Origin of the sequence: Streptomyces platensis (genome assembly GCF_008704855.1) — a bacterium.
In the GTDB taxonomy this organism is placed as follows: domain Bacteria; phylum Actinomycetota; class Actinomycetes; order Streptomycetales; family Streptomycetaceae; genus Streptomyces; species Streptomyces platensis.
Genome location: NZ_CP023691.1, coordinates 460,595 through 518,265, shown reverse-complemented (window position 1 = coordinate 518,265; position 57,671 = coordinate 460,595). Strand labels below are relative to the sequence as shown.

Below are 57,671 nucleotides of genomic sequence, written 5' to 3'. Positions count from 1 at the left end.
TCGTCCCGGACGGAAGGGCCGCCCTCGTCGGCCGCGCGCCGGGCGAACGCCGCGTGGAAGGCCTCCAGGCCGGCCGCGAGCTTGGCGACATCGGCGGGTTCCATCTGCTCCAGGGTGGCCGTGACGTCCCGGCTCCGTGCCGCGCGGTACTCCTCCAGCAGCACTCTGCCGCGCAAGCTCAGCCGCAGCTCGACCTCGCGCCGGCTGGTCGCGCTGGGGCCCCGTTCGGCGAGGCCCATCGCCTCCAGGCGGTCGCAGAGTCGGCTGACCGCCGGCGGCCGCGAGGCGAGCGCCTCGGCGAGGGTGCGCAGGTTCGTGCCTTCCCGCTTTTCGAGCACGAGGAGTGCGCGGAGTTGGGAAGGGGAGACCTCCGCCGAGCGCGCCGCTTCCTGTCCACGTCCCCACAGAACCTCGAGCAGCTCGGAGGCGGCAAGGGCCGCCGCGCTCGCCTGCTCGCGGGAAAGGGACCGACTGGTGAAACGGGACACACGAACACTCTGTCACCCTGTGCGTCCTGTTGTCAGACCGACCCTGCCCTTGGCGCCGCACGAAGGGGGTCCGCGCAAGCATGACGGACGGCATCGATGTGGGCCGAGCGCTGCGCGCGTCGGCACCACACGCACTGCTCGACACCGTGCGTGACCACCTCGCCACCGCCTACGGGGCCACTTCGGTGCGCCTGTATCTGACGGACTACGGCGGCACGGTCCTCAGCCCGTGCGACTCCTTGGGGGACGAGGACGGACTGCTGCGCATCTCCAGTAGTCCGGAAGGGCGCGCGCTGGGGAGCCAGGAGCGCCGGGCGCAGCAGGTGCCGCACGGTGACGCCATCGACCACCATCTCCCGGTGACGGTGCGGGGCGACCGGATCGGCATTCTGACGGTCCGGCTTCCCGGTGACCGTTCCACGCCCGCGGTCCTGGATGAGCTCAGGCAGGTCGTCGACCAGCTGGGGCACGAGATCCTTGTCGCTGAGCGGGACACCGACGTCTATCAGCGGGTACGCCGTATCAGTCGTCTCACCCTGGCGGCCGAGATGCAGTGGCAGCTGCTGCCTGCCCGGGCGTGCACCGCCGCGCGGTACGCCCTCGGTGCCCAGCTGGAGCCCGCCTACGCCGTGCACGGCGACAATTTCGACTGGGCCTCGGACGGTGACGAACTGACCCTCGCCGTCACCAACGGCATGGGGCAGGGCATCGACGCCTCGCTCCTCACCCACCTCGCCGTCAGCGCGCTGCGCAACGCCCGGCGGGCCGGCCTCGGCCTCGCCGATCAGGCGGCGTTGGCCGACCAGGCGGTGTACGACCACTACCAGGGCGCGTCCCACGTTTCGACGCTGCTCGTGCGTGTCGAACTCGCGACGGGGCGGATGGAGGTCATCGACGCGGGGTCGCCGCAGATGTGGCGGCTGCGGGGCAGGACCGTCGAGCGCATCGAGCTGGACAGGCAACTGCCCCTGGGCATGTTCGAGGAGTCCCACTACGCGGCCGAGAGCCTCACGGTCGAGCCGGGGGACCGGCTGGTCTTCGTGAGCGACGGGGTGTACGAGGCGCCCGCGCCGCGCGGCGGAACGTATGTCGAGGCGGCGCTCGCGCGGGGGCTGCACGCCACACGTCTGCTGCCGGCCGCGCTGGTGCCGGGCGCACTGCTCCGTGATGTGGCCGAATACCGTGCGGCCGAGACGCTGGATGATGCCTTGGTGCTGTGTTTTGACTGGTTCGGCGACGGGCTCGACTGAGCAAGGATCGTTGTGCGGCCCTGGGCGGCGTCCTTGAGTTCGCTGTCTTGGTGAGGTCCGCCGCCAAGGCACTCGGCGGGCGGCGCCCTCCGGGCCGTAGCCCGGGTCCGTAGCCGCCGACCTGCTACGGCTCTTGTCGCCGGTCGCCGCTGTGAGCCTCCACGAGGTGCGGTCCGCTGCCCGCTCACCGGGTCGCCGTACCGCCGGATCCCGGAAAGAGCACGGGTCTCATATCCGGTCTCCGGCCGCAAAACCACCGCATCGATTCGGCCGTCCGGCCATTCCCCGCCTCGGCGGGTGAAGAGGGGGCCCGTGGGTTACCGGGCTTGATCGCGCTCGATAACATTTGCCGGAAGGCAACTATCGACGAGCGCGGCTCGGCCCGGCCGCACCATCGGGCTATCAGTCCGACGGTCACCACGGGTCGGCCGGACCGAAAGGACAAACAGTTGGGTTCCGCTGAAGCTGCCGCACGCGAGCGTGTCACGAGCGTGCTGCGCGAAGAGGCCGATGAGATCTCGGACCGTTGGGTGCAGTTGCAGCTGGCGCAGCCGTCGCTGGACGGGGAAGTGAGCGAGGCCGAGCTGGGGGAGGAGGCCGACGCCCTCGTCAGCGCCCTGCTGTCCGGTCTGGATCTCGGGCTCCCGGTCGAGCGCGTGGTCACCTCGCACGAGGAGATGCACCGGACGGTGTCCGAGATCTCCATGCGCCGTGCCCGCAGGGGCGTTTCGCCCACCGCGACCTCCCTGGCGGTGCTGTCCCTCAAGCAGGCTCTGCTGGAGTCCGTCCAGCGGCGGACCCGCGCTGGGGACGACCTCTTCCCCAGCGCGGTGCTGATCAACCGCCTGCTGGACAGCGCCGGTGCGCTCTCGTTCGAGACCTTCGTGGAGGGCCGCGAGGAGATCATCCGCCGGCAGAGCCAGCAGCTGCTGGAGGTCTCCACGCCGGTCGTCCGGCTGTGGCGCCAGGTCCTGGCCGTCCCGCTGATCGGCACTCTCGACACCGCGCGTACTCAGGTGGTGATGGAGAACCTCCTCCAGGCCATCCAGGAGCACGAGGCGCTGGTCGCCATCATCGACATCACCGGTGTGCCCACCGTCGACACCGCTGTCGCCCAGCACCTGATGCACACCGTCAACGCGGTGCGGCTGATGGGCGCGGACTGCGTCATCAGCGGCATCCGGCCGCCCATCGCCCAGACCATCGCGCAGCTCGGGATCGACTTGTCGACGATTCTGACCCGCGCCACCCTCGCCGACGCCCTCGGAGAGGCCGTCAAGCTCACCGACGCCGCCGTACCGGACCACGCGCCGCTGGACAAGCGATGAGCGCGCCGGCCTCGGGTGGAGTCCCGATCCTGCGTCTGGGGGACGTGCTGGTCACGGGCCTCCTCAACGAACTCGACGACACGACCGCAGTGGCGTTCACCGAGGAGCTCACCAGCCGGATCAGCAGCGACGGAGCCCGTGGTGTGCTCATCGACATCTCCCGCCTGGAGATCGTCGATTCCTTCGTGGCCCGCACGTTGATGGAGCTGACCACCATGGCGCGGCTGCTGGGCGCCCGGGTGATCGTCGCCGGTATGCGGCCGCCGGTCGCCATCACGCTCGTCGAGCTGGGCATCCAGCTCACCGGGGTGGAGACGGCTCTCAACGCCGAGCAAGCGATGGCTGCGATGGGCTGGCATCAGAGCCTGCAACCGGCCGGAGGGGGGCCTGGGTGAGTTCCGCCCGGAACACTGACCACACGGTGGCTCTCGCCCCTACGGCGTCCGACGCCGCCGACCCTGCCGCGCACACGGAACGGACGGTCCACCACGTGCGCATCGAAGAAGACCTGCTGACCGTCCGCCACGCCGTGCGGGCGGCGACCCTGCGTGCCGGATTCAGCATCGTCGACCAGACCCGGGTGGTCACCGCAGCCAGCGAGCTGGCCCGCAACGCCTACATCCACGGCGGAGGGGGCACCGTGACCATCGACCGGCTGACGCTGGGGGGAAGCGCCGGGCTGCGTCTGACGGTCAAGGATGAGGGGCCCGGCATCGTGGACACCGACGCGGCACTGGCCGACGGCTTCACCACCGGCGCGGGACTCGGTCACGGCCTGGGAGGTGCCCGACGCCTGATGAACGACTTCGAACTGCACACCGTGCCCGGACAGGGCACGACCGTGATCGCCACGCGATGGGCGGGGCGGTGACTTTCCCCGAGACCCTGCCGACGGCACATATCGCCGTGGACCACTACAGCGCCGTGCATCTCGCCGCCGAGACCGCTCGTACGGTGGCCGGGCGCTGCCGCCTGCCGGGCGCCCTGCCCGACCAGGCCGCCGTCGTCGCCTCGGAACTGGCCAGCAATCTGGCCAAACACGCCAGCAGCGGCTCGCTGTTCATCCAGCCGCTGCCGCTGGGCGGCGGGATGGAGATCGTCGCCGCGGACCGCGGTCCCGGCATCGGCGCGCTACAGCAGTGCCTCGCCGACGGCTTCACCACCAGCAACACCCTCGGCGCCGGGCTGGGCGCCGTGAAGCGGATAGCCACCGCGCTCACCATCCGTACGCAGCCCGGGGCCGGCACCCTCGTCTGCGCCCGCCTCACCGAGCCCGACGCCGCCCACCCGGCCGACCAGGAGGTGGGCGCCATCTGCCTGCCGGCGGACCGCGAGGAGCTCAGCGGCGACGCCTGCGCCGTCGTCGATCAGGGCACCACCCGCACCGCGATCGTGGTGGACGGCCTCGGGCACGGCCCGCAAGCGGCCGAGGCGGCGCAGGCGGCCATCCGGTCCTTCCACCGGGCACCGGACCTTCCCCTGCCCGCGCTCCTCACCGCCCTCCACCGAGCGCTGCGCCGCACCAGGGGCGCGGCTGTGGGCCTGCTGCGTCTGCACCCCGGCCGGGCGGAGTACAGCGGCATCGGCAACGTACGGGTCCTGACGCTGACTCCGCTCGACGTGGGCCACCGCCTGACCGGCCAGCCCGGTATAGCCGGCCTGAACATGGCGACGCCGCAGGTGCGGTCCTTTCCCGTACCACCCGGCGCCACCGCGGTGCTCCACTCCGACGGCATCGACCAGCGATGGGCCCGGGCGCCCTCGGCCTTCGTGCACCGGCTGCCGCCGCTCCTCCTCGCCGCGTCCCTCGCCCACAGTCACCGCCTCAGCCGCGACGATGCGACCGTGATCGCCGCCCGACCCAGCCAGAGACTCCCGTGAGCCCCCACACCTTCCACACCCTGCCGAGCCTGCGCCGCGCCGTCCGGGGAATCTGCGAGGCGCACCGGCTTCCGTCCCACAACGGAGCGCGGCTGCTGCTCTCCGTTGCCCGGATGGCCACGGCCGCCCTCGACTCCGGCGGACCCGTCCGCCTGGAGGCCGTTGAGCGCACCGCGCCCGGGGGAAAGACGCTGCTGGCCGTGACGCTGCACGCCGGACCGGCAGCGGCGTCACCGAGCCCCGCCGACTTGCCGCTGCCCGGGCAGGCCACAGCCGAGGGCACCGTTGCCTGGCACCTCCCCCTCAGAGAAGGGGAGGGCCCGCCGCTCTCCGCCGTGCTGCCCGCGCCCCAGGGAGCCGCAACAGCCCTGGCCCGTACCCGCGAGGGGGCGGCCACCGAGGCGTACGAGGCGGAGATCGCGGCGCTCGAAAGCGATCTCGCGGGCGCGCTCTCCCGCGTCGACACCCTCAGCACCGAACTGGACCGGCTCAAGGACGAACTCGCCGAGACCAACAGCGGCGTGCTCGCCCTCTACGTCCAACTGGAGGAACGGGACGAGCAGTTGCGCCGGGCGCACGGCAAGATCCTGCGCGAGCTGGAGGACGCGCTACGGCCCCCGCCGATCACCGTCAGCGGGATGGAGCTCGCCGTTCACTACGCGCCGGCCGATACGGACGCACCCACGGGAGGCGACTTCTACGACTGGCTCCTGCTGCCCGACGGCACGGTGCACATCACGGTGGTCGACGCGCTGGGCCACGGCGTGCGCAGTACCCGCAGCGCGCTCAACGTCACGCACGCCGTGCGCACCCTGGCCCTCGAAGGCCATCCGCTGGAATCCATCGTGGCCCGTACCCACGACATCCTCGTGCCGTTCGACCCCGAGATCATGGCCACCGTCCTGCTTGCCCGGATTCACCCCGAGACCGGCGCCCTGCGTCTGGCCAACGGCAGCCATCCGCCGGCCCTGGTCGTCCGCGCCGACGGGAGCGCCGGCTATCTGGAGGTCCGCGGCCGCGGCATCGGATTCCCGCTTCCCGGGAGCGAGTCCGTGCTGGAGGACACCCTGCACGAGGGCGACGTCCTCATGCTCTACACCGACGGCCTGACCGAGAGCCGGCGGGACCCCATCGAGGGCGAGGCGCGCCTCGCCAAGACCGCCCAGGCCCATGCCCGGCGCCCGGTGCGGGAGATCCCCGGCGCCGTCGCGGAGGACATGCACACCGTCATCCTGCACGCGGACGACACGCTCGCCCTGGCCGTCCGCCGGACGGAGAACCCGCAGGTCAAAAGCCCCCTGGCAGGGCAGTCGTGAGCACCGCAGCCCGCAGTGGGCCGAAGACGCCCTTTTCCGGAACGACTGTCTGGGTAGACGCGTCTCGGACAGCCGCCGCGAACGGGACCCTACGAGCGGGGGGAGAACGCCATGCAACGCAGGCTAGCGATTGAGGATCATCCGATACAGCTGACGCAGCGGGTCTGCCGTCCAGGCTCCGCGGCGGACGCCCGCGACTTCGCCCGGAGCTTCGCTGCCCTGCTCTGCCCCGAACCACCCGCGCTGACCACCGAGAACCTCCTGCTCCTGGTGTCCGAGCTGGTCGCCAACGCGCTGCGGCACGCGGGCGCCGTCACGGCCCTGCACCTTCGCGCCGACCGCGAGCGGATCGAGGTGTGCGTCGAGGACCCCAGCCCCACGCATCCACAGAAGCGCGACCCCGACCTCACCGGCAGCCAGGGCGGCTTCGGATGGCCCATGGTGCACGCGCTGGCTCTCGACGTCGCGATCCTGCCGGGCGCCGGCGGCGGAAAGACGGTACAGGCGGCCCTGGCGCGCTGAACGCAGCTCTGAAGAGCCAGGCGGGACTTTGCGGACACGCCCTAGCCTTCGCGGTCGCCGCCGTCGGCTCCGAGGGGGGCGGGCTCGGCGTCGAGGGCCTTCGCCACGGAGTCGTACAGCGGCAGGACGGTGTCGAGCCCGGTGAGGGTGAAGAGCCGCATCAGAACGGCGGAGGGGGCCGCGAGACGCAGGGCCGGGCCCAGCGCGCTGTGCGCCTGGAGCAGGACGTTGACCGTGGTGGAGTCGGCGAATGTGGCCGCTGACAGGTCGACGACGACCGGGGCCACGCCGTCCTCGGCCGCCTTCCGCAGGACCTCTTCCAGCGGCGCGACGCTGTCTAGATCGAGGGGTCCGGTGACGGCGACGACACGAGCACCACGCTCCTGCCGCACGGCCACCTCTCCCTCTATCGGTCGGCCTCCACTGGGCTGGGGCACGGTGAACCTCGCTGTAGGGGCTGACGGTTGGAGCAATGCGGTGGCCCGGGCGTTCACGCGACCAAGCAACCGGCTCGGACCAGGATAGAAGCGATAGTTGCCGTTTGACAACATTCGCCATAAGGCAACAATCTGTTCTCGTCACAGAACAAGGCGGCTGCGCCTGGCGTGGCTTGGGACGAAAGAGCGGCCTGAGATCCGCTGCACGCTGTCAGAACATGAGCGTGGCCGCCGACGACGCGTGGGCGGTCACCCTCATATGTGAGGGGGAGGAGCCGCGCGTGAAACGCATCGAGCCCCGCCTCCACGCCGCGAAGCCGTCCACCGCCGGGCCCGCCGCGCACCGGAAGGGAACGCGGCTGTGACGACAAGGCCCCCTCCTGGCGGGACGACTCCTTACCCACCCCCACGCGCCGCCACCGGTTCAACGGCGCACGGGGCCTCCACCCTTCCGCGCTCGCGGCGGTCCGGCCGGCCACGGTAACGGGACACACCCGACCACTTTGCTCCGTCCTGCGGCGCGGTCCCCGTCAGCCCCCGCCCTTGCCCTCGTCCACGGACGAAGAATGTTTGAGAGACCGTGACTCAGCGTCGTGAGGTAGAACGAGCGGTGCGGGCGTCGGCCCCGCACGCTCTGGTGGACACGCTTCGTGACGTGCTCGCCGAACGCTACGGAGCGCTCTCCGTGGAGTTGCTGCTCGCGGACCACGGGGCCACGGTGCTCACGCCCTTCGGCGCGGTGGGGGCGGCAGCCGCGCCGGTCCCGGTCGCCAACAGCGCCGAAGGCAGAGCGTTCGACGGCCGGCAGCCCCACCAGGAGACCCGGCACGGAGACACCGTCGAGCACCATCTCCCGGTGACCGTCCGCGGGGAGCGCACCGGCCTGCTCACGGTACGGCTGCCCGCCGAGCGGTCCGTTCCGGACACCGTCCACGACCTGGTCCACGCGGCCGCTCTGCTCGGCCACGAACTCCTGGTGGCCGAGCGCGACACCGACGTCTACCAGCGGGCGCGACGCATCGGCCGGTTCACCCTGGCCGCCGAGATGCAGTGGCACCTCCTCCCGGCCCGGGCCTGTGCCGCCGACGAGTACGCCGTCGGCGCCCAGCTCGAACCCGCCCACGACACCCACGGCGACAACTACGACTGGGCCTCGGACGCCGACGAGCTGACCCTCGCCGTCACCGACGGCATGGGCACCGGTGTCCACGCCTCGATGCTCACCCACCTCGCCGTCAACGCGCTGCGCAACGCCCGCCGAGCCGGTATCAGCATCGAGGACCAGGCCGCCCTGGCCGACCAGGCCCTCTACGCCCAATACCGGGGAGCCGCCCACGTCTCCACCCTGCTGCTGCGCTTCGACGTCGCGACGGGCCGCGTCCAGGCCGTGGACGCCGGCTCGCCCCAGCTGTGGCGGATGCGGGGCAGAGCGATCGAGCGCATAGAACTCGATCCCCAGATGCCGCTCGGCATGTTCGAGGAGACGCACTACAAGGCGCAGGAATTCGAGGTGCTGTCCGGAGACCGGCTGGTCGTCGTCAGCGACGGTGTGTACGCGGCGCGGTCGCCGCAGGGGGAGAGGTACGCCGAGCGTGCCCTGGCCCGGGCGATCCACGCGGGCGGACTGCTCCCGGCCGCCGCCGTGCCCCGCGCCGTACTGCGTGACCTGGCCGACTTCCGTGCCGCGGAACCACTGGACGACTTGCTGGTGCTCTGCGTCGACTGGTTCGGGAAACCCGGAGACCGGCCGCCCGGGCCGGCGAGCGCCGGGGGCGGCCCCCGTTAGAAGCCGGGGATCCGGGTACGAGGGCCAAGGCACCGCTTCAAGGGCGCAGTTGGTGCCGTCACCGGAGCCTGGAACGCGTCGGCAGCCCGACGCTTCGGCTCCCTGCCGTCCCCGATACGGAAAGGCGGAGCATGCTTTTCTTGGTCGTAGCCCTGTTCCTGTTCGGCGCACTGCTAGGGACCGCGGCGCATGTCCCGGTGCCCGTCACGGTCGCCGCCGGAGTCGCCATCGCGGCCTGGCTGGTGTTCTTCTTCACCAAGGAGCGCCGCAAGGCCGGCCGTACGACGAAGGGAGCCGGCCGATGACCTCCGCCCGGATCCCTCTGAAGACCGGACCGCATCCGCAGGCCGACCGCATGGCTGTCGCCGCGTTCGTCTGCGGCCTGCTGGGCATCCTGGTGTTCAACATCTTCTTCGGCCCGTGCGCCCTGTTCTTCGGCGCCGCGGCTCTCTACCGCGGCACCATCCGGCGCCTGCGCGCCTACCTGGGCCTGCTGTTCGGCACCGTGGACCTCGTGCTGCTGGCAGTGCTGTCCGCCCACAGCGGGACCCTCAGCTGGCACCTCTGAGAGCCGGGCGGCAGCGCGCCACCTCTTGGCCCCGGTAGCCCGTCACGTCATGCCGCGCACCGTGTCACGCAGCCGCCGGGCCTCGTCGATCCGCTTCTCGTAGGTGGCCCCGAGCAGCAGCAGGAGCAGACCGGCCGCGGCCACCGGCACCCAGCGGGGCAGGAGACCGAAGACCTGGACCACGGTCGGGGCGAGCTCGTGCAGCCCGACCAGCATGAGTACGCCGCCGCCGACGATCAGCGGTGCCTGGAGACGCGTGCGGACCCCGGCAACGGTGGCGAGCAGGGCCGCCGCACCCAGCAGGAGCGGACGCACCCAGTTCTCATCGCTCCACATGGCCGCGAGGCAGGGAAGCATGGGCGCGCCCAGCCCCGCACCGTACGCGGGCCAGGAGCCCGTCCCCGGCGTGCTCGTACGGCGGCGGTGGCCGATGACCAGCGCGGCTGCCGTGATCGGGAGCGTGTACGCCTCGGGGGCGGAGACGCCCGCCAGGGCCAGACGTACCCAGGAGGAGGTGATCAGCAGGCCGGTCCCGACGAGTGCGGCGCGGCGGCGGTCCGGCCGCAGCGCGACGGCCAGGCCCGCGACCCCGGTCACGGCGAGGGCGAGGCTCAGCGCATCGGGGTGAAGTGCCGTCAGGGCGAGGGCGATTGCCGCCAGGGCGTAGCCGGCGCCTTCCACGGCCGTGGAGACCTGACCGCGTCCCGGGATCCGGTGCCAGACCGCCGCGGCACCGGCGGCGGCGACAGCGACGGCGAGGACCCCGAACGCGGTGATATGCCCGGGCAGGCCCGCTGTGGCCCCGGACGCGACCGCCTCGGCCCCCAGGGCGAGGACGGCGAAGGCACCCGCGCCCCGCGCCGCCGTGCGCACAGCGGGCGGGGAGGTTGTGGCCGAAAGGACGTGGGCGAGTACGGCGGCCGTTGCGGCGAAGGTACCCCATACCGCGAGCACGGCGGTCCGGTCGGCCGACGACCACAGCAGGGCGAGCGCGCCGGTGGCGGCCAGTACCAGGAGGCGCGGCAGCAGCGCGGCCTCCGGCCGGCGCACGACGTCCACGGCGGCGGCGACGGACGCGACAACGGCGGCCGCCAGCACCCACCCGTACGGCAGCCCCAGCGCCACCGGCAGCAGGAGCACCGCGGGAACGGCGGTCAGCGCCTGGGCGTTGCGCAGCGCGTGCGCCAGCCGGTCCGTGTGCCGGTCACCGTCACCGACGGTCCGGGCCCGCAGCCCGGCCATGACAGCCAGCACGGCGGCGGACAACCAGAGCACGACCAGCGGCGCGGTCGCGAGCTGCCAGCTCCACTGCGGCGGGTGCCCACCGCCCCAGAGCACGACGCCGTGGACGACGGGCCGGATGAGGGCGTGCGCGAGTTCCGACAGCACCACAACACCGGTCAGCAGCAGGCAAGTTGACGCGGCGACCAGCTCTCCCACCGCGGCCGCAGCTCGGGACGGCGGTGCGACCAGCCCACCCGTCGGCCCACTCGTCGCCTCGCCCGTCGGCCCGTCCGTCGCCTCGCCCGCCGGCCTGCTCGTCGCCGGCTTCGCCCACCGGCCGCTCCGCGCGCAGTACACCGCCGCCCACGCCGCGAGAAGCGCCGCCGGAGCCGCGTATCCGACCACGACCCACCCCGCCGGCAGGACATACCGCAAGCCCGCGCCGACGGCCACGATCAAGGCCACGACGGCCACGCCCTCGCCGCCGGCGCGCAGCGCGAACGGCAGAGTGCGAAAGCCGCGGCACAGCGCCATACCCAACAGCATCAACAGACCCAGCGGCACCCAGGCCCGCAGCACCTCGGCCGGCGACGGAGCGACCACCGCGTATCCCACCGCGAGCACCCCGCCCAGCAACGCCCATCCGCCGCCGACCGCCCGGGCCGCCGCGACCAGGCCGTTGGCAGCCCGTTCGCCCCCCACCCGCTCGCGGAACCCGGCCTGCCCGGCGGCGTCGCGTGCCGTCAGCGCGTACAGGACCGCGAAGTCCACCGCGGCCGTGGCGATCACCGCGGTCGCGTAGTCCCCGGTCATTCCGCCCAGGGCGGCAGTGCCCAGGAGGCCGGGCAGCCGAGCCATCAGGAACCCCACGGGCAGCGGGAGCCGGAGCCGCTGCCACCAGCCGTAGAGCGCCGCACCCACCGCCGTCAGCGCGGTGAGCACCGCCCAGTAGCCCGCCGTCCCGACGCGGTCCAGGCCGCCGAGTCCGGCCTGCCGGGCGGCATAGCCGTCCAGGAGCACCAGGGCGAGTCCCACCGCGGCCGACGCCTCGGCGGTGGCCGTGAGCTGCCGCCGCCGCAGCACAGGGGGCAGGGCAAGCGCGCACGCGGTCACCGCGAGCAGTACGGCGGCCCGCCCGCCGATCCCCAGCCGGCCCCAGCTCACCACGGTGAACACCAGCGCGGCCACCACCACCAGCACTCCGCCGACGATCAGCAGCGCGGTCCGGGCGGACGGCGCGGAGAACTCCCGCCCCGAGGCGTCCGCCGCCGCGCCGCTCCCGCCCATGGGAGCGGTCCCCGGCGCTCCCACAGAGGCGGCCACCGGTATCTCCGCGGGTGCGTCCCGGCGTACCCGCAGCGCGGCCAGCAACTCGGCGTGCCGCTGCACCAGCCACTGCCTGCGGGCGTCCAGCGCGCTCAACTCTCCCGTGACCTGCCACAACGCGAAGGCATCCGGCCCGGTCAGGGGCAGTCGGCAACGGGTGCACCGAGCGGGCGGAGGCGATCCCACGGGCATGCCGCAGTCCGGGCACCCCGGCGTTTGCATGTGCATGGCGCGAGTATGCGCAGCCCTGTCGGCCATGGGCTTGAGTACGCGTACTCAGTGTCGCTCTGGTGTCCGAGGCTCACTGCTCGCCGTGCCGGCCCGGACACTGCCCTCGCGCCCGAGGCCGATGTGGTGCGCCTCAGGCGTTGCCGGTGTCGTCGGCCGGCTCGGCCAGGAGATGCGGGCCGTTGTTGCGCACATCGTTGACCGCGGTCGATACCGCGCGCGCGGCCAGGTGTCCGGCGGCGGGGGCGGTCAGCAGGGCGCGTAGCTCGCCGGCGTCGTCGTGGGCGGGGTCGAGCCAGGCGCTCCAGTCGGCGGGTGCGATGGCGAGCGGCATACGGGGATGGACGCGGCCGGCGGCGTCGGTGGCTTCGGTGGTGATGATCGTGCAGGTGGTCCACCACGCCCCCGGCGCGCCGTCCTCGACGGCCGGGTCGCGCCAGAACTCGTACAGGCCGGCCAGGGCCATGACCTGGCTGTCTTCGGGGCTGATGAAGTACGGCTGCTTGTGGGCCTTGGCGGTCTCGGTGGCGGCGACGGTCTGCCACTCGTAGAAGCCGTCCGCGGGCAGCAGACAGCGACGCTTGGCGAACGCCCGGCGGTAGGCCGGCTTCTCCGCGACGGTCTCCACCCTGGCATTGATCATCTTCGCGCCCGTCTTCAGGCTCTTCGCCCACGACGGCACCAGGCCCCAGCGCAACGGCCGCAGCTGCCGCGTGATCTCCCCGGTCTCCCGCTCGACCCGCTCCAGCACCGACCACACATCGTCCGTCGGCGCCACATTCCAGCTCGGCTCCAAGGCCCGGTCAGGATCCCAGTGGGGGACATCGAAGACGCTCGCCAGGTCCTGCGGGCTACGAGTGGAGACGAATCGGCCGCACATACCTCTACCTTGCCAGGCTCTCCGCCGGATACGCCCTCATTGCTCCCCCTGAGCGTCGCCGTCAGGCGTCGAAGGCGAGGTTGACAAGGCCGCGAAGCCCCGAACGCCGGGGTGCGGAGCGCGGCTCCCACACCCCGGCGCCATCATGCGGCGGACCTCAGCGAAGACATTCCTCGATCACATCCGCGCCGCGAACGGCTCCGCCGCTGCCCTTGACCACCGTGCGCATGCGGTCGAGATTGCTGCGCACGGCGGGGTCGGAGGCGACTTGGGTGACGGCGGTACGCAACGACTCGGCGGTGACCGTCGCGGGGTCCAGCTGCACTCCGAGCCCGAGTTCCTGCGCGCGCCCGGCATTGGCGGCCTGCTCGGGCATTTGCGGAATGGTGACCAGGCCCACCCCGTAATACAGCGCCTCCATGGTGGAGTTCATCCCGGCGTGCGAGACGAAAGCGTCGGCGTGCCGTAGCACCGCCGGCTGCGGGAAGTACGGCCGGACGTCGAAGGTGGGCGGAATTTCTCCCAGCGCGGCCCGGTCCAGATCGCCGATGGCCATGGCCACTTGATAGGGCCCGTCGCGGAAGGCTTCGATGCAGGTGCGGTAGAACTCCGGCCGGTCGTTGAAGACCGTGCCCAGCGAAATGAACAGCACGGGAGCCTCGGGATCGGCCGGCGACCAGGGCTCGGCGTGCTCCCGGCTGCCCAAGGAGGGGCCGACGAAGTGGAAACGTTCGTCGAAGGTGTCACCGGCGGGCTGGAATTCCCGCGGTATGAACACAAGGTTCCGCTCTTCGGCGCCGTCCAGGACGCTCTCCGGGGCGAGCGTGACACCGTGTTCGGCGGAGAACTCCGCGCAGTCGGCGGCGAGCAGATCCAGCACGGGATTTTCGTCGCCGTTGTCGTTCATGACATCGCCGAACAGCGAGAACTCCTCGTTCGAGGCGAGGTTGGGAATGAGCCGCACGGCGGGCAGGCCCAGATTTTCCGCGACGACCCGGGCAGGCCAGTTCATACCGTCGTAACAGATCGCGTCCGGTGACTCAGCGGCGCAGTAGTCGCGCAGCACGGGGTACTGCGCACACATCTCCGCGAACATGCCGCGCAGGAAGAAGCGGATCTCTTCGAGGCCGAACTGGCGGGGCGGAGTAAGGATTTCAGGCGACTGGAGCTTCAGCTCCACCCAGCGCGCGCCGGCTTTGGTGACCGCCTCGGAGTGCTCCGCACTTGTCGCATAGTCCACTCGGTGCCCCCGGCGCACGAGCTCCTCGACCAGCGGCAGCGTGGGGTTGACATGCCCGTGTCCGAAAAGGGCTACAAATAACAGGTGTTTTGCCATGCCGTCGATCGTACCGAGCCAGAATTTCGGCTCCCCGGTTTCCCGTGCTCTTTCGGTCACCGGAGGGGCTGAGACCCGCCTCACCCGGTGGGGATCCCGAGCCCTCCAGCACGCACCTGGAGGCATCCGCCGCGGTCCGCACCACCGCCGACCAGGGCGGATCAGCCGCCGACGGCCTTGGCCCAGTTCTTCCGGACGGTGCGCAGAGCCTTGGCCAGCTGGGCCTCATTCGGGAACTGCGGCGTGCCCTCGACCGTCGGCAGCCGTGCGGCCAAGGCCTTGTTGAGGGTGCCGTTCTTCGCCATGGCGGCCAGCAGCACCGGACGGGCGTAGTCCACGAGGCGGAGGTTCTGGCCTTCCGGGCTGAACAGGTACTCCTCCCACAGGCGCGCCGCCGCCGGGTGCGGGGCGTCCTTGTTGACCGCCTGTGCGTAGTACTGCGAGAAGCTGCCGTCGAAGGGAATGGAGACCCGCCATTTCACGCCCGTCCCGCGGAGTTGGTCGAGGTGCGCCAGGTTGAGGTAATCCCATTCGATGCTGATCGGTGTCTTGCCCTTGGCGATCGTGGCCGGGTCGGGGTCGGCTCGGTTGTAGTTGCCGACTCTGTCGAGCCGGGCGAAGAAGTCGATACCCGGCTGGATATTGTCGAATGACCCTCCGTTGGCGAGCGCCGCCGCGTACACCGCGGCGAAGGCCGAGCCCGCGTCCGTGGGTTGGCCGTACATCGAGACCAGGCCCTTGTACTCCGGCCGGAGCAGATTCGCGAAGGAGTCGGGGCAGGTCTTGACGCGGGCGGCGTCGCAGCCGATCGAGACGTAGCCGCCGTAGTTGTTGTACCAGCGGGCCTCGGCGTCCTTCTGCTCCGGTGGGATCTGGTCGAACTGGGCGACCCGGTAGGGGGCCAGCAGATTCTGCCGCGCAGCGGACTGGGCGAAGGAATCCCCGATGTCGAGCACGTCGGGGGCGCGCTTCTGGCCCCGGTAGCGCCGGACCGCCTCGATCTCCTGCTGGCTGTGGCCGGACGGGTTGTCGACGACGACCTTGATGCCGTACTTCTTCTCGAAGCCGTCGATCAGCCTGTCGTAGCCGGCCCACTGGCGCGGCAGCGCGATCGTGTTGAGCCTGCCCTCCCGCTGTGCCGCCCTGACCAGCGCCGCCGACCCGCCCACGTCCGCGGCGGACTCGGCCCGGGAGGGCGCGACCGGCCGGGGCGTTCCCTCTTCCTGGCAGGCGCCGAGACCGAGCACCGCAAGACCGAGGCAGCACAGGAGGGCGCCTGTGCGGACCCGATGATGTGTAGCCACAACGCCTCCAGCAGGGCCAGGTGGGGGAGCGGTCCGCCGGGCGGGTGGCGAACGCGGCTCGGGGGGCGAGCCAGCGTACTCCGCGCCCTCGCAGGCCTCCGCCAGGACGGCTTACCCGGCCAGGTCATGGCGGCCGGCGGCGCCACACCCGTACGGATCCCACGCCCGTCCCCGGACGGGCGCCGCAGCCATGGCCTCACCACTGGCCGCGCTGCTCCCAATGGTTGAGCAGGTGCTCCGAAGGCTCCTCTTCCGACGGCAGGGGCTCGGGGCCGATCACCTGAGCGGCCCAGATCGTCTTGCCCCTGGGGGAGTAGCGGGTGCCCCAGTGTTCGGCGAACTGCGCCACCAGGAAAAGCCCGCGGCCGTCTTCGTCGGTGTCCTTCGCCTGGCGGATGTGCGGGCTGGTGCTGCTGCCGTCGGAGACCTCACAGATCAGGGTGCGGGTGTGCAGGAGCCGCACGTGGATGGGCTCGGCGCCGTGCCGGATCGCGTTGGTGATCAGTTCGCTGAGGATGAGTTCGGTACCGAAGGAGATGGCCTCCAGACCCCAGTCCGCCAACTGGCGGACACACGCGTTGCGGACCGGGCCCACCGCCGCCGGGTCGCGGGACACATCCCACTCGGCGACATGTGCCGGGTCCAGCCGCCGGGTCCGGGCCACCAGCAGCGCGACGTCATCGGTCGACCTGGCGGGCAGCAGCGACTGCATGATGGTGGCGCAGGTGTCCTCCGGCGTACGGTCCGGCCCGGCGAGGGCCGCATGCAGTGCCTCCAGCCCCGTGTCCAGGTCGCGGTTGCGGTTCTCGACCAGCCCGTCCGTGTAGAGCACCAGCCGGGAGCCCTCCGGCAGTGACAGTTCAGCCGTCTGGAAGGGCAGGCCGGTGCCGAGCCCCAGCGGCGGGGAGACCGGTGAGTGCAGGAACTCCACCCTCCCGTCGGGGTAGGCCACAGCCGGCGGCAGATGGCCGGCCGTGGCCACGCTGACCCGCCCGGAGACGGAGTCATAGATGACGTAAAGACAGGTGGCGCCGGTGATCGCCGGCACCTCCTCACCGTCCTCGTCCTGGACGTCGATATGGGTCACCAGCTCGTCCACATGGCCCAGCAGTTCGTCGGGGGAGAGGTCCAGGGCCGAGAAGTTGTGCACGGCGATCCGCAGCCGGCCCATGGTGGCCGCCGCATGCAGACCGTGTCCGACCACGTCGCCGACGACCAGCGCCACCCGGGCGCCGGGCAGCGGGATGACATCGAACCAGTCCCCGCCCACTCCCGCCTGCGCCGGAAGATAGCGGTGCGCCACCTCCAGGGCATCCTGGTCGGGCAGGCCGCGAGGCATCAGGCTGCGCTGGAGCGTCATCGCCATCGTGCGCTCGCGGGTGAAGCGCCGGGCGTTGTCGATCCCCACCGCGGCCCGCCCCGCCAGCTCCTCGGCGAAGGACAGATCCTCGTCGTCGAACGGAGGGGAGCTCCCCGACCGCCAGAAGTACACCATTCCCAGCACCACCCCCCGGGCGCGCAGCGGCACGACCGCCAGGGAGTGCACCCCGTGGTCCAGGATGCGCCGGGCGCGTTCCGGGTCCTGGGACCGCCAGGCGGAAGAGCCGGCCAGGTCCGGCACCACCATGGAGCTGACCTGGTCCGTACTCGCCGCCGCCGGGGTTCCCGGGACGGCCGTGATCAGCTCGCCGACGGGGTGGAGCGGATGGTCCGGCGGCAGACCGGCGAGCGCCGCCCGGCGCAGCGCGCTACCCGCCACGCTCGGCTCCTCGCCCTTCAGCACCGGTTCCTGAAGCTCGACGGTGACGATGTCGGCAAACCGGGGGACCGCCACCTGCGCCAGCTCCTCCGCCGTGCGCACCACATTCAGCGTGGAACCGATCCGCGCCCCGGCGTCGTAGAGGAGCCTCAACCGGTCCCGCGCCACCTCTGCGCGCCCTGACAGCCACCTCAGCTCGGTGGTGTCGCGCAGGGTCACCACGCTCGCCTGGTGGGCTCCGTAGGGGGTGGTGGACCGCTTGTTGACGGCCAGCAGTCTGTCCTGGGCCAGGTGCACCTCGTCGGTGGCGATCCGGTCGGACGCCAGGAGTCCGGCGGTGCGGTGGTCCAGCCCCAGGTCGTCGACCTGGCGTCCTTCCGCGTCCGCCGGCAGGTCCAGCAGCCGCCGCGCCTCGTCATTGGCCAGCAACAGCCGCCCGCCGCGGCCGACGATGAGGACACCCTCCCGCACCGCGTGCAGCACCGCATCGTGATGCTCGTACATCCGGGTCATCTCGGCCGGACCCAGACCGTGGGTCTGCCGGCGCAGCCGACGGCTCACCAGCCCCGCGCCTCCTCCGGCGAGCGCCAGCGCCGCGACCGCGGTACCGATGAAGAGGGGCAGCTGCTGGTTGACCGACTTCTGCACCTTTTCCACCGTCACCGGGGCGGCGACGATGGCGATGACCCGGCCCGAGGAGTCCTTGACGGGCGCCGCGGAAACTACGGAGAGCCCCAGGGCACCCTCGAAGGTCCTGGTGAAGGGCTTGCCCCGGGCGGCCTCCGCATACGGCCCGATGACGTGCTTGCCGATCTGACGCGGGTCACTGTGGGTGAGGGTGATCCCGTCGAGTTTGTACACGATGAGAGCGTCGACACCGGAATCCTTCCGGGCCGCCTCCGCCAGCGGCTGGAGCTTCGCGGTCGGATCGGCGCTGTTCAGCGCCTCCTGGAGCCCCGGGGAGTGCGCGAAGGACTCAGCGGCGGCGAGCGTCCGGTGCCGGGCGTCGGTCATGGTGTCCCGCCGGGTCTGCACGACGAAAGCCACCACTGCCGCCGCGACGAGCAGTACCACCAGCACCAGCTGAAGGAGAAAAACTTCCCGGGCAACGCTGCGTGTCGACCAGGACGGCCGTACGGGCTGCTGATCTCCCCCCTCCGCAGGACGCTCGTCCTGACGGTCACCGACATCGCTCCCGGCAGGCTTCCCACCCGAAAAAGCGGAATGCCCGGGCACACGGCGTAGCCAACGCCGGAAACGACCCGAAAATCCGCTCATGATTCACATTTATCCTTCTTCGCCCGGGCGGCGGCAAGGCGTGGTACGGCAGGTGCCACAGTGAGGTCACGGGAGCCCTCCTGCAAAACTGATCGGCCCCGCCCTGCCCCCGCCTCCAGCCCGCCGGCGCGGAGCCTCGCGCGAAATCCCCGTTACGTCCCGCTGCGCGGGCCGAGGGCCGGCGGCGTCTGGTCATCTCCGGACGGGCCGACGTCGCCGTCCTTCCACGCGGGGTCGTAGGCACAGGGCACGCCGGCACCGCCGGTGAAGTACTCCCGGTCCGGGTACCAGCTGAAGGACATCCGCTCGGCGCCGTCGTCCCGTTTGGCGAACAGGTCCCAGTTGCCCTGCTCGCCCTCAGAGTAGGACGTGATCTCCCAGCCCTCGTCCTTCAGATGCCGGTGGAGCCGGCGCAGACCGGTTACGGCCTGGCGCGCGGGGACGTGGTCCAGCGCCCAGCTGTGGCTCATCTGGTAGGCGCCGTCGACGGTCTTGTCCTCCAGCCCCGTGAGACCCCCGTGGCAGAAGGAAGAGCCGAGCGTGTTCTCCGTGCTGACGCCGACGTCCTCGACGCCTGGTTTCACGGTGCGCTGGAACCCCACGACGTCATACGCCTCCTGAGAACGCTGAAAGGCGCGGCTCGCCATCTCCTCGGGCGCGACGCGGGGAAAGTCCGACGACCCCCATGAGCCCGAGGCGATCAGGACGACCAGAACGAGTACGACGACCGGGGCGCAGCCGCAACCGAGGGCCTTGAAGACGAATGAGGAGACCCCGGAATCGCTCGGGACGGTGGAGCTGGGTTCGGTGGGTTTGGTGGGTGCGGTTTCCGGGGGCATAGGGGGACGCTATGTCAGCGGGGGAGCGCGGTGGATGGGCGCGGCTACGGGCAGGGAGTAGGTACGCGTACTCACTTGATGAGCACGGCCCCCACGCTGATCCGTCTATGCGATGGTGGAGTCCACCGCGATGTCCCGGTCGCTCTCGCCGGTGGCGGAGTCGGCCGCCGCTTCGACTTGGTGCAGCGGACGCTCCCAGGTGCCGTCGGCGGACCACCGCCGGTGACGTTCTTGGAAGCCATGAGTGTGCGGCCAGGATCTTGCGGCACGGTGCTAGCTGTACTGACCGGGCACGTTGATCAATCGTGAGAACGGCGGCAGGCTCCCGCATGCCGTATGGGGTCTGTGGTGGTTGTAGTAGTGCAACCAGCTTTCCAACTCAGTTCGGCGTTCGGCCTCGGAGGCGCAGCAGCGGGCGTAGGCCCAGCCGTCTGCCATGGTGCGGTGGAAGCGTTCGACCTTCCCGTTGGTCTGCGGACGGTAAGGGCGGGTGTACTTCGGCGTGATCGAGAGGGCGTCGCACGTGTCGCGCCACAGAAAGGAGCAGACGTTGGCGTAGGCTGACGCACCGCTTTGTCACGGCCTTGGGAGTCCTGTTTGGAGACCTTTGCGGCCGTGAGGTTCGGTCCTGCATGGACTCGCCTGCAAGGTAGCGGTCGACCCAGCGCTTTACGGTCGGCCAGGAGACCTGGAACCGGGCCGCGACTTCGCTGATTGGCCAGCCGTCGTCGACGACGAGTCGAGCGACTTTCAGACGGTGGCGCGGGGGGAGGACGGCGTTCGGATGGGACATTTCTGCGCTCCTGGACAGGCTGAAGGGCCGGCCATCGTGTGTGGCCGGCCCTTCGACAACTTGAGGTGTGGAGAGGGGACGTACAGCTCAGTCGACCGGGGAGACCCGGATGAGGTTTCCATCGGGGTCAGTGATCACGAACGTGCGGCCGAAGACAGCGTCGTGCGGCTCCTCGACGACATGGACCCCCTTCGAGACCCAACTCGTGAAGACCTCGTCAACTGCGGACGATGGTCCCGGCATCATCAGTCCGACTTCGCTCGTGCGAGGAGTGCTCGGGACAGCGTGCTCGCTGTATCCCGTCCACAGCGCGAACAGGACGCCGGGGGCAACCTCGAAGGCCACGTAGTGGGGACTGGTGAAGGTCGGTTCGAGCTCGAACAGGTCGCTGTAGAAGGCGGTAGCGGCCTGGGCGTCGCGAACGCCGATCAGGAACAGGTTCGGTGCGGCCATGGAGCGCTCCTCAACTAGTTGATTTCTTGGTACTGCTCCAGCGGATCGTCTGATCGCGACAGAACCTGTCACCTTTTCTGCGAACATTGGCGAGCATGAAGGCTTCGCGGCTCTTGCACCTACTGCTGCTCCTGCAGACCCGTCAGCGCATCACCACCAGCGAGCTCGCCAAGCGGCTGGAGGTGTCTCGGCGGACTGTGCTGCGGGATGTGGAGGCACTCTCAACTGCGGGTGTGCCTGTTTATGCAGAACGGGGGCGGAACGGCGGGATCATCTTGCTCCCCGGTGCGCGGCTCAACGCATCCCACCTGGACCCACCAGAGCTGGAGGCGCTCTCCGTGGCTGGCTTGGACAGCGCGCAGCTTGAGGGCATGGGCCTGTCTGGGGTGTGGGAATCGGCCGCGCGCAAGATCGCTGCCCGCCAGGCTGGATCACCTGAGCCACCGAACTTGCTGCGATTGGCGGACCTGGTGCTGGTGGAAAGCACCTCGTGGTTCGCCGGCTCAGAGGCGGCGATCGACGTAGCGGATCTGGCTACGGCACTGCGGCACCGCTGTCGGCTGCGCATCCGGTACCGGCGCAGCGCCGAGAGTCGGGCCTCGACGCGAGTGGTCGACCCGTACGGGATCGTGGCGAAGTCAGGCCGCTGGTATCTCATCGCCGACGACCAGGGGGACGGTCGGCTGTTCGCTCTGGAACGACTCTCGGCCTACGAACAGCTCAACGCGCCGGCTGTTCTTCGACCTGGTGAGACCCTTCACACCAGGTGGGCCGCGTTGAAGGCACGCACCGAGGCGCAGGGCCGCGTGAGCGTGACCATCCGCCTGCCAGAAACTGGCATCGACCTGGCGCGGCGCATACTCGGCAACCGCATCCACGAAGTTTCCGACCCAGAAGATGGTTGTTGCACCGTCGTCGTGCGCTATCCCAACATCGAGTCAGTGCGCCAGCTCCTCCAATTCGGTGACCATATCGAGGTGCTCGCCCCAGAGAGGGCCCGCGAACGCATCAGTCAGCTCGCCAGAGACCTGCTTGAACGCCACTCGGCCCCCACCTCGTAACTGCTGATCGGAGCGCCGTGCTTTCAACCAACGTCTCCGGTCAGTACAGCTAGCGGAGTACGTCCTAGCCGAGACGGTTCGGCGGCCGTACGTGCGGCTGAGGGCCGTCCAGGGCGGTCGGCCTCCTGATCAGAGGCACGGGCCGCCCTGCCGCCGTGGTGGTCATTCCGCGGGACGACGGCCCCATGCGGAAATGGTGATCTGGGGGATGTCGAGGAAAGCGGGGTCCTTGAGAAGGGTGGCGAACTCTGCCAGGTCGGCTTCCGTGATCAGACCGTCGGCGAGGAGGCCGGGGGCCGCTTGGGTGATGAGTGGGAGCCAGCGGTCCTTGCCAAGTCCGCCCATGCAGCCGGGGTTTCCGGCGAAGTCCACTTCGGTCAATGAATGGCGAGCCAGGAGGGCCGGCAGGCCGCGGACCCAGGTCAAGTCGGCGCCGTGAGCGTGGTACATGCGCTGGTAGGCGTCCAGAATGCGCTGGATCACGGGGAAGGGGGAAGTGCTGGCCGGCAGGTGAAAGGGCTCTTCGATGATGAGCCAGCCGCCGGGGGAGAGCCAGCGGGTGGCCCGTGCGACTATCTCGTCGCGTTCCGGGAGGTGGCAGAACAAGTAGCGGGCGTGGATGAGGTCGAAGCTGCCGGGCACGTAGTCCTCGCGCGTGATGTCGGCTTCCTCGATCTCCAGATTCGCGGCCCGGCCCGCTTCGAGGTGGCGGGTATCGAGATCAACTGCGACGACGCGTCCGTCCGGGCAGCGTTCGGCGAGCCAATAGGCGATGGATCCGGCGCCTGCACCCAGTTCCAGGCAATTCCAGGAGGTTTTGATGGGGAGGCCGTCGAGGATCCCGGTGGTGAATGCGTCGACGTTGCGTTGGATGGACTTCAAGCGGTCACTCTCACGAGGGGAGTCGTTGCTCAACATGCCGCTGTGGTAGGGGGTGGTGGCAGGTTGCTGTGTCACGGGTGCGCCTAACTGGTATGCGTACTGGGGGAGTTCTTATCGCGTTGGACCGGCTTGGTGGGGCGGTGTGCTTCGGGCAGGGGTGAATGAGTGCACGGCGAGTGGCGTGGGGGTCGGAGTACGGCGCTTTGGGCGCCGCCGCCGGCTCCGTCCCGTTCAGCATGTGCAGCACGGCGTCGATGCCGGGCCGGGTCTTGGGGTCTTTGTCCAGCAGCGCCATGATGACCGCTGTCAGATGGCCGGCACCGACCGGCTCATCGGGCTGGTCGTGGCTGACGGCATGGATCGTGGACAGCACCGATCCCCGGTCGAACGGCGAGACACCGGTAGTCATTTGATAGAGCGTCACACCCAGTGACCAGAGGTCCCCGGCCGGACTCTCCACGCCCTTCAAACGCTCGGGGGCGACGTACGCGGCCGTGCCGACGACGGCCCCGGTCATGGTGATCTTGGTGTCGGCGTTGTGCCTGGCGATACCGAAATCGGTGACGAGAACGTCGCCGCCGTCCGTGACCATGACGTTCGGCGGCTTGATGTCCCGGTGAGTGATCCCGACTCCGTGCGCCGCGGCGAGCGCGGCGAGGACACCCCGGGCAATGCGGTCGATCAGCTCAACGGGAAGCCCGTCGGGTTCGTCCTCCAGCAGCTCCGCAACCGACTGCCCGCGTACGAGACGCATCACCGTCCACGGCAGTCCCTCGTGCTCGACCACGTCGTGGACGGCCACGATGTTCGGATGGTCGCGCAGCGCGGCGGCGTGCTGCGCCTCCTTGCGGGCGTACGCGAGGGCGGACCGGTGCGGCTCGGTGGTGTCCTGGGGGTGCATCCGGATGGACTTGACGGCCACATCGACATTCAGGCTCAGGTCCCGGGCCTGCCACACCTCGCCCATGCCCCCGCGGCCCAGACGCCCGACCAGCTCGTACCGCTCGGCGACGACCATGCCAGGTGCAACCTGCGTCGCCAAATCTTCAGCCCCGCCCCGAGATCCGACACTGCGCCCTATCGACGGCACATTGTAAGGGCGTGGTTACCTGCCCGGAAGCCGAAATGGCCTGACCGGTGAATCCACCGGACCGATACCCGGACACACCCGCCGCCGGAGAACTGCTGGCCTGTGCACCTCACTTGCCGCCCATCCCGGGCCGCGTCCTGGTGGCGTGCTGGTGACGACTGCGCTGGTGGTGGTTGATTCCCCTGCCGCCTGATCCCTACCCCCCCTCCCGCAGGGGAGGGCCACACCTCATAATCGAGCAATGGGGAAGAGCCACGAGCGAATAGACGGCAGGCTGCGTGCCTTTATCGAGGCACAGCACATCTTTTTCACCGCGACGGCGCCGCTGGACGGCGACGGCACCATCAACCTTTCGCCCAAGGGTCTGAACGGCTCCTTCGCCGTGATCGACGAACTCACCGTGGCCTACCTCGATTTCGCCGGCAGCAACGCCGAGACGATCGCGCATCTGCGCGAGAACGGCCGCATCACCCTGATGTGGTGTGCCTTCGACGGTCCACCCAACATCGTGCGCGTACACGGTCGCGGAGAGCCGGTCTTCCGCGACGACGCCCGTTGGAACGAGCTGATGCAGCACTTCCCGGATATCGACCCGACCACGCACGGCCTGCGGGCGATCATCGTCGTGGCGGCCGAGAGCATTCGCGACACCTGCGGGTACGCCGTCCCGTTCATGGCCTACGACGCAGACCGCCCCCTGCACGCGTCGCGCTTCGCGCGCGAGACCGATGAGTCACTCGATGCGTACTTCCAGAAGAAGGACCACATCGCGACCAGCATCGACGGCCTGCCGGGCCTTCCCCTGCCGCTGCCACCACTTCCGCGGACCGCAACCCACGACCGGTAGGGGACACCACGGCGGGATCTCCGCCAGGAGACGGGTCACGCCACCCGGGCCTCTCCACGTTCGATCAAGTGACCGCAGGCGCGCCTGGGTGTCTTTGGCGTCTTCGAGCTGACGGTAGACGCCGGCCGGGAGTGGAGGCCGAACGGTCAGAGGAGACGCACAGGTACGCACCCAGGCCTAAGGGCTGTCCCACAATCCCCGGCGGGCGCACGACGACAGCTGCGGCACTCCTCCAGCTAACGCTGGGAGGTGGCCCCACGACGTGTTGTCGGAACATCCGGATAGGCCCGGTATCCGGACGTCCCTCTGCCTTGCGATGCAGCTCGGCATCCGAGGGACGAATGAAGAGCCGAGAGGGAGTTCGCGCAGCGAATGCAGTGCATCTGATGCCGTGCGCTGATCCACCAGGACACCGACAGTCGCGTTGCTCAGCAGAAACCGGCGTCATGGGCAAGGTGTGGCCCTCGACGACGGCGGGTGATCAGTGCCCGTCTGCCGGGTAATATCGGAATCAATTGTTCCGCAAATGACCCGTCCCTCTCGCCTTGGCCGGAACTCGTCCCATCACATTCTTGGGACGGTGGCACTTGTCAACGGCTGCTGTTAGCGTCATTGACTGTGACACATGGGGGCGGCATAACCTGACGACGCTCCTTGCCAGTTTCTCCGTCATTACCTGACGGAGAACTAATCCTGTTGCGGAAGGAGTCGTAGATGGAAGACACCGATTTCGATTTCGACCTTGCGGACATCCCCTCGGATGTATTCGAGCTGGCTGACCGTGGGCTCACGGTGGAGTCGTTGACCAGCGGCCACGGGCTGGTGGAGAACGGTACTTCGTCGCCGAGCTGCGGAAGCTCCTGTTCGTCGCTGCCGTAACCAACGGGCGGGCGTCAGGAGCATCGCTGCCCTGGCGCCCGCTGGCGACATTGCGTGGTAGGTCAGCGGAGTAGGACGTGCCCGGTATGAAGATTCTGGGCATGAGTGGGCTTCAGGCAAGGATGATGCGTGACTTCGTACTCCGTCAGGGAATCCTTTTTCGTGCGCTTCTGCGGACTCCCGGCCTCGGTGTTGGATGAATTGACGCGGTGCCGTTCCTGGGGACTGGTCGAAGAGATTCAGGCGCTGGACGATGCATTGAATATCGACGCCGAAAGCCTGAAGGACGCACTGTATTCAGTGATCGGCGGGCTCGTCGACTCTGCATTCAAACCCCGCCTGGTGGCATTGCGGCGCTGTGTCCATCGGCGAAGATTTCCGGCCAAAGGTGAATGGGGTCCGAGCGTCGCGAGGGCCCTCCCGGGGGAAGTGGCGGCACAAGTCGAACAATGGCTGATTCGCATGCGGAGACGCGAATCGGCCCTGGCCGAACTCTTTGTGACCGCGGAGCAGGAAACGCACGAGGAAACGAGAAGCCTCCTCAAAGCAGCTACTGACCCGGTGTTCCGGCATGCCCTGTCTCAGGCCAGCCCCGCCCTGCTGGACGAGCTGCTGCGCCTTGAACTTGCCGGCCAATCGAAGCTGCGGCGGCGCACGGCCATCGGGTTGACGAAGTTCGTTTCCCGAGCGGCCACCAAGACCAGCCCGTACAGCACCTTCACCGCAACCGCCGCCGGGGCCTGGGCGGCCGGCACAGGGCCGCTCTTCTCCTCATCGGGCAGGCACGAGCTGCGCTGCGTGCTCGAACTGGACCGGATGGTCCTGGAGCAGACCGTCAATTCTCTACTCGCTGAGGGCATGCCGAGCAACGCGTTGCGGATCCGGCCGAACCCCAGCCTGAACGAGCTCGACGGCCGGTACACCTTCCTCGGGCGAAGGCCGGCAGAGCCGTTGGTGGCCATTCGTGCCTCCCGGGAAGTCAGGGAGTGTCTGAGGATCGTCGGTGACGGATGCACGGTGGAGCACCTGCACAGCACACTGGCTGCGCGTACCCCGCAGCGGTCGGCGGCGGTCCGCTTTTGCGAGCAACTCGTCCGGATGGGTGTGCTGGAGTACGAATCGCCGGTGCCGGACCAGTCGGAGAGGCCACTGGACGACCTCATCAGGTTCCTCGGTACCACGGATTCGGACCGGCGTCGGAAAGTCATCCCTTTACTGGAGTCCCTGCGCGCGACACTTCGGCAGGATCCATCGCCGACAGCCGTGGCACCGTATCGGGAGCAACAGCGTGTGATCTCCTCGCTGGTCGCCGACATCGGGCAGGAACTGGGGCTCGACTGGCCCAAGGCCGACGTTCTGCGCAAGGTCGCCTTTCACGAGAATGCCGTCCGCGTCGGGGGCGACATCAGCTGCTCGTCTTCTCACTGGCGGCCGGTGCTCGACGACTTGGACGTGTTGCGGCGCTGGCTTGCCCTGCACGATCGCATGCTGCCGGTCCGCGTTGCCTACACCGCGTATGTAGGACACCGCTTCGGTGCCGGAGCGAGCGTTCCGTTTCTCGCGTTGCATGAGGCGGTGCAGGCCGACCTCGCTCGCGACGATGCGAACTGCCCCAGCTGGCTGCGCCCCTTGCGCCCCTTCCTCCAGCTCAGCAATCCGGTCCCGGCTGACGAGCTGGAGCGGAGCCCCGTGCCCTCGTTGAGTCGGCTGCACCGGCTGCGCCGCGAATCCCTGGAAACCGTGCTGACGGCCGATCGCCAGGAAGACGGCGTCCTACACGCTGATCCCGCGGTCTTGACGGAGTTGTCATCACAGTGGCCTGACTGGGTCCGTACCCCGGGATCGATCGCCTGCTACCTCCAGCCGTACACCGTGAACGGCGAACTGAAGGCAGTGGTGAACACGATCAGCGGCGGATGGGGAAAGGGGCGTGCTCGATGGTCGCGTTTGCTCGACCAGGCCGGCGGGCGCCTCCACGACGTGCCACGCACCGATGACGACGTGCACGCTCCGCTCCTTGCCGAGATGTCCGGCACCTTCGGGGTTTCGGTGAACCTGCGGAGGGCCGTCGCCCCGTATGAGCTCGACTACCCATACACCACCAGTACGCGCCCGGACGACGAGCGGATCCCACTCAACGATCTCCTCGTGCGACACATGCCGTCGGGCGCGACGATCGAACTGTGGTCGAGGTCCAAGGGCCGGCGCGTGCAACCCGCGCATCTGGGCATGATGGCTGATCCGTTGCTGCCACCTGCGGCCCGCTTGCTGTTCGCGGCGTTCGGGCAGTCCTATCTGCTGCACCCGAGCCTTTCGCTGCTCAAGCCCCGAGAGGCCGTTGAGTCCTCGGACGTCGCCTTCCAACCCCGTATCGAGGTGGGTAGGGCCGTCGTGCAGCGGGCCGAATGGTCGGCCCCGATCGCGTGCGTACCGCAGGAACGCGCCGGCGAACCGGACGGTGCGTATCTGCTGCGCTTGGCGGAATGGCTCCGTGCTCATCAGATACCCCGGCGCTGCTTCGTCCGCTTGTATGCGACAGATGGTGACTGGGTGAGCCGAGTGTTCGTGAAGTCCAGGAAGCCTATGTTCCTCGACTTCGCCAGCCTGTCGATGGTGGCCGTCTTCAGGAACATGACCAAGGAGTTCAGCGGCAGAGTCGGCTTCGAAGAGGCTCTGCCCGACCCTTCCGATCCGTCCCCGTTCGAGTGTGACGGGCCCAGAGTCGCCGAGTTCGTCGTCGAACTGACCGCGGACGGCTCCTGATGCGCCACGAACGCCGCGTGGGGGGCGACCGTTTCTGGGTGAGCGCGCATCTCTTCTCTCAGGGCAACCTGGATCGCTTGCTGACCGACCTGGTGGACCCCTTGCTCGACGAACTGCGTGAGCGGCGGTTGGCGGATCGCGGGTTCTTCCTCCGGTACTGGGACGGCGGTCCGCATATCCGATTCCGTGTGCTGCCTTCCTGCCGGGAGGCTGTCGCCGCAGTGCGCGACCTCATCGAGCAGCGGGCCTTCGCGTACTTCGCGCACAGCCCGGCCCCGGAGGTGCTCAGCCAGGAGGAGTACCTGCACTCCGCCCGCGAGATCGGGGCGTGGGAAGGCGTCCGGCCCACGGAGCGCATGTACGCCAACAATTCCGTGCACTTCCTGCCTTATGTTCCCGAGCATCACCGTTACGGTCAGGGCGCGACGCTGGAAGTCGTGGAGGAGCACTTCAGCACCTCGAGTGAGCTCGCATTGGACCTGCTGCGTGGCACAACCGGCCCCGAACAGCGTGAACTGGCCGCTCTGTGCCATCTGTTGCTGGCTTGGTTCCTCAGCGCTCAGGACGTGCACGAGCTCGCCGGACGGCAGCTCGCCAAAGTGTCCGCACGGCGCGCGCCCGGAGCAGTGGATGCGGTGGCGGCGTCGGACGCCCGGTTTCTGCGCCGGCGCGAGCGCTTGCTGACGCTCACCGCCACCATGCGCAACGTCGGGCGCGCATGGCCGCACATGCCGGACGACAGCAGTCTGAAGCGGTGGGCGTCTTCCGTCTCGGGTGTGGTGGACGCGCTGGGCGCCGACGCGTGCGCGCCGTCAGCGGAGTCAGCGGCGGACCTGTGTGCGCACCTCTTCGCCAATCGCGTCGGGGTGCGCATCGACGCCGAGGGCTCGCTGCGTTACCTGGCAGCCCGTGCGATCACCGATCCTGCCGTATTGGAGGGCGCATGATGTGGCGGAGCTTCCACGTCTACTACTACGACCGAGACAAGAGCGGCCTACTGCTGGATGCTGTCCGCCCTTTCTTGCAGCGGATAACGCCCGAGGTGTCCGGGGCGCACTACCTCTTGCACTGGTTGCGCGGCCCGCACGTTCGTATCAATGTGAACGCTGAGCCCGAAGCCTTCGCGGCGACCGTGCTGCCTGCACTGGACGAGGTGATCACGCCATATTTGGCCGAGCATCCGTCAACCGCAGTGATCGACGCGGCCACGCTGGAGACCCAGCACACACGCCTTGCGCAGCTCGAACATGAACCGGGCCCGGTCACTCCGTTGTACGCGGACAACTCCGTCCATGAGGCCGACCATGACCAGCGGCTGCACGTTCTCGGCAGTGTGCAGGCCGCCGAGCTGCTCGCGGATTTCTATGACTCCACCACGCCGCTCGCCTTCGAGATGCTTGACCACACCCACCGTCGTGGCAGCCCGTTGGCCGGACTGTGCTTCGACACCATGATCGCCACGGCACATGCGTTGTCCGGCGTCGGGCTGCAACGCGGTTTTGTGTCCTTCCGATCGCATGCGGAAGCCTTCCTGTCTTGGTGGCCGGAGGCCGAGGGGTTACGTCAGGCATGGGACCAGCACTACACCGCGCATGCTGGGAAGCTCGCCGAACGTGTACGTCACGTCATGCGGGCAGTTGAGTCACCGACGGAGTCGAAAGGCCTGGTGTGCCGCTGGGTGCAGCAGGCAGCTCCCTTTTTGCCGCGCGGGGCCGAGCTGATGACCGCCGGCGAGCTGTCCATGGATCCGCCCTGGGCAGGCCGGTTCTCCGAGGACGACGAGCTGATCGCCGAGATGGCACGCAAGAGCGCGTTCCACAACCATCGCCGGCCTGCTGGCGAAGTGGTTGACCAGGAATGGTTCGACCAGTACCGACTGATCCTGAATTACACGTATCTACAGTTGACCCGCTTGGGGCTGTCACCGGTGGAGCGGTTCCTGCTGTGCCACCTTGCGGCGAACACTGTTGAGGACCTGTTCGGTGTCGCGGCCACCGAGGTGCGATTGCCCGCACCCGGCGAGTTGCAGCGCGGGGCCACGAGCCTGCGGGAGTCGTCGTGAGCCATGGGGACGTGCGTCGCCTGTACCGGCTCAAAGATGGCGTGCACAGCGTGCGGACCGCTTCTGGCGAGGTGGCTTTGGCCGCCTGGCCGCACCTTCAGGAGATGGGGCGACTGACCGCCGAGCAGCGGTCGTTGTTGCAGGTCCTGTCCACTGACCGGTCGGCGGAGGAGCTCACCGAAAGCTGTCCCCGCGATCAGGCCGAGACGCTGCTCGCCATGCTGTCCTCGGGCGGCTGGCTGATCACCACCGTCGTCTGCGGGGACCGTCCGCTGTTCAGTAGCCGGCCGCTGGTACCGCATCGAAAGCCGTTGCCTCCCGCAGAGCCGCGCCGGCTGTCCCGGTTCGTCTCGGTCCGCCGGGACGGTGACGAGTTCGTGGTGGAGTCTCCGGCTGCCGGGGCGGAGGTGCGCCTGTACGACAGCCGTCTCGCAGAGCCAGTCCTGACTGCGTGTGCGGCACACCGGGAACTACCTGACGTGCCCCCGGAGGCGGTACGTCTGCTCGCCGGTGAGTTGGCCGACGCCGGCCTCCTCGCGACCGCGGCCGAGACCCACTCCCTCAGCAGGGCCCAGTGGAGCCCCCATGAACTGGCCTTTCATCACGGCAGCAGGCTGCGTGGCGACCACCGGATGGGCCAGGACTTCGGCGGATCGTACTGGGCGAAGGGGAGGTTCGACGCGCCACCGGGCAAGCACCCGCGGTGGATGGCGGCGGCCATCGAGCTGCCGCGGCCCGACCTGGACAGACTCCGTGTACAGGATCCCGCGCTGGCCGAGGTCATGGAAGCGCGGCAGTCCCTCCGTTCCTACGACGAGGACACCCCGCTGACCGTTGAGGAGTTGGGCGAGTTCCTCTTCCGCACCGCTCGGGTACGGGCAACGGGTAGCGACACCGAGGGACTCGACATCTCCAGTCGGCCGTACCCCGCAGGCGGTGCTGCCTATGAGCTGGAGGTGTACCCGCTGGTCCGCAACGTGCGTGGGCTGGACGCCGGCCTTTACCACTACGCCCCGCACGGCCACCGGCTGCACCCGATCCCGGCGTCGGCGACAGCGCTGCGCTGGCTGATGAAGGCGTCAGCAGCGGGTATGACCGGGGAAGCCACACCGCAGGTGCTGCTGGTCATCGCCACCAGGTTCGGCCGCCTGGCGTGGAAGTACCAGGCGATGGGCTACGCGTTGACGCTCAAGCATGTCGGGGTGCTGTACCAGAGCATGTACCTCGCGGCGACAGCCATGCGGCTGGCGCCCTGTGCGCTGGGGGTGGGCGATTCGGATGCCTTCGCCGAGGCAACCGGACTGGACTATTTCGAAGAGACCAGTGTCGGCGAATTCGCGCTGGGAAGTCTGCCCGTGGCGCGGAGAGAGGGCACCGGATGAGACCTCGGCTCAAGGACGACACCTATTTCACGCGGGTGAACGAGGGCTTGGTTTGGCTGACTCCCGCCGGTTTGCTGACCGTGAAGGAACCGTCCGTCGCCGCCATGGTGGAGAGACTTGCGCCACGGCTCAACGGATGCCAGACGGTGGACGAGCTCACGGCGCGCCTACCTGAGCGGGGCCGTCGCCTGGTTGTCGAGCTGCTGGACGCGCTTGTCCGTCAGGGGCTGGTGGAGGATGTCCGGCCGGGCCGGACGCCCACCACGGGTGCGGACCCGGACGCAGGCTTCGTACAGCAGGTCATGGGTGACCCCGACCCTGCCGTCCACCGCTACCGCAACGGCAGGGCGCTGGTGATCGGGCCCGATCGGCTCCTTGCTCATTGTGTCGGGGCTCTGTCCGCAAGTGGTGTGACGAGAGTGGAGACGGTCCTCGACGAGGGCGGTGCGATGCCCGACGGTGCCCTGCACGCGATTGTTCACGAGGGCATCGACTTCGCGCTGCACCTCTTCGACTCAACGGGCCTGTCGCACGCTTCCGCCCTCGCCGGTGTCTGCGCCGACCGTGACATACCGCTGGTTCAAGGGCTTGTCTCGGAGTCGGAGGTGCTGGTCGGGCCTTGTGCGATGGTCGACTGGACGTCTGTGTGGCTGCGGCTGCGTGCCGAGGACAGGAAGCCGTTCAAGACGGAACCGGGACCACCATCGGGTGCTGCCGGGCGCATCCTGGCGAACCACATGGTGTTCCAGTTGTTCCGGTGGGTCACGGGTGCTGCCGGATCCGAGGATCAGAGGCTCTGTTCCTTCGCCACGCGGACGCTGGAAACCCGTCGCCATGATGTGCTGCCGCACTTTAGCGTCAGAAAGGCGCGGCCTCAGTCCCGGGCGGATTTCGTCCGCACAGTCCGCGAGCTGCGGCGGGGGAGGGGATGCACGGAGGCCCAGTTCTCCACGCGCGCAGTGCAGGCGATCGATGCGCGTTTCGGGCCCATCCGAGACCTGGCGGAGGACGAACTGCCGCAGCTGCCGCTCCGCCAGGCGCGCGCGCTCATTGCGGTGCCCTCCTGGGCCGATGGCCCGTTGGTGGTGACCGCCTCTGGGCCGGACTTCGCCACCGCGCGGCACCGCACGGCGCTGAAGGCCATCGGAGCGTACGGTGCCGTGACAGTCGATCCTCGGTGCTTGCACGTGCACAGCCGGAGTGGTGTTCGCCTTCCTGATGACCCCGATGACGTGATCCGTCTGATCCGGGCGGGGGAGGCAGATGCCCGACTGTGGGGAATCCGTCTCGAAGACGCACAACCCTGCCTGGTCGATGCGCGCGAGGCGTTCCCCGTTCTGTCCGAGGGCAGCATGCTGCCGACGGGACTCGGCTACGGCCTCGACTGGACGACCATGACGAGTGTCGCCGTCCTTGCGCAATGTCGCGCCACCGTGCTCGCGGGCCCAAGGGAGGTGAGCGGGCCACGGGTCGGGCAGGACGTGATCGACGCGGACCCGGTGAGCAAGCGCTACCGCAGGCTGCTCACCGCACTCGGCCACGACGTTCGGCTCATCGACCTCAGCGGGCGGGCAGGCGTGCCGACGGTGGCCGTCATGGCGAACGGCGCTGCCGTCCAGGTGAAGTGCAGACTCCGTCTGGTCGAGGCCGTCCGGGCTTCCCTGGAGGCCGTGCTCGTGGCAGCGCAGTCGGGCCGACCGCTTTCCTGCCTCGGCCGCAAGGTGCGGGAGAGCACGACTCAGTGGTCACCGCCGCAGGACGCCTCCTTGGACGATGCCGTCAGCGCACTGCGGCAGACCGGGCGGACGCCCGTGCTGGTTCCGCTGAACCATGATCCGGCGATGAACCGGATCACGCCCTATGCGGGGAACGTGGTGCTGATCAATGAGTAATGCGCGTCCGCTCGTCAGCGTCCTGGGTGAAGGTCGGCTACGCGATGCCGTCGCGACGCAACTGGCCGCTGATCCCCGGATCAGCTGCGTGCCGCCCGACGGTTCGACGGAGGACTCGGCTGCCGTGGTCGTCGTCGCGGACGCATGGCTGGAGGATGCTGTGGCGCTGGGCCCGAAAGGCGCGGCAGCAGTCCTGCCGGTGTCGACGGAGCTGGGGCACGTGGTCATCGGTCCGCTGACCAGGCTGGGAAGGGCGGGCTGCTGGATGTGCGCCCGGCTGCGCCGCAGCCGTAACCATCCAGAACGCGAACTGGCGGTCAGGCGGAACCAGCAGGCCCTGGCGAGCCGGCCCTCGTCCTGGCTGACCAGCTTCGCCGCCGATACAGTGGCCGCGCTGGTACATGACGAGATCACGGCCCTCGTGGAAGGGGGCGGACCACGTACGGCATCGTCTTTCCTCCGGGTGTCGTTGGCAGATCTCACCGTCCGGACGCACCATGTGCTGCCCGATCCGCTGTGCCAGGTGTGTGGGGAACTGCCGGAGGACACCGCGGAGGCCGCTGTGCTGTCGCTGACGCGGAGGCTCAAACCTGCGCCCGGCGCCTACCGCACGCGGGCCGTCGTCGACGCCCGGGAGAGCCTTCTGCGCACCTACATGGACCCCGAGGCGGGGCTGGTCAGCGAGGTGCAGACGGGCGACGAGGGGGGGCTGCCGGTCGCCAAGGCTCCGCTGGCGATGCGTGGCGCATCGGGTACCGAGGCGGGTTGGGGACGGAGTGACAGTTACCGCGTGAGCACGGTGACCGCCGTGCTGGAGGCGGTCGAACGGTGGGGCGGCTTGCAGGCGGGCGGCAAACGCACGGCAGTGCGCGCTGCCTATCGAGAGGTTCGCGAACTTGCCGTCGACCCGGTCTCGCTGGGTCTGTACGACGACGAGCGTTACTCCGGTCCGGATTTCCCGTTCACACCGTTCCATGACGCCCTCGAGCTGCGTTGGGTATGGGCATACTCCTTTCGCCGTCGGCGTTCGGTGCTGGTGCCTGAGACCTACGCGTATTACGGTGCGCACGTCCTGGAGCCGGATGAGCCGCGACTCGCGTACGAGATATCGAATGGCTGCGCGCTGGGGAGCTGCATCGAGGAGGCGATTCTCTACGGTCTCCTTGAGGTCGCCGAACGGGATGCCTTCCTCATGGCGTGGTACGGGCAGCGGCCGCTGCCCGTGATCGATCTGGCCTCTGCCCGCGATCCTCGGCTGCGGTTGCTCGCGGCGCACCTTGAGGAGGAGAACGACCGGACGATCACAGTCCTGGACACCACGGTTGAGCAGAACATCCCGTGCGTGTGGGCCATCGCCGTCGGCCGGCCCGATGACACGGTGCGGGCGAGGGCGGTGTGCGCAGGGGGCTCGCACATCGACCCGGAGCGGGCGGTGCTGAACGCGCTGTGCGAACTCGGTCCGATCCTCGCGAGCGTGGACCGCTCCTATGAACAGCGCCGGGAGCACGTCTCCGCGATGACCAAGGACTCGCAACTGGTCCGGACGATGGGCGACCACTCGCTGCTGTACGCCGATCCGGAGGTCTTTCCCCGGTTGGCGTTCCTGTTCGCCTCGCAGGAGCGCCGATCCTTGCGGGAGATGGCGGCGAACAGCATCCCCGTCTCTCTTGACGATCTCACCCAGGACGTCAATCAGGTCATCGGGCGCTACCTGGAGACCGGCTTGGACGTGCTGGTCGTTGACCAGACGACGCCGGAGCACCGCCGCGCAGCTCTTGCCTGCGTCAAGGTGATGGTGCCGGGCACGATACCCATGACGTTCGGCCACGGAATGCGCAGAGTGCACGGCCTGCCGCGGCTCTTCGACATACCGCGTCTGCTAGGCGACCGGAACCCGCCCATGACCATCGAGGATCTCAACCCCCACCCGCACCCGTTTCCCTGAGGACCGACGACGCCGATGGCCAGCACTGAAGAACCAGCAAGCCCGACCCCGCCTTCGTACCCTTTCCGCCAGGCCAGGGGAGTGGGCATCGACCCGGAGTTCGCGCGCTTGCGGCACGATGCGCCGCTCGCCCGTGTCACCATGCCCTACGGCGGCCAGGCGTGGCTGGTGACGCGGTACGAGGACGTGCGTACAGTCCTCGGCGACCGCAGATTCAGTCGGGCGGCCACGCTCGGGCGGGACGTACCGCGGCTGGTCCCGCTCGTCCAGCAGGTGTCGAGCATTCTGACGCTTGACCCACCGGACCACACCCGTCACCGCAGGCTCGTTTCGCGTGCATTCACCCCTCGCCGTATGGAGGAGCTACGTCCAAAGGTGGAGCAGTTCGTCGATGAGCTCATCGACGAACTGGTCGGACACGGGCAGCCCGCTGACATGGTGGCTCACGTCACCCGACCGCTTCCTGTCATGGTGATCTGCGAGTTGCTGGGCGTTCCCTTTGGCGAGCGGCACCTCTTTTACACATGGTCAGAAGCGATGCGGTCCACCGGCGCCGATGCGGTCGCCAAGATGAAGCAGGCAGGACAGCTCCCCTGGGACTACCTGGCCGACAGGATCTCCGTCGAACGGGAGAATCCGTCCGACAACTTGCTCGGAACGCTGGTGCGAGCGCGTGATGAAGAGGAGCGGCTCAGCGAGCAGGAACTGGTGAGCTTCGCGGTAACTCTCCTGTTGGCCGGCCACGAGACGACCACCGACGAGCTCGGCAATTTCCTTTACACGCTCCTCGTGAACCCTGCACACCTTGAGCAACTGCGCGCTCAGCCCGACATGTTGGAGTCGGCCATCGAAGAGTTGCTGCGCTTCGTGCCGATCGGAACCCTCTCCGGCTTCACCCGGATCGCCACTGAGGACGTCCGTCTGAGCGGTGGACTGGTACGAGCCGGCGACTCGGTCGTGGTGCAGGCGGATTCGGCCAACCGCGACGAATCAGTCTTCGCGGACCCTGACGAGCTGGACTTCCAGCGGGAGCCCAATCGGCACCTGGCCTTCGGCCACGGGCCGCATCACTGCCTGGGAGCGCAGCTCGCCAGGATCGAACTACGGGCCGCGATAGGCACCTTGCTGGCCCGCCTGCCCGCCCTCGCGTTGGCGGTGTCGGCGCACGAAGTGTCCTGGAAGCTCGGGCGATCGGCGCTCGGGCCGCAGGCACTGCCCGTCAGGTGGTAAAGCGAGGCCGCCAGTGGAAGCCTGGTCAGGCCAAGGCCTGCACGACCTGCCGGACGTTGTCCACGAACTGACGGGCCAGCATTCGGGCATCGTCGTCCGGTATGGCGTCGCGCCGGTAACGCAACACACCGCCGACGGCAGGGTGCGGCCACAACTCCACGGTCAACTCAGGCACGGCATTGGCGGCCGGGCTACGGATGAGCTCGGCCTCAGCGTCCCCCCACCGCATGGAGGCCGGGGGGATCTCCTCCTGCAGCAGATACGCCTGCAATAGCGGGTGCCTCCGGTGGCCGTCAGGAAGCTTGGGCATGATCGCATTCATCGGTACCAGCGGCGGCTTCATCGCGGCACGCAGTTCCTCAGCGGCGGTAAGCGCCAGCACCTGCGGTGTGTCAGCTTCGGTCGGCAGCCGCAACGGCAACAGGCCGGCCATGCAGCCGACCAGGGTGGCCTCCTGCTCCGTGTACCGGCCACTCACGGGTATGGCGACAGCCGGGTCGGGCGCTCCCGTGTACGCGCGCAGGAGCATCACGTAGGCGGCATAGAACACCGACATGGCAGTCCCCTGCACAGCGGCAGCTGCGGCACCCACCTCGGCGATCAGCTCTTGGTCGACGGCCAGCGGCAACTCGTCTGCCGGACCGCTCCAAGGCCTTCGGTCGTTCAGCGGAAAGGTCAGCTCGGGGGCGTCAGCCATGCGCTTGCGCCGGGACCACACAGCGAACGGGAACTGCTTCCGGTACTGCTCACGCTGGGCAGCGATGACACGGAAGTACGACGGTGGTTGATCGGCCTGCGGGGTGATGCCGCGGAGCAGCGCCTGGTAGGCATCGGCGAGTTCCTCGCTGAACAGACGGGCGGACCAACCGTCGAAGAAGATGTGGTGGACGCTGATGGCGAGCACCGCCTCGTGCGGACCGGCCGGGAAGAGCGCGGCCCTGATCGGACTGCCGGCCGCCAGATCGAAGGGGCGCATCGCCCACGCGGTTGCCGCCCGCTCCGCCTCTGCCAGGGTCGACACCGCCGGCTGACGCTTCAACACCCCTGTGGTCTCACCGGCAGGCAGGACACGGACCTGTGGATGTTCCAGGTCAGAGCTGAAACGTACCCGTAGCACCTCATGACGGGCCACCAGGTGGTCCAGGGCTTCTGAGAGTACTGCCGCATCGAGAGTGCCTCGCAGCCGGTAGATCACCGGAACCACGGCCTCGTCGAGACGGGCGCCGTTGCGCAGTGCCGTCCAGAAGCTGCCGAAGACGAAAGGGAGTTCATGCGGCGTGTATCCCGTCTCGGGACCGGGATCCACGCGCCCCGTGTCAGTGCCGCTCGGAGAGGCGGGTGCCCGGCCGAGCAGCTCCGCGATCCGCTGCGGCGAGCGCGTGCGGAAGATATCGGAAACCTCGATGGTGCGTGAAAATCTGCTGCTCAACCGCGTGGCCAGGCGCATGGCCGTCAAGGAGGTGGCGCCGCGGTCGAACAGGTCGTCCCCGGGGGCGACCGGGTACCCCAGCAGCTCTGAAGCGACCGAACGGATGGCTTCGATGTCGTGGTCTTCGTTTGCCGCACTGTCGTCGGCAGCCGGTGCCGGCAGGAGCGCGGCAAGGGCCCGCTCGTCGGCCTTGCCGTTCGCGGTGAGAGGAAGTTCGTCGACGGCGCGCAGGACGTCGGGCACGAAGCCGGCCGGCAATGTCCTGGTGATCGCGGCCCGCACCTGCTGGGGGTCCACGCCCCCGTGCGGGGTGAGGTAGAACGCCGCCAGACGGGTCTTGTTCGGGGCATCGAGCGGCAGCGCCAGTGCGACGGCTCGGGTGATGCCGGGCACGGACTCAATGAGGCGTTCGATCTCCTCCGGCTCGATACGCAACCCCCGTACCTTGAGCTGACGGTCCTTGCGACCGGCAAACACCAGTTGCCCCCGGTCGTTGATCCGTGCCAGATCACCGGTCAGATAGGCCCGGACCGCACCGTCAGCCTGGAGCTCGATGAACCGCTGGTTCGCCTCGGCGCCGGTTCCGAGATACCCAAGTGATACTCCGTCCCCGCTGAGCGCGATCTCACCCACGTGCCCCGTGGGCACGACAGCGCGCTGCTCGTCGAGGAGGTGCACGGACGTGTTGGTCACCGGAGTGCCGATGGGCACGTCATCGGCTAACTCATCAGTCCGGGCGACCCACAGCGTACTGTTGATGGTGTTCTCCACCGGACCGTAGGCATTCACCAGCTGAAGCCCTGGATGCTGTCGCAGGCATCGTGCGACGTGGCCGCCCGGCAGCCGTTCGCCGCCGACGAGGACGAGGCGCAGTCCGGCGAGTGAACCCGGGTCGTCATCGACGAGCATGCCGAAAAGGGGAGTGGCGATCGCCAGCATGGTGAGCCCGTCTCGGACCAGTTCGCGTAACCGCTGCCCCGTCAGGTATCGATCATCGAAGAGCACACAGGTGCCGCCGTTGATGAGACTCACCCATAGTTCGAGAGCGAAGATGTCCCAGGCCATCGAGGAAAGTTGCAGCGTGGTCAGTGGCGCGTCGTGCAGGCGTCTGATGTCGATGGCTGTGCGTGCGACGCCCCGGTGCGGCGCAAGCACAGCTTTGGGCATGCCGGTGCTGCCGGACGTGAGGAAAACACAGAAGGGATCTGTGCCGCTCGTGGGCGGCGCGGGCCTGGCCGCTGGGACAGGGCGATCGGGGTGGAGCGCGAGCACCTCCTCAACGGTCAGAGTGGTGGCGGTGCCGACCGGCTCTCCGGGCACCGACGCCACACACACCGTGGCGCCGGTTTGCTCGACGAGTTGTCGGCAGCGGCCGACCGGCCAGTCAACAGGCGCGCACGCATAGACCGCGCCCACCTTCAGCAGCCCCAACAAGACGGTCATCGTCTCGGGAGTGCGCTCAGCCCGGACCACCACCACGTCACCGGCGACCACTCCCTGGCCGGTCAGGACCGCAGCCGCCCGGTCCGCCGCCGCTACCAGTGCGTGGTAGGTCACTGAGGTGTCTCGCCACCGAAGTGCGACGGCTTCCGGGTTGGCGATGGCTGCACGGTCCACGAGGGCATCGATGCGCTCTCCCTCGGAGTAGGGAATGCGGGGGCCGTGCAATACCGACATCGGCAGTTTGGCTGTTGCCACCTGGCGCCTCCGTTTGTGTCCAGGGCACGGGCGCAGGTGTTGCGCAGCCGCCACAGCTTGCACACTATCTCTGGGTCGGTGACCACTTGTGCGATTTCGGAGTTTCCGCCTCCCCCTGCCTCGATCAATGCCTGCGCAATTTCCTGGCCAGGTGGGAGGCGCCGAGGAGCAGCACGGCCGTCAACGCCAAGGAGACCAGCACCATGCACGCAAGGGCCTCGACGCCGGCCCCATGGGCAAGGACGGCTTCCAGCGCGAAACTCAGGGTGGTCACCGAGATCAGCAGCGGTGCTGCGTACCAGAACAGGAAGACGAAGAAGCTGAGGTCCCCGAAGGGAGTAGGGATGCCGATGAACAGCAGCTCGGACCGGACCGGCCCGCGGACCGCCGCCACGATAGAGGCCGCGGCAAACGGCAGAGCGCACACCGGCATCACCAGGAGCGCCCAGGCAGCTCCCTTCAGTGCGAAGGGTATGGCCGCCAGGCAAGCCAATACCGCGCCGAGCCCTGCCGGGACGATCGCGTGATGGAGCATCAAGGTCGCGAAGCGGAAGGGAGACCATGATGAGCGCCGGAGATCGTCCGCCTCCCATCGCGCCGACTCGGCCAGCTGACCAACCGCCAGGTACCCGAAGAACAAGGCCATGACCACAGCGGCGACCCTGCTTCGGCCGTCGAGAGATGCGGCCATCCCCGACATCCCTGCGCCGGCCGCGGTCCAGAGAGCCGCGCTGCCGACACGGCCCGGTGCGCGCAACAACGCCACGGCGTCGCGCCACACCACCACGAGGTACTTGCTGCGAGGCATGGGCAGCCGACGCCGTGACTCACGCCCGTCCCGTCCGAGCGCCTCGCTCACTGCCAACTTCGCGGCGCGCAGTTCCACCGACCACATCACCGATGCGACCGTGGTGGCCGTCGCCGCGCGAGCACGCAACTGCGTTGTGGGGACGGTCGCGGAAACCGTATGCGCGTACCGCGTCGCCGCGGCGGTGAGGACCACGAGCAGCGCAACAGCGGCGGGCCATGTGTGCGCCGAGCCACCCGCCGCATGGACGACCGGTTGCGCGGCCCAGCCCCAGGGCCCGGACCACAGCTCGACCTGCTCCAGCACGGGAAGCCGGTGCCCAGCAGCCGCCCACCCCGTCTGAGCGACGAGCATCACCAGCAGCAGCACGGCGTACGGCGTCCATGCCCTGACTCGGATTCCCAGGCTGGTCCGTCGTTCGACCTGGAGGGCGAGCACGACCGCCAGGAGCGGGAGACACAGCCCGGCGGGCAGACAGCTCGCAAGCCCGGTCCCCAGCGAGGAGAGTCCGGTCAGGTGCAGCAGAATCCCCCCGGCGACCGCGCACAGCACCCCGGCGACGACAGCGAGTCCAGCAGTGAGGCGGAAGTAGGGGCGTAGCACGCGGGCCCGGTCGACCGGCTGGCTGAGAAGCCACGCCGCGTCCGGTCCCGGCACGATCACCGGCCCGCGCCACAGCGCGTCGCGCGCGGCGAGCACCACCAAACTGAGAGCCAGCAGCACCAGACCGGCGGGAAGCGTACGGCGGATCGCTTCCAAGGCGTCCCCGTGGGCGGCCGCGTGTTCCAGGCGCTTGGCGAAGCGGTAGACGAAGGTCGTGCCGTAGCCGCCGGCGAGCAGGACGAGCGAGTAACCGATGACTCCGAGATCACGATTCCGTCTGCTGCGGTGACTGCGGCGCTTGTCGCGCAGCCAGCGCAACGTCTCGGAAGTGCGGTCGTACTCCGGTGTCCAGGCTGTCTCGTCGCTCACTGGTGGCCACCCAACTGCTTGAACACACGGGCAGGGGCGCCAGAGGCCACGACCTTGCCGTCCTCCAGAGCGACCACCCGGTCGGCCACCGCTCGAACGAGATCCGCCTGGTGGGTGGCGAGCAGAACCGCTACGCCATCCGCTTTCTCGCCGATCAGCAGTTCGCTCAGGCGCCTCCGGGAGTCCGGGTCCAGGCGCTGCTCCGGCTCATCGAGTACGAGAAGATCGCGGGGGCGGACCAGGGCAGCAGCAAGCAGGAATGCCTGCATCTGTCCCGATGACAGGGCGGCGGGGAGATGGTGCGCATGGCCCTCAAGGCGGCGGTCGGTCAGGACTTGATCGATCCACCCGTCCGCGTCAGCCACGTCGTGGGCCACAGTGATGAGCTTGAGATGGTCGTGCACGCTCAGATCGGGATAGAAGGCGACGCTGTCGCCGACTACGGCGACCCTGGCGCGTACCCCGGGGTCGTCCTCGTCGATGACCCTGCCGTCGAACAACGCTGTGCCGGTGGTCGGTTTGTCCCGGCCGCTGGCGATGCGCAGCAATGTGGATTTTCCCGAGCCGTTGTGTCCGAAGAGGGCGGTGCAGGTACCGGCCGGCACCTTCAGGTCCAGGGGGTGCAGGGCCTGGCGATCACCATAGGTGCGGCTGATCCCGCGAAGCTGCAATAAGGCGGGGACGGAATCTCCGCCGGCTTTGCTTGTCTTGCTGGGCATCGTGCCTCCGATATGAGGAAAGATCCGATATCGCGAGCCTAGCGGCCAAGCCGGTGACCACACTTGCCGCGCCGACCGTCCGGCGGCAAGGTTGACCGATGTTCGCTGCCGCCCACCGTCGGGCGGGCGGTCAGCGGCAGAGGGCCTAGTCAACTCCTACGGAATCCTTGGAACCTGCGGTAGGTGCCGGGCCCAGCATTTCCACGGTCCGTACCCAGCGTCTGGCGGACGGCATCAGCACGGCCGAGATCTCCAAGCTCGGTGACCAGCACTACCGCGCCAAGATCGTCGCCCGCGGTTCGGTCCTGGCCACGCTGGAGACGAAGGGGCACGACGACGGGCTCGACGCCAACGGCAGCTACATCGTGCTCAGCAGCGGCGGCGTGATCAGCGCCCATGCGTAAACGGCCGCCCCGGCTGCGCGGTGGAGCGGCCTCCGGCGGCTCCACCGCCGACCGGCATACAGGGGCGTCTGCCTGCGGGCCGGCGTCGGCGCCGATTTCCCGATGCGGACCTTCGGGGAGCCCACATGTGCACATCCGATGCCGCGCGCCTGCCCCACGGCTGGTGGCACAGACACTTAAATATCGGAGCGTGACTACAAAGCCGCAGCGCTTCACGATCTTGTTGGTCCCCGAACATGTTGAGGACAGAGGCGGTGCCTCCGAGGAGGACTCAGCCGTCCGATCGGCGGTCGTCGAGGCCACCGGCGAGACGGGCGCCTCTGGCTACCCCCGCTACGCCGGTCACGGGATCGTGGCCGATATCGACCCCAGCACCCGTACGGTCGAGGCGCTACTCGTCGATGGCGCAGAGCTGGACTATGGGCTGACCGCCAAGGTGACGTCCTGATCGTGGTGGCGTTGCCCAACGGTGATCGGCCGATGGTGCGGGCTGTCGGTTGGGGCCCGGCCGGGTGTCACGGCAGCCCATGACCGTGTCTTCACGGGTCGGGCCACAGGGCGTACCAGAGGGTGCGGTCGGCATCGGGTCTTGCTGATCCTGTGTGGACCGCATCGCCGATTCACCCAGCGCGTCGCCGAGGTCGGCATCGAAGTTCGCCGAGGCCGAGCGCATTCGTCGTACGACACGCCACCCCGCCCGGCTACTCCGGAGGTTCACACAGTCGCACCGCGAGGGCGGCGATGTCGTCGTCCAGGCGTCCTCTGCTGTAGCGGAGCAGGTCGCGGTGAAGGGCCGTGAGCAGCTCGTGGGGCGGCGTCGGGGGCTGTTGCCGCATCCACGCCGCCAGGGGGAAGAAGCCGCCGTCGCGCGCGCGGGCCTCGGCGATCCCGTCGGTATAGAGCAGCAGCAGGTCGCCGGGGGCGAAGTCGAAGGTGTCGATGGTGTAGTGATCGCCGATCAGCTCCGCGAGGTTGAGCAGCGGCGAGGGGGTGGTGGGTTCGAGGGCACGGAGTTCCCCGCGGTTCAGAAGCAGTGGTGGCGGGTGCCCGCAGTTGAGGATCTCGATACGGCTGTCCCCGTGCGGGATCTCGACAAGAAGGGCGGTGGCGAACCGCTCCATCGGCCCCTCGGGGGGAAAGGCGGCGTTGTAACGGGTGCTGCTGGCGTCCAGCCGGCGCGCGACGCTGACCATGTCGGCCTCGTCGTAGGCCGCCTCCCGGAAGGAATTGACGATCGCCGCGGCCGCCCCCACCGCCGGCAGGCCCTTGCCCCGCACATCACCGATGAGCAGTCTGACTCCGTAGCGCGTGTCGACCACCTCGTAGAAGTCCCCGCCGATACGGGCCTCCGCCGCGGCCGCGAGATACAGCGACTCGATCTCGACGCTCCCGAAGCGGCGCGGCATCGGACTCAGCACCACCTGCTGCGCCGCGTCGGCGACGAGCCGCAGCTGAAAGAGGGTCCGCTCCCGCTGGAGCCGGACATGACTTCCGTACGCGGCCGCCACGGTGACCGCGATGATCCCCGCAGCCGTCCACCATGTGCCCAGACCGGGGAACACGAGGCTGAGCCCGATCATCAGAATGAGGCAGACCGTCCCCAGCAGGACGGTGGGGAGCACGGGCCACATCGCGGCGGCGAGGGCCGGCGCCGCGGGCAGGAGGCGGCTGAAGGCCACTTCCGGGGGAGTGGCGTAGGCCAGGCCGGCGATGACGACGGTCAGGATCACCGGCGACAGCCGCACCAGCCATCGGCCGTGGCGACGACGGAGCCGCGGCCGTCCAGACTCGATCACACTTCACAGAGTATCTACGCAAAGGGAACATAGCGCTCTGACGGCTCCGAGTCGGCCGCCTGTCGGGTGTCCCGGCCCTGTGGTGCGGCGGCCCTGTGGTGTGACGGCCGGTGCTGCGAGCGCACGCTGCCCGCCGCTGTCACGCCTCCCGTCGCTCTCGCGGCGTGATCGGGAATCGACGACACAAAACTCTAATCGAATGTGTGAGCGAATTCATACTCACCTGTCGGCCGGGCCGCCACCAGCCCCACCCGAGAGCGTCAGCCGGTGCAGCGCCTCCCGGGGAACGGCCGTGTCCGCCTCCGGGTGAAGAGCCGCGAGCTGCTCCAGGGCCTGCCGCGCCTGCCCCGGCCGGGCCTCCGCGGCGAACTCCAGGATCCGCAGCGGCACCCTCTCGCCCCCCCGCGAGCAGGCCGGGGCCGCGCGCCCGCCGCAGTGGCATCGCCTCCAGGCACCCGCGGTGCCGCTGGGCGAACTCCTCCACCGCCGGACGTAGCCCTCCCGTGGGCCCGAGCCGCTCCCGCCCCGTTGAGTTCAACATCTCGGTCTGGCCAGCCTGTTCAGGTGTTACCCGCGCGTAGGATCGGCAGCTGCGTGCGTGAGAATAGGGATATCCGATGAGGGGTCAGCAGGCTTTCAGCCTTGCCCCTCTGCCTTTTCATGCAATGAGGAGTTCTGTTGAACCGCACCTACACCGCCCGCATCCGACGTGTCGCGCTCTCCGCGGCTGCCGGCGCAGTGCTCGCGGCGACTGTCACCGCATGCGGTTCGGCCGACGGCGGCGGGTCGGCCTCGGGCGGCGACGCCGCGGCGTCCGCCAAGGCAACCGCGGAGTCGTCGAGTGGTGCGTCCCAGGAGAGTTCTGACAGCGGCAAGGCGGCCGGTTCGTCGTCGGAGGGGGGCACGTCGGGGAAGGACGGTGCGTCCTCGTCGGGTGCCGAGTCGGCCCCGGGCGGTGGCAAGAAGGGTTACGGGCAGGCCTGTGGGGCCAACGACTTGAAGTTCTCGGCGCGTTCCGAGACTCAGGCCGGCGGCTACATCCTGCTGTCCGCCCGTGCCAAGCCCGGCATCACCTGCACGATTCCCAGCGGGCTGCCCTCGGTCTCCTTCGGCTCGAAGGGCATCGAGGCGAGCAGCGCCGAGCAGTCGGTCGGCCCGGCGATCAAGCTCAGCGGCTCCACGACCGCCTACGCCGGGATCAACCCCAAGACCACCAACGGCGACAACGGCGTCGAGTTCACGTTCCTCATCGCGGCCATCGGCACGTCCGACTCTGACCCCGCGAGCGTCTCCACCGGCGCCGTCACCGTCGACAAGCCCATCGTCACCAACTGGCACACCGACCCCGCCGACGCCGTCCCCGGCGACGGCACGGACAACTGAGGTCTTCTTCGACGGACGCGAGCGGCGCGCACAAGCAGACCCTCACGGCAGTGCGGCCCCGACCTGGTCCTCCCGGTCGGGGCCGCACTGTTGTGTCCGAGCCTGCGGGCGAGGCGGCGGCGAGGAGTTCGCCGGCGGTGGTGACGACTGCCGCGATGTCGGCGCCGTGGACGGTGAAGCAGGTCTCGCCGAAGCGTTGGAGGTCCTGGGACCCGACCCGGTTGGCTTCGCGGTATTGCTTGCACTGGATGACGAGACGGAGTCCGTCGGGCGTCACAGCGAGAACATCGGCCCCGAGGTCATTGGCGCCCCGACGACACGGACCGCCAGGCAGCCATCACGTTCACACAGGACCGCCAACCGAGTGGCACGGGTCCGACCACATCGACTGCGATGACCTGGCAGCCCCGCCCGGCACACGCCCCGCCCGGCACACGCCCCCCATGTGCACCGGCGCCGGGGGCCGTCCGAACCGGGGAACGCGACGCGTTGACTCTCCAGTTACTGGAGATCTCGCGCCGGTCCACTCCTGAGGAGACCCTTCTCGTGCATGAGCTGACCCGCCTCACCTCCGATGAGCGACGTCGCCTGGTGACGGACTTCATCACCAGTCTCACCGCCACCACACAGGTGGCCGCCACCGCGGCCGCTGCTCTGCGCACAGCTGTCCCCGACCCTCCGGAGGACCCTTCCGACGCACAGCTCGCCGCCTGGGTGGAGCTCGCCGAACTCATGGGCGACACCGGCTTCCGAGCGCGCGTGGTGCACGCGACGCTGCCACCCTCCGACGAAGACGCCCTGCCGGGCGTCGCTCCCCACACAGCGGCGGACCTTGTCCGCTTCGCCCGCCAGACGGTCACCCCCGCCATCGAGGCGCAAACCGATCCGCACAGCGAACAAGCCGCAGCAGTCGTCGAAACCGTCGTGTCACGCTTCGCCACCGCTCTGGCGCGTCCCGCCGACCCCGAACTCCGGGCATGGATGGCCCAGCAGTTCGAGCAGGGACACGATCCGCTCGTCGAGCGTTACTGGCGCCTGGTCTGGACCGTCAACGACTGGCACGTGCTCCCCGGCCACCTGCCCTTCCAGCCCTGGCTGGTCACAGCCCTGCACGGCCGGCGAGCCGACGAGCAGGCCATCCACTGACCCGGACTCCAGGAACGGCGGGCCGTCACACCCTCACTGTTCCGGTGTGGCTCGCTCTGAGTGGCCTTGGGCGCCCTCATGCTCCATAGACGCCTCGCGTACGACGACGACCGTGGCCGGTGCGGTGACGCCGCGGAAACACGCCATCACAGGTCTGCCCGCACCGTCGCGATTTCGCGGTCGACGGCGATTCGGCCGGTCCGGCCGTCTTCTTACCGCCCGGCCGGCCTCACCATCGGGGCCTCTTCGTCCCACAGCCCATCGGGTGTCGAATGCCGGTGCGAAGCGGGCTGACCGCATGGTGTCCGGGCAGTGCGCACAACCGACGGGAGGCATCACCCTGTCGGCCGGTGTGGCGGGTTCCCACTCCGTGGCTGGATCGGGGAGCTGCGGCTCTGCCCCCGCATTCGTAACGTTCGGGCTCTGTCGCCGCTGGGCCGGACACGAGCGGTCGCGCCGTCATCCCTACCACCGACCACGCCCGCACTTTCGCAAGGCCAGGAGCCCCGTTGACTGTTCTCCACTTCGACCTTCGCCGTGCCCGCGCCACTGACGACCTACAGGTGGACGTGCACGGATCTGCGTACGCGCTACGTCCACACACCGACGAGACCCTGGCCGCAGCGAGCCGGGAGCACCCCGTGCTCGCGGCACTGCACACGGCCCCACAGGGCTTACCGGCGGCGCCGGCCGCTGAGTTCACGCACTACGCCGAGGTGGAGGACGCGGACCTCGACACCGGTGCCGTGCGGTGGTTACGCGTGGTGCGGCCCGCTCCGGAGGGCGTGCATCTGCCCGAGGTGGTCATGATGGCGCTGTACCTCGCGCCACAGCGGCTGCGTGCCACCCTGCTCGCCCGCCGGAACCGCGAAGGCCGGGAGATCGCGCGCAGCGGCAAGCTGGCCAGGTTCGGTGTGGGCCCGTGCACGGGGGAGGCGGCGCTCGAACTACGCCTGCACGCCGAGACGTTGATCACGGACCATGACACGGCTGTCGGGCTCATCGCGCATCATCCCGATCTGGCGACCACCGACCCGCACACGGCGCAGATCCTTCGGGACGACCACATCGCCCCGGACGAAGAGATGGACCCCGACCAGTACAACGCGGTGGCGGAACTCGCGAGCCTCATCAGTGAACTGGGGCAGGACTGGTCCCGCCGCGTCCCCTGCCAGGATTCCGGCGGCACCCCGCTGACCGCCGGGTACGCGGTGGACGGCATCCAGGCCGGCGACCAGCTGTACACCTTCGACCTGCACGACCGGGTCGTCGACAAGAGCCGTCCCGTGATCGCGGGTGCGCGGCGTACGTCCTCCGATGACGCATGGCTGCGGGGCAAGACCTGGCGCAGCCGCCCCGGCACGTCCGTGCTCGTCACCGACGGACCAGCGGCGCTCGGCGCGTCCGCACCCCGGACTCCCTCCTACCGATGGACCGTGGACGAGCCCACCTCCCATCACGGCGTGAACGTGGGAGCCCCCGGCGTGGACGACGCCGGCACCTTCAGCATCGACGCCTCCAACTCCTATCTGCGCACCCTCTACCTGGGTTACGAACTCTTCGACGAGTCGGGGACGTCGCTCGGCTCCGTCACCAAGTGGGGCTCGGTCTCGGCGGTGGACACGATCCTCGGCATCCCCGTTCCCGCGGAGCCGAAGCAGGTGTCGTTCGCGTTGGGGAAGGCTGCCTCGGTGAAGCTGTACTTCGGCAGCCTGGGCACCTCGGACTGGAACGCGGACGTCAGCACCCAAGGAGCTCTGCTCACGGCGCTGTGGGAGTACGGCGTGCCACTGGTCTGCCTGGCCGCGGGGAAGGCCCTCACCAGCACCAAGCTCTTCAACCGGATCATCAACGACCGCGACCTGGTCGCTGCGGCGCTCGGCGTCGGCATTCCGCTCGCCGGGGGGACGATCGCGGTAGGCACCGCACTCACCCGTTCCTCCAAGTTCCTCACCGCGGCGGCCAACTTCGTCCTCGGCATCGTGGTGCAGAAGGGCCTGGAGAAGCTGGGGGAGTGGCTGGTCGAGCAGGTCGGCGAGGGCGCGCTCGCGAACGCCTTCGGGCCGGTGGGATGGGCGCTGAAGCTGGTGGCCGCCGGTCTGGACTTCGAGCAGATCGCGATCACGACGGGCGAGGTGCTGTCTTCCCCCGCCTGCGTCACGGTCAAGGCCAGCCGGTCGCTGGACGTGTCCCTCACCCTGCACCCCGACCCGCGGCACGGCGAGGCCGGCCATCCTGAGACGGCAGTGTGGCCGGCGGTGGCGACCCGGTACCTGGTGACGTTGCAGTACCGGGGTGGCGCAAGCCGGCAGCTCACCGGCGAGCTGCCGCATGTGACCAGCAAGGAGCCGTTGCGGCTCCGGTTCGCGGACGTGCCGGCGGGCGGCGACCTGCGGATCGTCGCGGGCGTCTACAGCGCCAACGGCTGGCTGGCCGGGTCCTGGCAGAGCGACTGGACGCCCTCGAAGCCCACCGGGGAGGGGGTACTCGACCTGGGCGATCACCAGATCACGGAGAACCTGGTGCCGCTCGCGCCCGACACCCAGTACGTCTACAAGGAACAGCTCGCGCTGACCGGCGGCAAGCCGAGCTGGCGCGCCGACGGTACGCCCCCGAGCGCCACCAAGGCCGACCTCGACTGCCAGGGCACTTCCGGTCTGTGCGACATCGCCGCCGCCACCCTCAACAACAGTGCCTTCCAAGTCGGTTACGCCTGGCGCGCCTCCGGCCAGGAGCTCCACCCGGACCGTCCCGACGCGCCGGTCTCCGACGACCAGCTGTGGGCGGTGCAGAACATCTCCGTGCTGGCGGACCCCGACTCCCGGCGGAAGACCACGACTGTCGGCTTCACCGCCCGCCCCGCCATCGCCTACGCGCCGTCCCCCAACGCCGAGGCCATTGACGAGACGAACTTCGTCCTGGACCCGCGCGACGGCGTCATGCATCTGCGGCAGGTGCAGCTCGACGACGGTGCGCGGGACTTCGGCTTCGACCAGAAGGACCTCCCGAGCTGGGGCCGGTTCCCGCTGGGGAACGTGGACGCGCTGGCCGTCCACCCCAGCAACGCCGTGATCGCCTGCTCCTGGCAGCACCACAAACTCATGCTGCTGCCCCTGCCGGCGGAACCGGTCACCGACGACAAGGCCCCGGAAGCACTGCTCGTCTCCGGTCAGGGCATCCGCGAAGGGCTGCTCAAGGGCCCGAAGGCACTCGCTGTCGCCCCGGACGGCCGCATCCTGGTCCTGGAGTCACTCAACAACCGCATCCAGGCATTCGACACCAAGGGCAATCCGGTGCCGTCCTTCACCACCGGCCCCGCCGTCTGTCAGGCCCCCACCGCACAGCTCGCCACCGCCCTGGACGCCGGCACCATTCCCGAGGCGCTGCACGGAGCACTGCAAGAGGCGGACGCCACCCTGTTGTTCCCCCTCGACGCCCACTTCAGCGCACAGCTCGACTCGGCGCGCTTCCAGCCGGCGAACGACCCACTGATCGACGTGCTCGCCGCGAACGGCATCGCTCTGGCCTACGACCCGGACCATATGGACGACCCCGCGCAGAGCGCACAGATCACGGTGACCGAGAAGGGCCGCTCGTGGGTCATCTCCGACCCCCGCGGCATGGCGTGGCAGGTGCGCAACGGTGACCACGGCCTGGCCGTCCACCACCGCCTGACCGGGACGACGATCCGTGTCCAACGGGCCGGCGCGCAATGGCTCGTGCTGGACGACGAGCGCGGCAACGCCTGGAAGCTCGCCCCGGCCACGAACGACAGCAGCCTGACCGACGTCTACGCGTGCACCTCCTCCTTCCCGCTGCGCGGCGACGGCGCGCACGCCGACGCCCCCGTCACCTATCTCGACATGGCCGTCGAGTCCCAGGGCTACACCTACGTGCTGTCCTGCTCCGGCGCCGGATCCAGGCCCGAGGACTACCTGCTCGACATCTATGGCCCCGACGGACGGTTCCTCGTGCGCACGCCCGACACCACCGTCACCACGACCCCGCAGAACATCGTCGCCGCGAAGATCGCGGTGGACGTCTGGCGCAACCTGTACGCCCTGGGCCACGCACCGCTGGCCGCGACCCATGACGGCCCGTCCTTCGCCCACTGGACGCCCACCCCGCCCCTCTTCACGCTCCCGCTCACCGCGCAGCCGAACTACGACGACCGGAACATCTCGGCCGTCAGGGCGGACTTCGTCGCCCACCACATCACGCTCACCAACGACGCAGCCGTCACCGTGACCGTCCCCGGCGGCGCGTGGCAGGTCCAGGACGGCGGCACCCTCTACCACCTCTACCGCAGTGGCGACGGCTTGCAGGTCTACGCCATTCCCGCCTGACGACACAAGGAGTCTCACCTATGCAGACACTCACCGTTGCCATCGGCCCGAAGGGCATCGACTTCTTCACCCAGCACTACGTCAAGGACGTGCTGGTGAACGACCTCAAGGGCATGAACTTCCCGGACCACGACGTCTCCGATATCGCGGACTTCAAGATCGAAGACACCGGCAGCACAGTGATCACCTGCCAGAAGCTGGACGTCACCCTGACCGATGGCGAGCTGGAAAGTTTCGAGCCCACGTATCAAGGCGTCAAGCAGCAGGCGAACGGCACGTTCACGCTCACCTTTGACGCCAAGGCATTCTCCGTGCCGTACAAGTGGACGGAGACCTGGACCAAGGACACGTTCACCGTCAGGACCGGTCACGATTACAGGTCGGAGGGCCCGGACACCTTCGGCTACAACCCCAGCATCGGCAAGCTCGACACCAGTGTGACCGTGAGCTTCACCTACAACCCTGGCCGCAACGCCTACGACATCACCTACCAGAGCTCGACCGCGACCCCCTCCGACAGCAAGACCGACCCGCCGGGCGGCAGCGTCATCCGGCACGAGAAGGAATTCTGGGGCGGCGAACACCTCAACATGGACGCCGTGGCCGCCATCGGCGGCGTCGAGTTCGCCGAGCCCGTCGAAAACGCGATCAACCCGATGCTCGCGTCCATTCCCGCCAGCGGCAAACTCACCGACTACATCACCTTCGACTTCGCCATCGGCGACTCCAAACTCACCTTCCCCGGCGACAACGGCATCACGATCGGCGTCACGGGCGAGGTGACCTACAAGGGCACGCCCTACCCCGGCCCGCACCCCGTGGCCCTGCCGGTGCCGACGCCGCCGACGGACGACCACCATCTGGAGGTCTACGTCTCCGAATACACGGTGGGCGCCCTGCACTGGGCCTACTGGAAGGCCGGGAAGCTCGACTTCACCCTCACGCCGAAAGACATCCCGGACCCGGACAGCCTGAAGGTGGACACCTACCTCACCCTGGTGCCGGCGTTCAAGCCGTACAAGGGCTGCACCATGACCGCCCAGGTCACTCCGCTGCCGCTGCCGAACCAGGACCTCCCGCAGACCTACGCGTTCGCCCCGGTCCACGAGTTCACCGCGGAGACCGAGAAGATCCTTCAGCAGCAGCTGCCGTCCGACGTGTACAACAAGGTGCTCAAGCACATGGACGGCAACGCCTACACCAAGACGAGCGACCTCGCCACGGATCTGAGCGACCTCAAGATTTCCGAGGAGTACTACGCGGCCATCGAGAAGGCCACCACCGTGATGGGCATGGTCGTCACCCAGAACCTCGAATTCACGCTGACCATCGAGGACGACGACGAGAAGCCGAAGATCGTCTTCGATCTGCTCCGCACCGACATCCTCCGCGACCTCAAACTCGGCGCCGCCGGCAACGCCCAGACGATGCAGTACCGCTTTCACAAGGTGATGTTCCAAGCCACGCTCAAGTCCTCCGACGTCCCGCACCTCGACCCGACGACGTTCGGCACCACCGTGTGGCCCATCGTCGGCGAACCGCACTACGACCAGGTCCTCGAAGACCTCGGCAGCAAGGGCGTCGCACTGCCGATCGTGCAGGACTTCACTTTCCTGTTCGACCAGGCCGTGCTGAGCATCCAGGAGCACTACGTGTCCGTCCTCGCCGACGTGCGCTACAAGACCGCGTAGGGAGCACACCATGACAGGACCCGGACAGTTCGCGGGCAAGCTGCTCTTCGCCTCCACCGGAGGGTCTTCCACCGTCTATCTGACCACCTTCGAGGTCCACGGCAGCGGCGGGAAGAAGATCCCGGTGCCGGGGATGGCAGCGCCGGACGTCACACCGGCCGAGCGGGTGACGCTCTATCAGGGCGGCGACGGTGGAACGCTGATCCGGCTCGCCGGTCTGCTGTGGATCCGGCTGGACACGGACACCGGCTGGCTGACCCTCACGGAGAACGCCACCCAAGCGGCCGTCTTCGAACTGTCCGGGTCGCCCTTGGGCACAACATGGCAGGTCCGGACGCCCGAGGGACCCAAAGCAATCACCTACAGCGTGGACAAGCTGGCCCCGCTCCTCACCATGACGGACGACACCCCGGGCGTCTTCGCCCCACAGACCGTCACCCCCGGTCTCGACGACATCCGCCGCACCAAGTCCGCCATCGAGGCCGATCTGCGGCAGCTGATTCTCGCCGGTGCCGACCTCTCCGGCGTCGACCTCAGCAGGGCGGATCTGACCTCCAGCGACCTGACCGGGGCCAACCTTTCGTCCGCCGACCTGAGCCACGCCACGCTCTCCGCCACCACCTTGACCGGTACCCACTGCGACGGCACCGTCCTGGACGACACCGACCTGACCGGAGCCCGTCTCGAAGCGGTCTCCTGGGGCAAGCTGCGAAGCGCGGCCCGGGTCGTGCTCGCGCAGAGCCACGCCCGCGGCGCGGTCCTCGGCACCACCGCCGACTCGGGCCCCGGTTCCGCTCCGGACGGTCGGCACCTCCTCGACTGCAGCGGCGCCAACCTCTCCGGTGCCGACCTCCGAGCCGCGACCCTGGCCTCCTGTGACCTGACCGGCGCCCACCTCGCGGGAACGCTCCTCTCGGACGCCGAGCTGGCCGGCTCGGTCCTCGACAACGCCGACCTGAGCGAGGTCGTCGCGGTCGGCGCCGACCTGCGCAAGACGACACTGCGCAACGTCAACGGCCCGGGAGCGAACCTCGCCCACGCCGACCTGTCGGGTGCGGACCTGTCCCACGCCCGGCTCGGCGCCAAGGCGTTCCTGTTCACCCTTGACTCGGTCACACCACAAGAGCTCGATGCCGCCAAGTACGCCCCGGAGGATGTGGTCGCGGCCTTCGCCAAACACGGCGTCACCCTCTCGCCGCACGACGAGGTCGTCTCCGTGCTCAAGGGGACCCGCTGGCGCATCGAGCGCTACACCCTGCAACTCCACGACAGCGGCTCCGGCATCGACGTCCTCACCGACCAGGCCCGACCCGCAGTCCTGCGCGGCGCGGTGTGCGAGGGCACCCGGGCAACCGCCGCCAACCTGGCCGGAGCCGACCTGCACGGCATCCAGTGGTTCGGGACCGGTGCCACGGTCGACCACGTGGACTTCGACGGCGCCGTGCTGGCGGGCGGCTACCTCCAGGGGATCCGGCTGACCCAGTCGTACCTCTCCGGTACGGACCTCAGCGACTGCGTCCTGATCCAGGCCAAGCTGCCCGGCTGCCACGCCGCACCGGGAGACGGCCGGCGGCCCTTCTCCCTCGCCGGAGCCCTGCTGCACGGGGCCGACTTCAGTGACACCACACTACGCTCGGCCCTGCTCGTCGACGCCGCCGTCGCGACAAGCCGTGGCGTCCCGCTCTTCGCACTTCCCGCGGCCGCCCGGGCTTCCCTGGACTCCGGAGACCTGCACGCGCTGGCCGACGCCTTCACCACGGCAGGCCGGCCGCTCGGCGACGGCGCCAAGGTCCAGAAAGTCCAAGCCCGTTTCCTGGACAACTCCAAGGACCCGAACACCGCCGCGCCCCGCGCCTACCGCATCACGGTCCGCCCCAGCGAACTGCGCGTCTTTGACGACAGCACCGCGCACTTCCTCTTCAAACTGCCCGCCGCCGACGCCCAGTACCTCAACGCTCCCACGGCCGGTTCCGAACTCATCGCGGCCTTCAAGCAGCAGAACTACACCCTCGCCACCGACGCTCCCATCCGCGCCGAGAACTACTGGGAGATCACCGCGGGCACAGTGGCCGTCCAGCCCCGCCCGGCCGCCTACCCCACCATGCGCGTCTACACGGGGCCCACGGACCTGCCCGTCCACGGCTGCGTCCTGGTCCGGCTGCGGGACCGGCCCCAGCAACGGGAGGTGGCCTTCGCAGCGACGACGGCCCTGGAGACGGCGCTCGACGCCGACTCCATCGGACCCAGCGGCTACGCTCGCTCGCAGGTGGACGCCGGGCTCCTGACCTGGGAAGAGTTCCTCACCCCGCCGGTCTGAGTTGCCGCCGGCCGCACGCCGGGGTAACCACGTCGAGCCACGGCCCGGGCGTCGCCCGGGAGAGGTGCGGTGCGGTGACGACCCGCGTGTGGACCCCGTGGGCGGCTGGGGCATTCCCACCACCGACGGGGTCCACGCTGCGCGTCGTCGCTAGGTGCGGTGCACCTTGTGCTGGGCCGGCCGCGGTTCCGAAACCGTCACCGTTGCCGTCGGCGTCATGATGCGGTCCCTGTCAGGGGCTCGGCTATGGGCGTCACTTGCGGGGCGGCCAGCCGCTGGTAGTCCTCCGTGTGCAGGGCGAGGGACAGGTCCAGCTCAGCCGCGTTGAAGAAGATCTCCTGGTGTTCCAGCAGGCCGGGGTCGACGATCAGCTCCAGCTCGGGGTCGAAGGAGAACGGGACGATGGAGCCGCTGACGCAGTGGGACAGCCGTTCCGCGGTGGCCTGGTCGGCGAAGGAGACATGGCGTGCGTCGTACAGCTCCTTGAGCCGGGCCAGGTCCACGCGCCGGTCGCCGGGGACGACGGCGAGGGCGTAACGCGAGGACTTCTTGGTGACCTTGACGCGCACCACGATGCACTTGGCCGCCTGCTCCAGTGCATTCCCGCGGAGTGCGCTGACCACGTCCGTCCGGCCCTCCGGGGCATGTTCGATGAGGCGGTGCCGAGCCTGGCCGTCCTGGAGGAGGGCCAGCAGCCGGGCGGAGGTCGTGCCGGGGGTGCTGTCCGCGTGCTGCGTCGGGGCCGGCTGTGCGGGGGCGTCGGGCGAGACCGTGTGTGCCGTCATCCCCACACCACCGCGGATTGGAGCACGTCGTCGGCGAAACCCATGAAGAAGCCCATGGTGAGGCGGTCGGCGCCGGTGACCCGCTCGATGGAGTGGTATCGCGTGGGGTTGATCAGGTAGACGTCTCCGGCCTGCGGCTTGAACTCGCAGCAGGGGTAGCCGTCGACCACGGCCTCGTCGTAGCCGAGACCGTCCTGGATCTTGTACGTCTCGTCCACGGGCTCCCAGGGCTTGCGGTACATGCGCAGCTCGCCGCCCTCGTCGCACTCTTGCAGGCAGACCACGCAGCTCAGCTGGTACGCGAGGTCGGTGAGGGCGATGCCGGTGCCCTGGGCGTCCCGCATGATGTTGTCGTTGTGCAGGGGGTTGCGGACGCCGTCGGCGTGGATGCGGACGACGGACGCCGCGTAGTCGCGGCCGTCCGGCTCCTGCGCGACCGAGACCGCGTCGAGGCCGAAGGCGTCCCTGAGCCCGGCGCGGACCTGGTCGGCGAGGTCAAAGCCGGCCGTGTCCAGCATGTCCTTGGCCTCGTCGGCGGCCTGGAAGTAGCCGTCCAGGTCCTGGAGGTACTTGGCCAGGTACGGGCCGATGGTGGTGAGGGCGCCGTTGGCGTAGCTGGTCGTGGAGGCGTTGGCGAAGAGCTTGCCGATGCGGGTGCGGTTGTCGGCGAACGCCTCGGCGGGCAGCAGGTTGCGCAGTACGACTACGGCGGTCTCGCCGTGGGCGAGCCGGCGGAGCAGATCGGCGTCGGGGCGCTCCGCGGCGCCGTCGATGACGATGCGGGTCCAGTTGTCAGTCGTGGGCATGGGTCGGTGCTCCTTCGAGGTCGTAGCGGTTGCGGGGAGGCAGCCCCGTGGTCCAGGGGATCTCCGTGACGCTGTCCGGCTTGAGCGGTTCCCAGTGGTCCGCGGGGGCGAGGTCCGGGATCACTTCCGAGGCGATCACCAGGCAGCGGTCGGTCTGGAGCCGGTACATGCCGAAGTATCGCGGCGCGAGGGTGTCCGGGGAGGTCCAGTGGATGACGTAGGCGGAGTAGGGGTTCACCGCGATGGCGTTACCCGAACTCCCGCCTCTGGGAATGGAGTTGAGCCGTTCGAGGGTTTCCGCCTCGTCCAGCCGGCGGGTGCCGGCGGGGACGATGTAGTCGA

Annotated in this window: 46 protein-coding genes and 3 pseudogenes (2 of these 49 running past the window's edge); 27 read left to right on the top strand and 22 right to left on the bottom strand. The window is 69.1% G+C overall.

Annotated elements, in window-relative coordinates; all coding sequences use genetic code 11:
* Positions 1–488: the 5' portion of a MarR family winged helix-turn-helix transcriptional regulator gene (locus CP981_RS02255; protein ID WP_085923073.1), read on the bottom strand. The gene continues 22 nt to the left of window position 1, outside the view; the window shows 488 of its 510 coding nt (coding positions 1–488); it begins with the start codon at positions 486–488; the stop codon falls past the left edge of the window.
* 80 nt (positions 489–568) lie between these two features.
* On the opposite strand from CP981_RS02255, the gene CP981_RS02250 reads away from it, so the two are divergent.
* The 7 genes from CP981_RS02250 to CP981_RS02220 all read left to right on the top strand — a co-directional run bounded on the left by CP981_RS02250 (position 569) and on the right by CP981_RS02220 (position 6,785).
* Positions 569–1,738, top strand: a complete 1,170-nt coding sequence (locus CP981_RS02250; RefSeq protein ID WP_085923074.1) for a PP2C family protein-serine/threonine phosphatase — start codon at positions 569–571, stop codon at positions 1,736–1,738.
* Between the two features lie 449 nt (positions 1,739–2,187).
* Positions 2,188–3,066 carry an STAS domain-containing protein gene (locus CP981_RS02245; protein WP_085923075.1) on the top strand — a complete coding sequence of 293 codons (879 nt, stop codon included), beginning with the start codon at positions 2,188–2,190 and terminating at the stop codon, positions 3,064–3,066.
* Positions 3,063–3,461, top strand: coding sequence for an STAS domain-containing protein (locus tag CP981_RS02240; protein WP_085923076.1), 399 nt, complete (start codon positions 3,063–3,065; stop codon positions 3,459–3,461). Before CP981_RS02245 ends, CP981_RS02240 begins: the two co-directional genes overlap by 4 nt.
* 95 nt (positions 3,462–3,556) lie before the next feature.
* Complete coding sequence (locus CP981_RS02235; RefSeq protein WP_244329503.1) at positions 3,557–3,937, top strand: ATP-binding protein; 381 nt, start codon at positions 3,557–3,559, stop codon at positions 3,935–3,937.
* On the top strand, positions 3,934–4,947 hold the full coding sequence (locus tag CP981_RS02230; protein ID WP_341873666.1) for a SpoIIE family protein phosphatase: 1,014 nt from the start codon (positions 3,934–3,936) through the stop codon (positions 4,945–4,947). The genes CP981_RS02235 and CP981_RS02230 overlap by 4 nt, the downstream gene beginning before the upstream one ends.
* The gene (locus CP981_RS02225) at positions 4,944–6,263 is read left to right on the top strand and encodes a PP2C family protein-serine/threonine phosphatase (RefSeq protein ID WP_085923078.1); all 1,320 of its coding nucleotides are present in this window, start codon (positions 4,944–4,946) and stop codon (positions 6,261–6,263) included. Before CP981_RS02230 ends, CP981_RS02225 begins: the two co-directional genes overlap by 4 nt.
* 111 nt (positions 6,264–6,374) lie before the next feature.
* Positions 6,375–6,785: an ATP-binding protein gene (locus CP981_RS02220; RefSeq protein ID WP_085923079.1), complete on the top strand. Its 411-nt coding sequence runs from the start codon at positions 6,375–6,377 to the stop codon at positions 6,783–6,785.
* Positions 6,786–6,826: 41 nt separating this feature from the next.
* Here CP981_RS02220 and CP981_RS02215 read toward each other — a convergent pair whose 3' ends face one another.
* Complete coding sequence (locus CP981_RS02215) at positions 6,827–7,177, bottom strand: STAS domain-containing protein (protein ID WP_085923199.1); 351 nt, start codon at positions 7,175–7,177, stop codon at positions 6,827–6,829.
* Between the two features lie 625 nt (positions 7,178–7,802).
* Here CP981_RS02215 and CP981_RS02210 point away from each other — a divergent pair.
* The 3 genes from CP981_RS02210 to CP981_RS02205 all read left to right on the top strand — a co-directional run bounded on the left by CP981_RS02210 (position 7,803) and on the right by CP981_RS02205 (position 9,576).
* Positions 7,803–9,008 (top strand): PP2C family protein-serine/threonine phosphatase, encoded by a 1,206-nt coding sequence (locus CP981_RS02210; protein WP_085923080.1) that lies wholly within the window; start codon positions 7,803–7,805, stop codon positions 9,006–9,008.
* Positions 9,009–9,139: 131 nt separating this feature from the next.
* Complete coding sequence (locus CP981_RS37535; protein ID WP_085923081.1) at positions 9,140–9,313, top strand: hypothetical protein; 174 nt, start codon at positions 9,140–9,142, stop codon at positions 9,311–9,313.
* Positions 9,310–9,576 carry a DUF4190 domain-containing protein gene (locus CP981_RS02205; RefSeq protein WP_085923082.1) on the top strand — a complete coding sequence of 89 codons (267 nt, stop codon included), beginning with the start codon at positions 9,310–9,312 and terminating at the stop codon, positions 9,574–9,576. Before CP981_RS37535 ends, CP981_RS02205 begins: the two co-directional genes overlap by 4 nt.
* A 42-nt stretch (positions 9,577–9,618) precedes the next feature.
* Here CP981_RS02205 and CP981_RS02200 read toward each other — a convergent pair whose 3' ends face one another.
* From CP981_RS02200 to CP981_RS02165, 9 genes and pseudogenes are all read right to left on the bottom strand, one after another.
* Positions 9,619–12,222: an SCO7613 C-terminal domain-containing membrane protein gene (locus CP981_RS02200; RefSeq protein ID WP_085923083.1), complete on the bottom strand. Its 2,604-nt coding sequence runs from the start codon at positions 12,220–12,222 to the stop codon at positions 9,619–9,621.
* 265 nt (positions 12,223–12,487) lie between these two features.
* Entirely contained in the window at positions 12,488–13,234 is a 747-nt protein-coding gene (locus CP981_RS02195) for an SOS response-associated peptidase (protein ID WP_085923084.1), read from the bottom strand.
* Positions 13,235–13,391: 157 nt separating this feature from the next.
* On the bottom strand, positions 13,392–14,570 hold the full coding sequence (locus CP981_RS02190; RefSeq protein WP_085923200.1) for a macrolide family glycosyltransferase: 1,179 nt from the start codon (positions 14,568–14,570) through the stop codon (positions 13,392–13,394).
* Positions 14,571–14,731: 161 nt separating this feature from the next.
* Positions 14,732–15,874: an ABC transporter substrate-binding protein gene (locus CP981_RS02185; protein ID WP_085923085.1), complete on the bottom strand. Its 1,143-nt coding sequence runs from the start codon at positions 15,872–15,874 to the stop codon at positions 14,732–14,734.
* A gap of 196 nt (positions 15,875–16,070) precedes the next feature.
* Positions 16,071–18,911 carry a SpoIIE family protein phosphatase gene (locus tag CP981_RS02180; RefSeq protein ID WP_085923086.1) on the bottom strand — a complete coding sequence of 947 codons (2,841 nt, stop codon included), beginning with the start codon at positions 18,909–18,911 and terminating at the stop codon, positions 16,071–16,073.
* Positions 18,912–19,063: 152 nt separating this feature from the next.
* Positions 19,064–19,750: a hypothetical protein gene (locus CP981_RS02175; protein WP_208852881.1), complete on the bottom strand. Its 687-nt coding sequence runs from the start codon at positions 19,748–19,750 to the stop codon at positions 19,064–19,066.
* Between the two features lie 114 nt (positions 19,751–19,864).
* A pseudogene (locus CP981_RS38410) lies at positions 19,865–20,008 on the bottom strand (IS5/IS1182 family transposase); the annotation flags it as partial.
* 15 nt (positions 20,009–20,023) lie between these two features.
* Positions 20,024–20,543 (bottom strand): annotated as a pseudogene (locus tag CP981_RS02170) (integrase core domain-containing protein).
* Positions 20,544–20,630: 87 nt separating this feature from the next.
* Complete coding sequence (locus CP981_RS02165) at positions 20,631–20,996, bottom strand: VOC family protein (RefSeq protein ID WP_085923087.1); 366 nt, start codon at positions 20,994–20,996, stop codon at positions 20,631–20,633.
* A gap of 95 nt (positions 20,997–21,091) precedes the next feature.
* Here CP981_RS02165 and CP981_RS02160 point away from each other — a divergent pair, with 95 nt between their 5' ends.
* Positions 21,092–22,057: a helix-turn-helix transcriptional regulator gene (locus tag CP981_RS02160; RefSeq protein WP_085923088.1), complete on the top strand. Its 966-nt coding sequence runs from the start codon at positions 21,092–21,094 to the stop codon at positions 22,055–22,057.
* A gap of 162 nt (positions 22,058–22,219) precedes the next feature.
* Here CP981_RS02160 and CP981_RS02155 read toward each other — a convergent pair whose 3' ends face one another.
* Both CP981_RS02155 and CP981_RS02150 read right to left on the bottom strand, forming a co-directional pair.
* A complete protein-coding gene (locus CP981_RS02155) occupies positions 22,220–22,939 on the bottom strand; it encodes a class I SAM-dependent methyltransferase (RefSeq protein WP_244329501.1) in 720 nt (239 codons plus the stop codon).
* 10 nt (positions 22,940–22,949) lie between these two features.
* Positions 22,950–23,957 carry a serine/threonine-protein kinase gene (locus CP981_RS02150; protein ID WP_085923090.1) on the bottom strand — a complete coding sequence of 336 codons (1,008 nt, stop codon included), beginning with the start codon at positions 23,955–23,957 and terminating at the stop codon, positions 22,950–22,952.
* A 313-nt stretch (positions 23,958–24,270) separates the two neighbouring features.
* Between CP981_RS02150 and CP981_RS02145 the strand changes: the two genes are divergently transcribed.
* The 9 genes from CP981_RS02145 (at position 24,271) to CP981_RS02105 (ending at position 37,029) form a co-directional block, all read left to right on the top strand.
* Entirely contained in the window at positions 24,271–24,876 is a 606-nt protein-coding gene (locus tag CP981_RS02145; RefSeq protein ID WP_085923091.1) for a pyridoxamine 5'-phosphate oxidase family protein, read from the top strand.
* A 714-nt stretch (positions 24,877–25,590) separates the two neighbouring features.
* Positions 25,591–25,755: a thiomuracin/GE37468 family thiazolyl RiPP peptide gene (locus CP981_RS02140; protein ID WP_107429503.1), complete on the top strand. Its 165-nt coding sequence runs from the start codon at positions 25,591–25,593 to the stop codon at positions 25,753–25,755.
* 129 nt (positions 25,756–25,884) lie between these two features.
* Positions 25,885–28,518, top strand: a complete 2,634-nt coding sequence (locus CP981_RS02135) for a lantibiotic dehydratase family protein (protein ID WP_143658824.1) — start codon at positions 25,885–25,887, stop codon at positions 28,516–28,518.
* A gap of 38 nt (positions 28,519–28,556) precedes the next feature.
* Positions 28,557–29,465, top strand: coding sequence for a thiopeptide-type bacteriocin biosynthesis protein (locus CP981_RS02130; RefSeq protein WP_158092619.1), 909 nt, complete (start codon positions 28,557–28,559; stop codon positions 29,463–29,465).
* Positions 29,462–30,580 (top strand): thiopeptide maturation pyridine synthase, encoded by a 1,119-nt coding sequence (locus tag CP981_RS02125; protein ID WP_085923094.1) that lies wholly within the window; start codon positions 29,462–29,464, stop codon positions 30,578–30,580. The genes CP981_RS02130 and CP981_RS02125 overlap by 4 nt, the downstream gene beginning before the upstream one ends.
* A gap of 104 nt (positions 30,581–30,684) precedes the next feature.
* Entirely contained in the window at positions 30,685–31,962 is a 1,278-nt protein-coding gene (locus CP981_RS02120) for a SagB/ThcOx family dehydrogenase (protein WP_143658825.1), read from the top strand.
* Positions 31,959–33,854, top strand: a complete 1,896-nt coding sequence (locus CP981_RS02115; RefSeq protein WP_085923096.1) for a hypothetical protein — start codon at positions 31,959–31,961, stop codon at positions 33,852–33,854. Before CP981_RS02120 ends, CP981_RS02115 begins: the two co-directional genes overlap by 4 nt.
* Positions 33,847–35,799, top strand: coding sequence for a TOMM precursor leader peptide-binding protein (locus CP981_RS02110; protein ID WP_085923097.1), 1,953 nt, complete (start codon positions 33,847–33,849; stop codon positions 35,797–35,799). Before CP981_RS02115 ends, CP981_RS02110 begins: the two co-directional genes overlap by 8 nt.
* Before the next feature lie 81 nt (positions 35,800–35,880).
* A complete protein-coding gene (locus CP981_RS02105; protein WP_244329500.1) occupies positions 35,881–37,029 on the top strand; it encodes a cytochrome P450 in 1,149 nt (382 codons plus the stop codon).
* Between the two features lie 25 nt (positions 37,030–37,054).
* Here CP981_RS02105 and CP981_RS02100 read toward each other — a convergent pair whose 3' ends face one another.
* The 3 genes from CP981_RS02100 to CP981_RS02090 all read right to left on the bottom strand — a co-directional run bounded on the left by CP981_RS02100 (position 37,055) and on the right by CP981_RS02090 (position 42,655).
* Complete coding sequence (locus tag CP981_RS02100) at positions 37,055–40,156, bottom strand: AMP-binding protein (RefSeq protein ID WP_208852880.1); 3,102 nt, start codon at positions 40,154–40,156, stop codon at positions 37,055–37,057.
* Positions 40,157–40,280: 124 nt separating this feature from the next.
* Positions 40,281–41,936 carry a DUF6297 family protein gene (locus tag CP981_RS02095; RefSeq protein WP_085923100.1) on the bottom strand — a complete coding sequence of 552 codons (1,656 nt, stop codon included), beginning with the start codon at positions 41,934–41,936 and terminating at the stop codon, positions 40,281–40,283.
* Positions 41,933–42,655, bottom strand: a complete 723-nt coding sequence (locus tag CP981_RS02090; protein ID WP_085923101.1) for an ABC transporter ATP-binding protein — start codon at positions 42,653–42,655, stop codon at positions 41,933–41,935. The genes CP981_RS02095 and CP981_RS02090 overlap by 4 nt, the downstream gene beginning before the upstream one ends.
* A 167-nt stretch (positions 42,656–42,822) precedes the next feature.
* On the opposite strand from CP981_RS02090, the gene CP981_RS02085 reads away from it, so the two are divergent.
* Together CP981_RS02085 and CP981_RS02080 are read left to right on the top strand one after the other, a co-directional pair.
* Positions 42,823–43,059, top strand: a complete 237-nt coding sequence (locus tag CP981_RS02085; protein WP_085923102.1) for a hypothetical protein — start codon at positions 42,823–42,825, stop codon at positions 43,057–43,059.
* Between the two features lie 190 nt (positions 43,060–43,249).
* Positions 43,250–43,507, top strand: coding sequence for a hypothetical protein (locus CP981_RS02080; RefSeq protein WP_042153096.1), 258 nt, complete (start codon positions 43,250–43,252; stop codon positions 43,505–43,507).
* A 253-nt stretch (positions 43,508–43,760) separates the two neighbouring features.
* On the opposite strand, the gene CP981_RS02075 is transcribed toward CP981_RS02080, so the two are convergent.
* Both CP981_RS02075 and CP981_RS37530 read right to left on the bottom strand, forming a co-directional pair.
* A complete protein-coding gene (locus tag CP981_RS02075; protein ID WP_244329498.1) occupies positions 43,761–44,855 on the bottom strand; it encodes a PP2C family protein-serine/threonine phosphatase in 1,095 nt (364 codons plus the stop codon).
* A gap of 219 nt (positions 44,856–45,074) precedes the next feature.
* Positions 45,075–45,245: a hypothetical protein gene (locus CP981_RS37530; protein WP_158092620.1), complete on the bottom strand. Its 171-nt coding sequence runs from the start codon at positions 45,243–45,245 to the stop codon at positions 45,075–45,077.
* Between the two features lie 288 nt (positions 45,246–45,533).
* On the opposite strand from CP981_RS37530, the gene CP981_RS02070 reads away from it, so the two are divergent.
* Positions 45,534–46,238: a DUF4232 domain-containing protein gene (locus tag CP981_RS02070; protein ID WP_085923104.1), complete on the top strand. Its 705-nt coding sequence runs from the start codon at positions 45,534–45,536 to the stop codon at positions 46,236–46,238.
* 133 nt (positions 46,239–46,371) lie between these two features.
* On the opposite strand, the pseudogene CP981_RS02065 reads toward CP981_RS02070, so the two are convergent.
* Positions 46,372–46,598: pseudogene (locus tag CP981_RS02065) on the bottom strand (restriction endonuclease); the annotation flags it as partial.
* 186 nt (positions 46,599–46,784) lie between these two features.
* On the opposite strand from CP981_RS02065, the gene CP981_RS02060 reads away from it, so the two are divergent.
* From CP981_RS02060 to CP981_RS02045, 4 genes are all read left to right on the top strand, one after another.
* A complete protein-coding gene (locus tag CP981_RS02060) occupies positions 46,785–47,384 on the top strand; it encodes a hypothetical protein (RefSeq protein ID WP_085923105.1) in 600 nt (199 codons plus the stop codon).
* Between the two features lie 509 nt (positions 47,385–47,893).
* Positions 47,894–51,730, top strand: a complete 3,837-nt coding sequence (locus CP981_RS02055) for an NHL repeat-containing protein (RefSeq protein ID WP_143658826.1) — start codon at positions 47,894–47,896, stop codon at positions 51,728–51,730.
* A gap of 20 nt (positions 51,731–51,750) precedes the next feature.
* Positions 51,751–53,421, top strand: a complete 1,671-nt coding sequence (locus tag CP981_RS02050; RefSeq protein WP_085923107.1) for an LBP/BPI/CETP family protein — start codon at positions 51,751–51,753, stop codon at positions 53,419–53,421.
* A gap of 10 nt (positions 53,422–53,431) precedes the next feature.
* Positions 53,432–55,738, top strand: coding sequence for a pentapeptide repeat-containing protein (locus CP981_RS02045; protein ID WP_085923108.1), 2,307 nt, complete (start codon positions 53,432–53,434; stop codon positions 55,736–55,738).
* Positions 55,739–55,953: 215 nt separating this feature from the next.
* Here CP981_RS02045 and CP981_RS02040 read toward each other — a convergent pair whose 3' ends face one another.
* The 3 genes in view from CP981_RS02040 to CP981_RS02030 are tightly spaced (each overlapping or abutting the next) and all read right to left on the bottom strand, a layout consistent with a single transcriptional unit that may run on beyond the window.
* Positions 55,954–56,523, bottom strand: coding sequence for a YbaK/EbsC family protein (locus CP981_RS02040; RefSeq protein WP_085923109.1), 570 nt, complete (start codon positions 56,521–56,523; stop codon positions 55,954–55,956).
* Positions 56,520–57,329 (bottom strand): 2OG-Fe(II)-dependent halogenase WelO5 family protein, encoded by an 810-nt coding sequence (locus CP981_RS02035; protein ID WP_085923110.1) that lies wholly within the window; start codon positions 57,327–57,329, stop codon positions 56,520–56,522. Before CP981_RS02035 ends, CP981_RS02040 begins: the two co-directional genes overlap by 4 nt.
* Positions 57,316–57,671, bottom strand: partial view of a class II glutamine amidotransferase gene (locus CP981_RS02030; protein ID WP_085923111.1) — the final stretch only. 415 nt of this gene lie beyond the right edge of the window; only the last 356 of its 771 coding nucleotides appear in the window; its start codon lies beyond the right edge, outside the window; its stop codon occupies positions 57,316–57,318. The genes CP981_RS02035 and CP981_RS02030 overlap by 14 nt, the downstream gene beginning before the upstream one ends.

Excerpts from the sequence above, each read along its gene's own strand:
- CP981_RS02205 (WP_085923082.1), top strand. The coding sequence starts at position 9,310 with ATGACCTCCGCCCGGATCCCTCTGAAGACCGGACCGCATCCGCAGGCC.
- CP981_RS02175 (WP_208852881.1), bottom strand. The coding sequence starts at position 19,750 with ATGCCCCCGGAAACCGCACCCACCAAACCCACCGAACCCAGCTCCACC.
- CP981_RS02050 (WP_085923107.1), top strand. The coding sequence starts at position 51,751 with ATGCAGACACTCACCGTTGCCATCGGCCCGAAGGGCATCGACTTCTTC.
- CP981_RS02115 (WP_085923096.1), top strand. The coding sequence starts at position 31,959 with ATGAGACCTCGGCTCAAGGACGACACCTATTTCACGCGGGTGAACGAG.
- CP981_RS02180 (WP_085923086.1), bottom strand. The coding sequence starts at position 18,911 with ATGAGCGGATTTTCGGGTCGTTTCCGGCGTTGGCTACGCCGTGTGCCC.
- CP981_RS02160 (WP_085923088.1), top strand. The coding sequence starts at position 21,092 with ATGAAGGCTTCGCGGCTCTTGCACCTACTGCTGCTCCTGCAGACCCGT.
- CP981_RS02150 (WP_085923090.1), bottom strand. The coding sequence starts at position 23,957 with ATGGTCGTCGCCGAGCGGTACGAGCTGGTCGGGCGTCTGGGCCGCGGG.
- CP981_RS02110 (WP_085923097.1), top strand. The coding sequence starts at position 33,847 with ATGAGTAATGCGCGTCCGCTCGTCAGCGTCCTGGGTGAAGGTCGGCTA.
- CP981_RS02190 (WP_085923200.1), bottom strand. The coding sequence starts at position 14,570 with ATGGCAAAACACCTGTTATTTGTAGCCCTTTTCGGACACGGGCATGTC.
- CP981_RS02045 (WP_085923108.1), top strand. The coding sequence starts at position 53,432 with ATGACAGGACCCGGACAGTTCGCGGGCAAGCTGCTCTTCGCCTCCACC.
- CP981_RS02220 (WP_085923079.1), top strand. The coding sequence starts at position 6,375 with ATGCAACGCAGGCTAGCGATTGAGGATCATCCGATACAGCTGACGCAG.
- CP981_RS02035 (WP_085923110.1), bottom strand. The coding sequence starts at position 57,329 with ATGCCCACGACTGACAACTGGACCCGCATCGTCATCGACGGCGCCGCG.
- CP981_RS02250 (WP_085923074.1), top strand. The coding sequence starts at position 569 with ATGACGGACGGCATCGATGTGGGCCGAGCGCTGCGCGCGTCGGCACCA.
- CP981_RS02165 (WP_085923087.1), bottom strand. The coding sequence starts at position 20,996 with ATGGCCGCACCGAACCTGTTCCTGATCGGCGTTCGCGACGCCCAGGCC.
- CP981_RS02120 (WP_143658825.1), top strand. The coding sequence starts at position 30,685 with ATGGGGCGACTGACCGCCGAGCAGCGGTCGTTGTTGCAGGTCCTGTCC.
- CP981_RS02090 (WP_085923101.1), bottom strand. The coding sequence starts at position 42,655 with ATGCCCAGCAAGACAAGCAAAGCCGGCGGAGATTCCGTCCCCGCCTTA.
- CP981_RS02040 (WP_085923109.1), bottom strand. The coding sequence starts at position 56,523 with ATGACGGCACACACGGTCTCGCCCGACGCCCCCGCACAGCCGGCCCCG.
- CP981_RS37535 (WP_085923081.1), top strand. The coding sequence starts at position 9,140 with ATGCTTTTCTTGGTCGTAGCCCTGTTCCTGTTCGGCGCACTGCTAGGG.
- CP981_RS02195 (WP_085923084.1), bottom strand. The coding sequence starts at position 13,234 with ATGTGCGGCCGATTCGTCTCCACTCGTAGCCCGCAGGACCTGGCGAGC.
- CP981_RS02240 (WP_085923076.1), top strand. The coding sequence starts at position 3,063 with ATGAGCGCGCCGGCCTCGGGTGGAGTCCCGATCCTGCGTCTGGGGGAC.
- CP981_RS02145 (WP_085923091.1), top strand. The coding sequence starts at position 24,271 with ATGGGGAAGAGCCACGAGCGAATAGACGGCAGGCTGCGTGCCTTTATC.
- CP981_RS02140 (WP_107429503.1), top strand. The coding sequence starts at position 25,591 with ATGGAAGACACCGATTTCGATTTCGACCTTGCGGACATCCCCTCGGAT.
- CP981_RS02125 (WP_085923094.1), top strand. The coding sequence starts at position 29,462 with ATGATGTGGCGGAGCTTCCACGTCTACTACTACGACCGAGACAAGAGC.